Origin of the sequence: Bacillus horti (assembly GCF_030813115.1) — a bacterium.
Taxonomy (GTDB): domain Bacteria; phylum Bacillota; class Bacilli; order Caldalkalibacillales; family JCM-10596; genus Bacillus_CH; species Bacillus_CH horti.
This window is the reverse complement of sequence record NZ_JAUSTY010000005.1, coordinates 1-57,671: the sequence shown is the minus strand read 5'-3', so window position 1 is coordinate 57,671 and position 57,671 is coordinate 1. Positions and strand designations below refer to the sequence as shown.

The window sequence follows — 57,671 nt, the reverse complement described above, 5'->3', positions numbered from 1 at the left end:
AAGTTCACTATGAAAGTCACACTATCTAACAAGGAAAAACTTTTAATAAACTGGTGAGTAATTGCAAACAACCGACTGCCTAATGTACAGGTAGTCGGTTAAATCGTGTCTGAAATATGTCCAAAAGCATAATTATTTTCCCCAAATGATACGCAACTCCAGATTAACGACGTGTAATCGGCTCATCATAGCGTGATTGTAAGTAACGTAGCTGAAGACATGTAACCGCTGTACTACCTAAATCCTCAAGGAACGAATAATTAGCCCATGCTCCAACGATCGCACCAAAGCCGGGAATAAGCTGAAATAGCTTCCTTAGCTCAATGCTCTGCTTATACTCCATATAAAACGTTTCCCAATCATAATCATCCCACGTCTTATCCTCGTTCTCACCGTTCTGCTCCCACGTCTTCACTTCCTTCCAAACCCGCTGCTTACTTTCTTCCCCTGAGAATTGAAGTTCAAATACTTTAAGCAGAAATAAGCGATCCTCAAAATTCTCAAGTCTATAGCCGAACAACACCCACAGCTCTTGAAGCATTTTAAGTTTAATAGAAATTAACGCAGGAAAATCAATAGCAGCTGATACTAAGCCACCAAAGCCTGTACCAGCACCTTCTGCAGAGGCAATTCGCTTGTAATATAGAATAATTTTATCAGCAGCCTTACTTAACCCTTCTAAATCATCGGGATTTTCAACCTCCACCTGAACCATCTGCTGCTTCGGAAGAAGGTTGATCCCCTCAATAAAGGACTTAATCCCTTTTTCTAAGGCACTGGCTAAGGATTGGTGCACCTTTCTAGGAATCAATCCGTCAAACTTTTGTTGAACTCCCTTCGTCCAGCCCATAAAATCAGAGGTTTTATAGACTTCTTTTTCAAACTTGCGTATTCTCATCACACATATCTTCTCGTAGCTATTCAATCTAATCTCTCCTCACGATATTTTGATCTTAGAGACTTGTTTCACTAAAATATGTACAATTTTAATGCCTACTTAAACTTGATATTATTTGATACAGGAGCTTTTTACTTTCTTCGTCCTTTAGTCGAGGATTGCGCCCAATCTCTTCATAGACTTCTTTTTCTTCCAAAAGCTGTTTTGGATGTAATGTGTTCAGCGATATTCCATGTAACATATAGGGTCGAGATGACAAAGAGTCTACCCTCCAATTCCATTCTGGTAGTTCGTTCATAATAAGGTCTCCAGTTTCAGTATAAGTGATATAACTAATTGTGATTTCTATATTACCTTTCTGGAAATCAGACTGCCTATTACGAAACTCCTCACTGACAGAAACCTGTTTATATCCTTTTTTAATAAGTGCTTGTTCTAATTGTTCTCTATTTTGTATCCACGTTACAATATCAATATCATCATGAAGGCGAGTCACTTTCCCAAGCAAAAAGTCAATAGCCCATCCCCCACGTAACCACAACTCTACTTTAAGTGTCTCAGAGATTGTACTGATCTCACTCAAAGCTTTTAATTGTGACTCAGTTTGTACATCGAAGTTTTCCTGCTTCATTTGAAGCCCCCTGTTCAATAATCTTTACTACTTTCTTTATACGAAATAAGAATGCTCTCAGTTTCAAAATATTTACGTATAAGAAAAGCTTCTATCGAGGCACTCTCGAAGAGGTCATGTAGTCCAGCCGACTGCCATCATGCAGAGCAACACTCGCGCGCTGGGAATTGCCTAGTCCCTTATTAGGGGGAAGTGTTGCCTTAGGATGTGGCAGTTTTAACCGAACTTCTGCTTCATTGACCACCATCATGCCGTGTAACACCGTGCATTGGGAGCTACTCACCGGTTGGAACTGCACGACGGTCGAAAATACGACAGTCGGGAGCTGCATGCTGGTTGGAAACACGACAGTCCGGGGCGAGCTTTCGGCTCGGCTGAAACGATTTGTTGCAAAAATCCATTAAATTCAATCATTTTTGATGGCAATTCCTAGTTTTAGTGCAAATATCCACTTATTCATTCCTTTCTAGCTTCATGTGGGCTAATAGGAGATATATTAGGTGGATTTTTGCAACAAATGTCCTTTTTTCAGCTTGTTTTCTATTAAATGAGTGGATTTTTGCATTAAATCCTTTCCTTTTCTCTAAACAGGGACGCCGACTGCCATCATGCCGTGCAGCACCGCGCACTGGGAACTGCGAACGGTGCGAAGGAGTTCTTCAAGTACTCCTCTATTCAAGGTTCTGTCTACTCCCCTGATGAATGCCGGAGTAGACGCTCCTCAATATACATAAAGACCTTTCCTCAACGCATAAGGGGAGCTGCTCATTCCCAAAAAACTTATAAATTCTAATACGTTAAAAAAAGCCATTCTCATAATGAAAATGACTTCCCCCTATACTTTCTACCTAACTTATTATATCCTATTTGCTTTACTCTAACTATTCTATGAAACCTTAACCTTCATTCTCTTTTTTCCCTCACGGCACAGCTCTAACAGAGGACAAATTTCGCACTGCGGGTTTTGAGCCTTACAATGATAGCGCCCAAAGAAAATCAAGCGATGATGGGTCATCGTCCACTCTTCTTTAGGAACTTTTTTCATTAGAGTTTGCTCAACCTGCAATACAGAATCCTTCCATTTGCATATGCCTAGACGCTTAGAAACTCGCTCCACATGTGTATCTACAGCAATAGCTGGGTAGTCAAACGCGTTAGACATAACCACATTAGCCGTCTTTCTACCTACTCCTGGAAGCTTCACAAGCTCTTCATGGACTGGTGGAATCTCACCATTATACTGTTCAATGAGTAACTGACTCAGGGCTTTAATGTTTTTTGCTTTATTTCGATAAAGACCAATACGCTTAATATCCTGCTCCAGCTCCTCTAAAGGAACGGCAATATAATCATCTGGAGTTTTGTATTTCTGAAACAAGTCAGCCGTTACCTCATTGACCTTTTTATCTGTACATTGGGCAGATAGTAGTACAGCAATCGTCAGCTCAAAGGCATTAGCATGATCTAATTCACAATAGGCGTCAGGAAACATTTCCTTTAGCGTATCCAATACGGTCTGCATGTTTTTTTTATTCATAAGCATATCTCCAGCAAAAATTTATTCCATCGTTGGGCTAACTTTAATCAGCTTTTCTTTAATTACTATTTCTCTTAACTCACTATTACTTCAACGAGCTTATTTTAACCAGTTATAAAAAGTAAACTCTACCTCTTGCTTTTCCGTTTTCCCTTTTGATTTACTGATCTGCTGCTGTCTAAACTTTTTGCTGTGTTCTCTGACCTGCTCTAGAGTCCGCACTCCACTCTTTTGCCATTCAAATAAAATCCGGTCAATATAACGCAGGGACAGCTTTCCAGATACAACAGCCTCTTTTAGGGCTAGAAAAATCATCTGCGGCTCATAGCCGTCTTCATCTAGCCAAAAGCCAATCGTTTCACACTCGATAGGAGAAAGAGGTCGCCCAAACTCCTGCTCACAGCGTAAAAAGATTTCTCCCTCAAGCTTCTCCTTCTGTAGCTGAGTAGAGGCGTCTGCCTCCGAATCTGGCCAAGCAGAAGCTGAGGCAGCAGCAACCTGCTCTCTGTTTTCATTGGCGAGCAGAAGATAGAGCTTCTCCCATAAAGGATTCAAGCAATACCTCTCCGTATGTTTTCCTTCATCATCAAGGCTTGCTGCAATGTCCAATACACCATTTTTGTGCATTCTGTTCAGCATCTGACTCAGCTCTTCCTCCGTACTGGTCATTCGTTCTAAAAGCAGTTCCATGCTTGGGAGCTTCGTCCCTTCATCAGCAAAAGCCTGCAAATGAATAATCAGTAGTAGCTCGTGATCAGATATGGATAGCTTTTTGTAATTCTGTAAAAGGACAGACGGAATGGAGGCACTCCCTTTGTTCATCCATTTTTGCCACTGTTGAATCGAGATCACTAGCCTCACTCCATTTCAATCACTTTATGGGTATAGACGATTTAATAAACGTGGGAAAGGAATCGTTTCACGCACATGATCTGTACCTGTGATCCACGCAACAGTACGCTCTAAGCCCAAACCGAAGCCTGAATGAGGAACCGTACCGTATTTTCTTAAATCTAAATACCACTTATACGTTTCAGGAGATAGCTGATGCTCACTAAACCTTTCAGCCATAAGCTCTGGATCATCAATCCTTTGGCTTCCCCCTATAATCTCTCCATAGCCCTCAGGGGCGATTAAATCTGCACAGAGCACAACATCCTCACGATTAGGATCAGGCTTCATGTAGAACGCTTTAATGTCCTTAGGATAGTGCGTAATAAATACAGGCTTACTGAAGTGATCAGCAATTGCCGTTTCATCAGGAGCTCCAAAATCATCTCCCCACTTAATCTCATGTCCCTTTTCCTGTAATAGCTTAATGGCTTCATCATACGTAATCCTAGGAAATGGTGCTTGTATATTCTTCAGCTTCTCTACATCTCTTTCCAGCACCTCAAGCTCAAGAGGGCAGTTCTCTATAACCTGCTGAGCAATATAGGTAACGAAATTCTCCTGTACCACTAAGCTTTCCTCATGATCCATAAAGGCCATCTCCGGCTCAATCATCCAAAACTCAATCAGATGACGACGAGTCTTAGACTTTTCTGCTCTGAACGTAGGTCCAAATGAATACACCTTTCCAAGCGCCATAGCAGCAGCCTCCATATATAGCTGACCACTTTGGGAAAGAAACGCATCCTCATCAAAATACTTCGTGTGAAAAAGATTCGTTGTCCCTTCTGCAGACGTAGGTGTCAGAATAGGTGGGTCTATTTTAAGGAAGCCGTTCTGATCAAAAAAGCGATAGACCGCATTGATAATCTCAGATCGAATTTTTAGAATCGCATGCTGTCTCTTAGAACGAATCCATAGATGACGATGATCCATAAGAAACTCTGTTCCATGCTCCTTCGGAGAAATGGGGTAGTCCTGTGCTACTTGAATAACCTCAAGCTTTGTAATCGTTAATTCGTATCCACTCGGAGCTCTATCGTCTTGGCGAACGATTCCCGTTACGTATAGGGAGCTTTCTTGAGTGATCTGCTTTGCCGCTTCCCAAGATTCCTCATCTATTTCTTTCTTGACCATAACCCCTTGAATAAAGCCTGTCCCATCACGGAGCTGTAAAAACTGGATTTTTCCGCTCGATCTTTTAATATATAACCACGCTCCGATGGTTACAGTCTCTTCAACATGCTGTCCTACTTGAGATATTGTAATTTTCAACGATATTCCCTCCAACATTTCACTATAAATTGATTGCTACTTGTCCATATGTAACTCAGATCCAATGCTCTTATTATATAAATAAATGAGCTCCGTTGCCACCCCTGAAAAAAGGAAAAGAGAAATGAATGTAATCTCAGAATCCTTCCACTAATTCAGCCTAACAAAAAAAGCTTAACATGAACAAAGGTCCATGTTAAGCGTGGACAGTCTTATATTCTTCAAGGAGCTGTTGAAAACGTGCTCCACTCATTCTTTCCTCCTGCATAAGCTGATCATAGCCTAATTGAAAAACTCGATCATGCTCTTCAAGCACCTTCCTCGTTTTCATGAGAAGCTGATTTAGAATCTTATTCGCTTCCTCTTGAATTTTGCTTTTAGAGAGATGCTGAATCGAAACAATACCTAGGGATGTAAGTCCAGCATCAATCATATGATGCACTAGATTTAAGGCTTGTTCAAAATCATTTTTTGACCCTGTGCTACGCTCCCCATAATAAATCTCCTCCGTCACAGCACCTGCTAAACAAATCATGATTTGCTCCTCAATATAGGATTTTGTATGCAGATACATTTCCTTCTGCGGGGCCTGTCGAACATACCCTAATGCTCCTCCACGCGGGATCAGAACAACCTGGGAAACAGAATTAGGACGAAGCACCTCAGAAACGATCGCATGTCCTAGCTCATGGAAGGCCACTCGCTTCTTCTCCTCCTCTGTTGACTCCCGATCCGTTTGCTCTCCCATCATGACCTTATCAATCGCCGTGGAAATATGCGTGCTAGTAATGGTAGGATTCTTTACTCTAAAGGCATAAATAGCAGCTTCATTAGCAACACTCTCCAACTGAGCACCTGAGAACCCATAAGAGTCTATAGCTACCGTTTCTAAATCCACGTCCTCTGCTAGCGGTTTATTTTCAAAGTGAATATCTAAAATTTGCTTCCGGCCATTTTTATCAGGTAAGTCAACCTGGATATGTCGATCAAACCTTCCTGGTCTAAGCAATGCTTGGTCCAGCATATCCTTTCGATTGGTGGCCGCTATAATAAGGATTCTAGGTGAGTCAGAGGTTAACATGCCATCCATTTCAGTCAAAAGCTGATTTAAAGTCTGATCATACTCCTTCTGCTGCTGCCCCTCACGCTTTCCTCCTATCGCGTCAATCTCATCAATGAAGATAACACCTCGGTCAAGGTTTTTCTCCGCTGTTAAGGTCTTAACCTCTTTAAACAGATTTCGAATCCTGCTAGCTCCAACTCCAACATACATTTCAACAAATTCACTTCCAGAAGCAGCGACAAAAGCCGCTTCAGCATAATTTGCTGCCGCTTTGGCCATTAATGTTTTCCCTGTTCCAGGAGGTCCCGTTAGCAGAATACCTTTTAACGGGCGAATCCCATAATGATCAGCCTCTTTATCCTGCTTAAGAAAATCAATCGCCTCCTTAAGCTCCTGCTTAGCACGCTCCTGTCCACCAATATCGGTAAACTTCTTTTCCATAGTAGGAACCTCATGGCTTTTTCGTTGCTTTGGCTTTGCGACAGGATAGGCCCCTTGCTTTCTCACTAGATAAAAAACCAATCCAGCAATAAGCATGACAAATAAAATAGGACCAATATTAACCTCTATATAGAACAGAAATAACAGAATAACGGGAACTGCTCCGAAGAACCATTCTTTTTTTATCATCTTATCACCGCCTTACTTAGCGTTTAGCTTTGTTTTTCCATTAGAAAGGGAATATAAATATACACCTCAGAGTCGTTCACCGGTTTAACATAGATAAAGAGATGATTTTGATTCATCCTTACATTTCCTTCTGATATAAGACCTTGCTCCTGCCATTCCTCCAGAATTCCACTAAGCTCTGAATATTGCTTCTGATGCACAGCCTCTGTGATTTGGGCGGAATGCTCAAGCCACCAAGGATGATTCTCTCCTTGACTTAATGCTATATTTAACTGAACTTCCTTCTCAGGATTAAAGCCTCGCACAAAATCATAGATCTTTAAGATATCTTTTCCGAAACTTGGATTATTCTCAAAACCAACGGTTAAAGAAACCCTCTTTTGATCCGTATAAAGCTCTAGTAGTTCTGTCTGCTCTAGCTCTGTCACCATATCCTGAATTGGCTTTTCCGCTCCATAATACTGATACGTAAACCAACCGCCAAACAGCAAAACCAACGTTAGCGTAAACGAAAGGAGGATTATTTTTTTGTTTAACTTTTTCAACATATACTTCATCTCCTCTCCACTTCAGTCTAGCAGACACTCTTAAAAGAACATACCATTCTATCGGGTATATATATGAGTATATCATAAATTGATATACAGTTGACTTGTAATTGACTTCCATCCTACTAAAAAAATGTGAAAATTCCTTGACAAATAGCCCATCTACCTCTCTCCAATCCTTCTTTTAGATCTTTGTGAAACGAAAATAAAAAAGGAATCACAGTATCCTTATCTAAAGGTCTGCCATTCCATATATTGGTGAATCATTGTAATTCTTAAATCGTTAGGTCTGATATAGCTAATTTAATCAAACAACTAGTTTGATAACGTAAACCTCTTTTGAAACTCTCCATCCGTCATAGAATAGTAGAGATACTGATAATCTTCTCCGCTATCCTGTGCCACAATTTCCCAAGTGAAATCCTGTCCTGAAATAGCTGGTGTAATCCGGTGAATGACCGTTAGCTCGGAAAATTCCTGTCTAACTTTCTCCATAGCCTCGGAGCTTGTTAAAACTAGCTCATCATGGTTCAAAGTATACGTATCTCCATCCTCACTCACATAAAAGTAAGCATATACACTATCTTCAATTTCGAGGTTAAACACCATAAAACGTTTTTCTCCATGATAACGAAAGGTTTCCTGTACAACAGCAGATTCCGGTATAAGCTGCATATAACGGTTTAGTCCATCTTGTCGATCTGCCTGGACTGTTGAGTAGATATCAATAGCCTGCCACAGCACAATAAGTAATATTCCTGTTCCAATAATAATCCATTTTTTCATCAAAAAAATCCCTTTTCATCTTTTTTACATGTCCTTATTCAAGGCTAACTTATATAAAGAAGCTATAGTATGAATGTTAGCTGATTAATGACATCATTTCCTTTGTTTATTGAAAACGTAATCTCAGCTAAGCTCGTTTGGTCAGCAGAAAAAATGAGTTCATATGTAATAAAATACTCTGTGAATGGATGCTTCGCCCCTTCTCCTGAAAGATCACCATGTGATAAATAAGCTAATATATCGTCTGATAACGAAGTAAGCGGGAATTGAACGGAAGCTACCCAGCTTTCAGGTGTTTTGGTCCATGTAAGCCTTGAAGCGTGCTTTTCCTGTAAGGAATCCTGCAAAATCGTCAAATGATGATGCGGGAGTAAATAAGAAAACTCCTGTACATTTAATGTATGCTTCTGCTCATCATATTCTAAAATAACAGATTCATTCAGGTTTGTCATCTTAAATGAGCGGTCATCCCCTAGCTTTCCCACCATCTCCCACTCCATAGGAGAATGATATAAGCCAATTACCTGTTGCTCTTCTTCAAGAGCATTATTTATTGTATATGTCATCGTTTGATCTGGTTGATTCCATTTACTATACTCTTGCTCCACTCGTTGAATCAACACATTAAGATCATAGGAAATCTCCATCAATTTCCGCTGAACTTCAAGCTTTTCTTTAGCATTCTCCTCCATTGTATCCTTAATACCCTTCGAGCTACTCGTAGCAGGCAAATCAAGTGGCTTTTCTATATCCCCTACATCTGTTGTATCCGTAGCATTTTCCTGTAAATGTCCTTGCTCACAACCGATTAGAAAAGACACAAACAAAATCAAACAGGCAAGAAAAAATTTTTTCATAAAAATCCCTCCTTGCCATTAAGTATATCGTTCATGCCCTTATTTATGAGTACACTTTTATACTGGTATCATTTTTTAAGCACTGTAAAATATGTTACTCATACGTTCATGCTTTAAGGCTATACTATGCTTACCGCTTATAAAGGGGGGCTGCATCATTGAAAACACTACGAAGTCTTATCTAGAAAATGAGGCTTCCGATACCGATTCTGTCGTCCTTGTTAACGAAGCTATGCAAGCTACCCATGTATGGTTTGGCCCCACCTCACCTATACATGAAGCAAATGAGAAAGTCTTTGATTACCTGCATATTTTTTTTCCAAAGCATCTTTAGCTCGTTCCATACTTTAGAGTTTCGTATTAAAAATTATCCGACCTACCCTCAAATTCATTGTGCAGTGCCTGCATTTGCTTTAGTTTGTTTAGCTTATGTAGGCACACCCCTACCTTCCAAGCTCCTATAATTAATACTTTAATTTGCTTAAGCATTAGACCTGATTTAGCTTTTGGAAAGCTTGGTTAGCTTCATATATTATCCTTTCCTCATCTAAGAATAAACATTCCTTATTCTTCACAATTTGCTTTCCTTGAACATATACATCCTCTACATCCTGACCAGTGGCTGAGTATATAATATGTGAAATAGGCTGGTGCGCAGGCTGCAAATGAGCTTGATTTGGATTAATCGTAATAAAATCGGCTTCCATACCCACTTCTAAAGCTCCTACCTGTGATAGGAATACACTTTCCGCTCCCCACTTTGTTCCCATTCGAAGGGCCTCCTCAGCTGGAACAGCTAGAGGGTCCTCACCTGCTCCTTTGTGAATAAGCGCAGCTAAACGGGCCTCTTGGAACATATCCAGTTTATTGTTTGATGCGGCACTATCCGTACCTAGAGAAACTGTAATTCCTCTTTTTAGATAACTAGGAACTGGTGCAATACCTGAGCCTAGCTTAAGATTACTTGTTGGATTATGGGCAACCTTTACATCATACTGCTGTAAAATATCCATTTCTTCCTCGTTCACATGAACGGCATGTGCTACCAATGTCGGAAGCTCAAATACACCAAGATCTCGAAGATGGGCTACCGGTCTTTTCCCATAATCGTCTACATTTTGCTGCACCTCTCTAGCCGTTTCAGACATATGAATATGAACAGGTAACTGATGCTTTGCCGCTTGCTCAATAATATTTTGGATATAGTGCGGAGGACACGTGTATGGAGCATGCGGTGACATCATCGTCGTAATTCTTCCATTAGCCTGATGATCCCATTCTAAAGCAAATTGAGTAGCTTCCTGCAGCTTCCTGATTTGCTCCTCTTCTGGACACAACCCGATAACCCCTCTTGCTAGCACAGCTCGAATCCCAGACTCTTCAACAACCTTAGCAACCGTGCTCATATGATCATACATATCAAGAAAGCAGGTCGTTCCCGTTTTAAGCATTTCAACTACAGCTAATGCCGTACCTGCCCGAACCGTATCAGCATTAAATTGTCCCTCCATCGGCCACATTTTTTGCTCTAACCATTCTTTGAGTGGCAAATCATCTGCATACCCTCTGAGCAAAGACATGGCTGCATGTCCGTGGGTGTTTACCCATCCAGGCATCACCCACCTTCCTTTAAGATCAATGATTTGGTCATATTGCGCATTGCTGCTACCAACCTCTATTTCTGCATCGCCAATCTCAACGATTTTGTTATCCTCAATAACCATATACCCTTGTTTAAACCAAGCATTTTGCTTGTTCCCTGTAATAATGACCCCATTTTCAAATCTTGTTTTCATCCTCAACCATCCTTTCACACACGTTAGCTCATCAGATTTAGTTTTTTGTCTTATTTTCTTCTACTACTAGAAACCATTGCTTTATTTCATGAAGCATTTTTTCTTTATCCAGCACCTCAGCAGGAATGGCTGGCAACGAATCAAGAAACACTCTTCCATACCTAGCCGTTATCGCTCTGCGGTCAAACAGAATAACAATCCCCCGATCAGTCTGTCTCCTAATTAATCGACCAAAGCCCTGCTTAAAACGAATGACTGCTTGTGGTAACGCATAATCCTTGAATGGGTTCTTCTTGTCCCTTTTCAGCTCCTCCGCCTTCGCTTCGTAATAAGGAGTATTTGGAGGTGTAAATGGTAGCTTAACAATAACCAAACAGCTCAGATCCTCCCCTGGAATGTCAATTCCTTCCCAGAAGCTACTCGTTCCTAACAAAACGGCCTTCGCTTGGCTTTGAAAATTCTTTGTTAGCTTCATTCTGCTTCCGGAGTCTATTCCTTGTGCAAATAAAAAGATACCTTGATCACTTAAAGCCTGCTTAAGCTTTTCATGGGTCATCCTTAGCTGACGATGTGAAGTGAACAGGACCAACATACGTCCGTCCGTAATTTGAGCAACCTGTAGGATTGATTCGGCTAGCTCTGTAATAAAGCCTGCTTCATTTCCTTCACTTAATGAAGCAATATCCTCTGAAATAAATAATCTAGCTTGCTCAGCATAATGAAAAGGAGAGGATACCTTTAACGTTGATACATCCTCCTCCTCAAGACCAAGCTGGCTTTCATAAAATTTGAAGCTTTCTTTAACCTGCAGTGTAGCAGAGGTAAGGACTATACTCTCTTTTTTAGTAAACAAGCTTTCCTTAAAATATGCTGAGACAGATAATGGCCTTATCTGGAAAGACATTAAATGTTTATTATTTTGTGTCTCATACTCAAACCAGTATACATAATTTTTTAAGTCTGCCTCTAAAAGATGAGTAGCTAGCCATTCAACCTGTTCAAAAAGCTGCTCTCCTGTTCTTCTATAATCCTGAATGGTTTGCTTCTGTGACTGACTGATTTCACATTCCTCTAGCTGACCATTTAGCTTGTGAAAAGAGCTTATTGCTTTTAACCCTGTCTCTTGCACTAGCTCAGCAAGCTGTAGGGTTTGCTCCCAAAGAGGATCCTGTTCAGAATCATGAACAATTCGACTTAATCGTTTGTTGCCCTCTAGAGCATTAGCAGGCTTCTCGAGACAATACAAATGGAGCATAGTAAATAGTTCATCTACCGCTACCTTCAGCTCATGTAAAAGGTCAACCAACTGATTCATTCTGCTTTCAAGCTCTTCCCCCTGAATCAAAAGCTGAAAGATGGCATGTAATTGATAAGGCAACGCTTGACGATCAATCGTGATAAAGCGCTGGAAAAGAGAGTGAAGAAGAGCATAAGGCATTTTAATCCCCAAATGCTCCACAGCGATCTGCTCTAGGTGGTGAGCCTCATCAACAATAGCAAAATGATAGGGTGGCAGAATATGACCGAACTTTTCATCTGAAATCAGTAAAGAATGATTAGTGATGATCACGTCGGCCTGTTGAACATCACGTTTAGCTTTATAGTAAAAACAGCGTTTAAACCACGGACAATCCCGTTGAAAGCAGGAAGAACCTTCTGTTTGAATTCTTTTCCAAAACTCCCTGCCTCCAGTTGTCAGGTTTAATTCCTCAACATCACCTGTCGTAGTGCGTGTGAGCCAAACTAAAAGCTGGAGTTTGGTCAGGTCATAATCATAATTCCGCTCTTCCACCACATTAGTAAAGGCTTGCTCTAGGCGACTTAAGCAGACATAATGCTGTTTACCTTTAATCACACTAATTCGACTCGAAAAAGGAAGCACCTGTTTAATGATTGGCCATTCCTTTAGCATAACCTGCTCCTGTAAAGGGATTGTATATGTACTAATGACCACCTTTTCCCCGGAAACATAGGACCATAAGGCAGCTGCAAATAGATAGGCTAACGTCTTACCAGTTCCCGTTCCAACCTCGGTTAAGCCATGCTGTCCATTCCGAAAACAATGAATAATATGCTCAAAAAAAAGCTGCTGACCTTTTCGCACCTCATAGTCTGGAAGAACGGCTCCAATATAGTCTTGTAGCTTGATTGTATGTAAATCCTCTTCAGTAATTTGCAAAAGGCTTTTAAAAGCTTTGTGGGTCTCTTCACTTATATGGTATTGCTTAGTAGCCCCCTCATTCTCAGGATCTTTTCGTAAAGCTAAATGGCGATAGACTTCAATATGATGATCCTGCTGATTCGTTAAAGCCTGCTGCAAAATTTTAGAGCTTTCCGCTCTGCGCATCAGAGTATCTATATCCGAATGCAGGGTTTTAGCCAATGGAATCATTCGTTGTATAGTAATAAGAGGAAGCTCCTCAAGCTCAGCACAAAGCTGAATAAATAACTGAGCAGCTGCCATCGCGTCACTATCTGCTTGATGTGGATTTTCATGAATAACTCCTACATCGGATGAAAGCTGAGAAAGCTTGTAGCCTTCTTTTTCTGGCCAAATAATTCTTGAAAGCTCTACTGTATCTATAATAGGTCCTTTAAAAGGAAGGTACCCATGCTCCTCCAATATCCCTTGATAAAAGGATAGATCAAAATGTACGTTGTGAGCCACAAAGCAAGCGTTATCTAATCGCTTCATTAACTCAGGTAGTAACTCTTCTATAGAGGGAGCATCGGCAACATCCTGCTCTGAAATCCCTGTTAACTGTTCAATAAAGGCTGGAATCTTGACAGTAGGTCGAACGTTCGAAGAAAAGGTTTCTGTAATTTCACCTTGCTCAATCACACACAACCCAATCTGAATGATCTGATCCCCATCCTTCACACGATTTCCTGTGGTTTCAAAGTCCACCACCACATACTTATACTTACTCAAAAACTCCACTGCATATCACCTCATATGCTTCTAGCTTACAGGAAATTGAGAGACGTGTAAATGAGAAGCGAACACATCATCCACTGCACCAAGCTTCCCCTCATAAAGGTAGCCGAGTCCAATAACTAAAGGATGATCAGGATATTGTTTCTTTAATGTCATTAGATTTTTGAGTACTTTATTACGTTCGTTCCAGTAGATCAGCATCCAAACATAGGCTACTTGAAGCTCCAAATGCTTAGGGAATAGACTAAGTCCCTTTAAAAACATTTGCCTAGCCTTTTGCTTTTTTTGAGCTAGACCCAAATTCCAAGCCAAACCAAACCAAGCCTGAGCATCTCTGTTCATCGTATGATGGCGAGTCATTCTCTCATAGCATTGAGCAGCCATTCCATGGAGCGAGCCCTGTTCAAAATGCTGAGCCATATCCTGCAATAGAACGGGATCTTCTTGAATTTGCAAAGCTTCAAACCAAAAGGAAAGGGCTGCCTCCTGATCACCCTGTTTCATAAATACCTTTCCTAACATATAAGGACCGCGCCAATCCGATGGCATTAGCTCGTAATACCATCTCCATTGCTCTAGACAGCTTTCATATCGTTGCAGATGAAACAAGGATTTAGCGTAATTCGCTATAAAAACGGGTAACCACTCTGTTTGCACACTACTCATGTCAATTTTCTCAAAATAAAGGGCGGAGCGTTCATATTCCTTCAATGCGCCAGCCATACAGCCTAGTCCATGCAAGGCAAGCTGCACAATCTCAGGGACGGTAGATGTTTCGCTTAAAAAGCTCAGCTGATATCTAGCCTTACTCCGTTCATCACCGGCTAAATACGCATGAGCTAAAAATAATCTAGCCGTATCAAATTCAGGGTACTGCTCCACTGTCTTAACGAGATAAGGAATAGCGTGCTCAAACATGAGCAGCTCATACAAAGCAGAGCCTTTTTTCCAATCAGGATTTGACGTAAACGTTGCCGAATCCTCAGACTTGTACCATTTTTGATATAGATCAGCGATTTGCTCCTCTTGGTTTTCCCACATCCCTTCTCCTACTTCTTCACCTAACGGCTCCTTATCCTGTGGATGATGCTTCATAGCTTGAATTAATTGACCTAATTTATTTTCAAACGTCAGCCAATTTTCTACGATTTCCTCACTTTTTTGTTTTAAATCCTCAACCTCCTCCTCAAATTCTGTATGCGGAGAGGATTGTTTCACTTTATTATGCAACAGCTCCAGTTTTTCATTTAACGGCTTAAACATGTCATGAATCTCCATTTTCATTCCTCCCTTTTTTCACTCCACCTGCTTTCATCATTTGTATAGTGTGTGCGTTTTGCCAAAAAATAAAGCCTGCTTCGCACATTTCTTTGCGAAAACAGACTTTTTCATTAATAATTAAGCAATGGTACCATGCTGCTCATAATCCAATAGCTCCACCACTTGGTTTCCTTCTCCCATGATGGCTACCTTCGGCTTGAATTCCTTCACTTTATCCTCTGCAACTAAAGCATAGGATAGAACGATAACCGTATCTCCAGGCTGAACCAATCTAGCTGCTGCTCCATTTAAACAAATAATACCTGTTCCTCTCTCGCCTGGAATGACGTACGTCTCCAAACGAGCTCCATTGTTATTATTAACGACCTGAACTTTTTCATGAGGCAAAATATCTACCTTTTCCATTAAGTCCTGATCAATCGTAATACTTCCTACATATTGTAGATTTGCTTCTGTAACTGTAGCTCTATGAATTTTTGCTTTCATCATATGCCGAAACATAATGTGACCTCCTGATCGTTAACCTCTATAATAAAATTATCAATTAATCTTGTTGCCCCAAACCTGACCGCTACGGCCATAAGAATTTTCCCCTGAAGCTGAGACAATCCACCTAAGCTAGGGTACGATAAAATATCCACATAGTCAATATGTGCCATAGATACGGAATTTATTTTTTTGAACATATTCGCTTTGACCGTTTCGGTTTTCCTTTCCCCTGCTTCTACCTCTTTAAACCCATCGCGCAATGCTTCATATAGGATAGTAGCGTGCTGCCTTTGCTCTGAATCGAGATAGATATTTCTAGAGCTTCTTGCTAACCCATCCTCCTCACGGATCGTAGGGCAAATTATCAATTCTACAGGTATATTTAGGTCTGTAATAAGCTGATGAATGACGGCTGCTTGCTGAGCATCCTTTTGCCCGAAGCAAGCATAGTCAGGCTGAATGATATTAAAAAGCTTCGCTACAACGGTAGCCACACCATCAAAATGTCCGGGTCTAGACCTACCGCAAAGCTGTTCAGTTATACCTTCAATATGAACCTTCGTTCGAGTTGGGGCAGGATACATCTCTTTAACATCAGGGATAAAAACATAATCTACACCTGCCAGTTGAGCCATATTAGTATCCTTTTCCTCATCACGGGGATATGAGCCGTAATCTTCATTTTGTCCAAATTGCAAAGGATTCACAAATATACTAAGGACGGTAATATCTGCATGCTGCTGAACTTCCTTAATGAGACTAATATGTCCATCGTGTAAATAACCCATAGTTGGCACAAAACCAACCGTTTGTTGCTCAAAGGAACGTCGTATGGATCTCCATTCCTGAATCGTTCTTACTATTTTCATTTTGATGTATCCCCTTTTCCCCCATACAATTGTTCAATGACTTCCTCATTTATAGAGAAGGAATATTCTTCTGTGGGGAAGTCCTTTGTCTTAACTTCCTTAATATAGTTCCCTAGTGCCTCTGAAATGAACGAACCGATTTCAGAATATGCCTTAACGAATTTTGGATTTAAGCTACTTTTGTATTGGACTAAATCATGGAAAACTAATACCTGTCCGTCACATTCCACACCTGCTCCGATACCAATCGTAGGAATGGTAAGCTGCTCAGAAATAAGCTTAGCCAGTGGAGCTGGAATACACTCTAATACTATAGAGAATGCTCCAGCTTGCTCTAATGCCTTTGCATCCTCAATTAACTTTTGCGCAGAAGCTACGTCTTTTCCTTGAACCTTATAGCCACCAAGCTGGTGTACAGCTTGCGGAGTAAGTCCAATATGTCCCATAACAGGTATCCCGGCAAGAACAAGCCGCTCAACCGTATGAGCTATTTCTTGCCCACCTTCAAGCTTAAGGGCATGAGCTCCTCCCTCCTGCATCAGCCTAGAAGCAGCATCTAACGTACGATCAAAGCTCCCGTGATAGCTTAAGAAAGGCATATCCGTCACGACGAAAGCACGCTCCACCCCTCTTGTAACCGCTTTCGTATGATGCAGCATATCCTGTACAGTCACATGAACGGTAGAGTCATATCCTAAAACAACCATTCCTAATGAATCTCCGACAAGAATCACATCAATCCCAGCTTCGTCAGCAAGCTTAGCTGTCGGAAAATCATAAGCGGTGACCATAGCAATTTTTCCGTTTTCCTGTTTCATTTGCTTTAAAGTAGCTGTTGTTACCTGTTTCATTTTCTATTCCTCCTTTTTCTTTGTGAAGACAAACAAGCATTGAGGAGGATCGTCTAAGCAAAAAAGCCTGTCTGCACTTAATAGGCAGAAGGCTTGTAAGACATACCAAAATGTCCCTAACGATCCCTCTGTCCCCGTCCATTTTTTTGGTTCAAGGCAGAATCCATTTTCGTAGGTGTTTCATTATCAATACTATCTCTTGTTATACAAGATAGCTTTAAGGGTATTCATCATACGACACAGAGCTTATCATTACTCTGCTTAACTCATCAGATAATAATAAAACTTATACATATAGAGCAAAGTACAGTTCCAAGGAATGGATACCGCCTTTCTTACTCGTATTATAGCAGATTACGTTTTGGGTGTCTCTATATCTGCTGAATAGATTTTATGAATCGTTCCTTGCTCGTCCTCAAGCAGTAAAATCCCTTCGTCGGTAATACCTTTAGCCATTCCTGTATAATTCCCTTGTACCGTGCGGGCAGTAATTTGTTGACCTAAGGATAAAGCATACGTTTCCCATAAAGTTTTTATAGGAGAAAAGCCTTGCTTCATGTAAAGCTGATAAAGAATTTCCCATTCCTTAAGCAGTACAGCAATCAATTTATTTCTATCCAGCTTTTTTCCTTTTTCAATTCTTAATGAGGTAGCTATTGATGACAGGCTTTCGTCAAAATCCTTCTCTTGATGATTGACATTCATGCCAATCCCGATAATGACATAATTCACTTGATCAGCTTCAGCTTGAACCTCAGTAAGAATGCCACAAAGCTTTTTTCCATGAAAAAGGAGATCATTCGGCCATTTTATTTGCACCTCTAAGCCTATTTCTTGATGAATACCTCTTACTAAGGCTACAGCAGTAAGTAGAGTTAGCTGTGGTATCGCCGATAATGGAAGGTAGGGCTTTACCATCAGGCTCATCCAAATTCCCGTACCTTTTGGTGAATGCCAGCGCCTCCCAAGTCTAGCCTTCCCCTGTGTTTGCAAATCGGCAAGGATAACTGTTCCCGAGGCTGCCCCTGACTTTGCCTTTTCATGAGCAATCAGTTGAGTTGACATCACTTCTCCGTACGTATACATCTCTTTACCAACAAATTCAGTCTCCAAAAAAGGATGAATAGCGGATACCTCTAATGAGGAAGGAACTGCTTTAATCATATATCCTTGCTTTCTAACAGCATTAATCGTATAACCATCTCTCCTAAGCTCCTCAATATGCTTCCACACAGCTGTACGCGAAATACTAAGACGCTTACTCAGCTCCTCTCCTGACAAAAAGGAATCTCTGTGCTGTAGCAACTCATCTAGTACTCTTTCCCGATTTTCATTCATACCCTTCACTCTCCATCATAAAAGCTATCAGCCTGTCCCGTTCATTTTCTACTTCTCGATTCACAACAGCGAGCAGTAGCCTTTCTAGTGCTTGTTGAATCCATTGTCCTTTTTTTCTCTGCATATAAAGCTTAGCAAGCTCCTCGCCTGAAATCGCTAATTGTTCTATTGCCTGGAGCGGGAGGTGTTCTATCCTGCTACGTATTATTTCTTGTTCATGCTGTAGCTTCTGCTCAAACAAATAATCGTTAGAAGGAGAAGTCACTAACCTATTCATAAGCAATAGAAAAAACACATTTTCTTGACCAAGCTGAACAAGCATTAAATCCGAAAAATGAGTAGCTTTACGATAGGTTGGATAGGCATAGCAAAGCTTGGTTAATTTCCTTATCTCCCTACTCAAAAGCTTTGGAAGCATATTCTGCTTCAAGAAGTGTAATGCCTTTTCTTCATCGGCTACAAGGAATAAAAGCAACACCCATCTTTCCTTCTCTGACAGCTCTTGTAAGTCAAAGGTAGAAAAGCTTTGGAAGGCAGAAGTAACTCCCGAAAAAGGATGAATATCACCAGCAATACCCGAATCTAATAGCAAACGAACGCCCTGTTGCACGGCGTCAGCCTGCATGACTTTTTGGAATTCAACACTGATACGCTCTTTCGCTATATGCTGTAAGAGGAGCTTATGCCTCTTAATCGCTTCATACGTAGCGGATTGGATACTAAATCTTAACTGTGTACTAAACCGAATCGCTCTAAGCATTCTCAAAGCATCCTCTTGAAATCGCTCCTCAGGATGTCCGACGGTTTTGATTTGTTTTCTTTCCAAGTCAGCTACTCCATGTTCATAATCGATAATTCTTCCGTCCTTATCCATAGCTATAGCATTAATTGTAAAATCTCTACGCTTGCAGTCCTCTGCAAGAGTAGAGACAAATTGAACCTCCTTGGGATGCCTATGATTGGCGTAGTTCTGCTCCGTCCGAAAGGTCGTAACCTCTATTTGCTTTCTCCTCCACAGCACAGTAACTGTTCCATGCTGTAAGCCAGTTGGAATAGTTCGTGAAAAGAGGCGAATAACCTCCTCTGGTTTAGCCGATGAACATAAATCAATATCAGCCACTTGGCGATTGAGCAAAAGATCCCTGACACAGCCCCCAATAAAATAAGCCTCGTAGCCTCTATCCTCTAACCTTTTAATGACGTCTATCCCTGCTGAAAACCTTTCATCTAGGTCTAGCTTCATATTCTTCATCCTTTGCCTGAACAGCTTATCTATTTATTGTTCTGTAAGTGTTTGAAAATAGATATCTTCATAGATGCCCACCATTTTATCTGCTGAAAACATCGTCGTTGCTCGTTTAATGCTTGCTTGCGAAAAGCTTTTATGCTGTTCTTCATTCATCAATAATCCTAGTGCTGACTCTGCCATTGCTTCTACCTCTCCAACCGGATATGTAAAGCCAGATTGACCGTGATCAATAAGCTCAGGTAATCCTCCAGCATTAGATGCGATTACAGGCACACCACATGACATCGCTTCTAAGGCAACCAAGCCAAAGCTTTCCTTCTCAGAAGGTAATAGCATTAAATCCATTTGCGATAAGATCTCTGAGACATCCTCCTGCTTCCCTAAGAAGACGACATGCTCATTCAGTCCATTTTCCTGCACCCATTCACAGGTTCTTGATAGTTCAGGCCCTTCTCCAATTAATAAAAGCTTAGCTGGAAGTTTATGGACAATCTTGCGGAAGATTTGGACGACATCCGTTACTCTCTTAACAGGTCTAAAATTTGAAATATGTATAAGGAGCTTTTCTCCGTTTGGAGAGTAGCGCTCTCGAAGATCAGTGGAATCTCGTTTAAAGTACACTCTAGAGTCAACGAAGTTATAAATCTTATCAATTTCTTTGTTGATATTCAGAAGCTCATGTGTTTGCTTAATGAGCTCATCAGAAACGGCTGTTACTCGATCTGATTGTTCAATACCAAAGCGAATCATATCTTTCAACGTATCGTCATAGCCCAACACAGTAATGTCTGTTCCATGAAGCGTAGTAATAATTTTTATCGGATGGTGAATCATTTGCTTTGCTAAGAAGGCACAAATGGCGTGAGGGACAGCATAATGAACATGTAAAATATCAAGCTTCTCCATATTAGCGACCTGAGCCATTCGGCTAGCTAACGTGAGATCGTAAGGCGGATAACGGAAAACGGAGTAATGATTGACTTCGACCTCATGGAAAAAGATATTTGGATGGTATTTTCCTAGCCTAAAGGGCATACTGGACGTAATAAAATGTACCTGATGTCCTTTTTCTGCTAACAGCTTGCCTAGCTCTGTAGCAATAACACCTGAGCCTCCAAGAGTAGGGTAGCAGGTAATTCCTATTTTTAAGCGTTTTTCTGTCATACTCATCAGTACTCTCCCTTAAAACTATAATAAAGTTGAAATCAAAAGCGGTTCTTTTACTACAAAGCCCTCTGCAAAAGGAACGTTCTTCATTTTTCCAAATACTCGATCACGACCCTCTATAAATTCGATAAAACCATCATTTAAGCGAGTTGCCGTAGATTCTAGCTCTAGAAGGAACTGAGATTCATACGCTAACAGAGCGCTCTTTTTACCCTCTACATGCTTCGTAATATCTACAAGTATATCTGGCTTTTGGATACCATTAATAAAGTAATAATAGGTTTGCTGAACACGATGGGCTTCCTCTTCCTCTGTACTCATCTGGTATTTTTGAATACCCGCATTAAAGATAGCCTCCTCAACAAGATGAGTGACAGCACCATGATCTGGATGGCGGTCTTCCTCAAAAGGTAAAAAGACAATTCGAGGCTTATGCTCCCTAATAATCCGAACGATATAGGCGATTGCATCTCTATTGGATGCTAATCCACGATCAGGAAATCCTAAATTTACTCTTTTCACTACACCTAAGCGATTAGCTGCTTCTTGGGCTTCCTCCTGTCTTTTTGTCACCGTTCCATTGGAAGAAAGCTCTGCCATTGTCAAATCACAAATTCCTACTTTATAGCCCTCTGCTACATGCTTTAGAATCGTTCCTGCCATGCCAATCTCAACATCATCTGGATGAGCTCCAAAGCATAAAATATCTAAATGATCTGTACTCATGTACGACCCTCCTCCGTCTTGTTCGGATTAACAACCTTCCTCCAATCAATATCCCCTTGTTCTATTGATTTGACTAAAACCTCTGCTGTAGCCATATTTGTTGCTAAAGGAACACCATAGACATCACATAATCTTAATAAAGCAATAATATCTGGCTCATGCGGCTGAGCGGTTAACGGATCTCTGAAAAATAGAACAACATCCATTCGGTTTTCTGCAATCATCGCTCCAATTTGCTGATCCCCCCCTAATGGTCCAGACATTAAGCGATTAATTTCTAAAGATGTATTTTGCATGATAAGCTTTCCTGTAGTTCCCGTTGCATAAAGTGTATGCTCTTTAAGGATTGGCTCATACGCCAAAGCAAAATGAATCATATCCTGCTTCTTCTGATCATGTGCAATTAAGGCAATATTCATTTAAGACACCCTCTTAATCGATAATTTTGTCTAAGCCATACACTAGCTCTTCTAAGTGCATTACTTTTTTGATGGCAAGATTAATCCCTGGCATAAAAGAGGAGCGATCAATCGAATCATGTCGTAAAGTTAAGGTCTGCCCTTCCCCTCCAAAAATCACCTGCTGATGGGCAACTAGACCTGGCAAGCGAACACTATGGATAGGAAAGCCTTGAAAGAACGCTCCACGAGCTCCATCTATTTCTTCTTTTTCTTCAGGATGTCCTTGGCGATGCTCTTCTCTGACCTCACTAATCATCTCAGCCGTCTTAATCGCTGTTCCTGAAGGAGCGTCAAGCTTCTGATTGTGGTGCATCTCAATGATCTCCACATCCGGCATGTATTTCGCTGCCTGCTTAGCAAATTTCATCATTAGTATGGCTCCAATAGCAAAGTTTGGAGCAATTAAAGCTCCCGTTTGCTGCTGCTGGCAAAGCTCCGATAGCTCAGTAATGTCTTGAGCTGAGAACCCTGTTGTTCCTACCACAGGACGCACCTGTTTATTCAGGGCTAGCTCCATATTTCTACGTCCACTTTGTGGTGTAGTGAGGTCAACTAACACATCAGCCTCATACTGCTCCAACGCTTGCTCTAAATCATTGTGCATAGGAACGCCAATATGTCCTAGACCGATAACTTCCCCGACATCTACACCATCCAATTTGGAATCAATTCCACAGGCCAACTGTAGTTCAGAATCCTTGAGTATCATTTTTACAGCCTCTGTACCCATTCTCCCTTTGGCTCCTGCTACGATTACTTTTATAGCCATTCCCTTCACTCCTGTTGTATTATCATTATCTTTGCATTATCATAGATTTGTATCGTTTGACCTTATATTGGTTATCTCTTAAATTGTACTACACTCTTTCCTACTTTACCATGTAAGAGGTCGTTCAATAGCTGTCACTTATTTATACATACAATTTCACATTTTAAAAGGAGCACGATCTATGCCACTTAGAATTAAAAACATCATTATGATCCTATTAGGCAGTGCTATATTTGCCTTTGGTTTGAATTACTTCAACATAGCCAACCAGCTAGTTGAGGGTGGGTTTACGGGGATTACACTTTTACTAAAGTATGTGTTCGACTTTAATCCTGCTATCACTAACCTTGTTTTAAATATCCCTTTGTTTTTTATTGGACTAAAGGTTCTAGGGAAAAATTCATTTATCTATACGATTATAGGAACCTTAGCCGTTTCATTATTTCTTTGGATTTTTCAGGGAATGGGGCTCTATTTAGGAGATGATTTACTTCTTGCCGCCCTGTACGCAGGAGTAACAGCTGGAATCGGTTTAGGCATTGTCTTCCGCTTTGGGGGAACAACTGGTGGTGTTGATATCATCGCGAGGCTTTGCTTTAAATATTTCGGCTGGAGTATTGGTCGTACTATGTTTGCTTTTGACGTGGCTGTTATCGCCATTTCGCTTATCTATTTAGAGCATAAGCTGGCCATGTATACCATCATTGCGGTGTTTGTTGGAGCTAGAGTGATTGATTTTGTGCAGGAAGGAGCCTATGCAGCAAAATCAGTGTTTATTGTTTCCGATCACCCTGCAAAGATATCCGATTGCATTATGAAGGAAATGGAGAGAGGAACAACACTGCTAAAGGGACTAGGCGGTTATACCGGGAGCCAAAAAGAAGTCCTTTATTGTGTGGTAAGTAGAAATGAGCTTATGCGCTTGAAAAATATTGTTAAAAAGATCGACCCATACGCCTTTCTTGCTGTAAGCGATGTGCATGATGTTCTTGGAGAAGGCTTTACTCATGATGAACAAAAAAGACCACTACGTGAGGAATAATAAAGACGCATCCACTCCCACTTTTTCTGTGGTAGGGATGCGTCTTTCTTTGTCTATAGGTCTTTAATCAGTATGCAGGGATACCCTTTTGGAATATACCTCTAAATTTCTTATGCTTAATTAGAAGAACGATAGATGTAAATCAGTCTTACCAGTTCGAGAACAGCAGCTGCTGCAGCGGCAACATAAGTTAAAGCTGCGGCATCTAACACTTTGCGAGTACCTCGCTCTTCTTCGTTCCTGATAAAGCCCTGAGCTACCACAAGCTGCATCGCTCTACTACTAGCGTTAAATTCAACAGGGAGTGTAATGATTTGAAACAATACAGCAGCGGAGAAAAACACTATTCCTAACAGTAAAAGCGATTGAAATTGTGAAAAGATTAAGCCAGCTAGGATGAGTGGAAAAGCTGCCTTTGAACCAAAATTCGCAACCGGAACCAAAGCATGTCTGAAACGCAGAAAAGCATAACCTTCAGAGTCCTGTATGGCGTGACCAACTTCATGAGCAGCAATAGCCGTTCCAGCTAAGCTTGTGCCATGATAGTTATCAGTGGATAACCGTACAACTTTAGCTTGAGGATCATAATGATCACTAAGCTGCCCTCTTACTTCCTCTACACGAATATCAAAGAGGCCGTTAGTATCTAGAATTCTCCTTGCCACCTCAGCACCAGTCATATGTGATGAAGAGGCAATTCTCGAATATTTGCTATAAGCTGACCGAACCTTATATTGGGCGTACAGAGAAAGAAGAATAGCTGGTATTATTGTATAGAAAAAAATCATGGTGTTGCCTCCTTCCTTATGAATATATCCTATCTTTAATTCTATTATAGAATTAATGGTCAGAGTTAGTCAATATTTTGATTCTTGCTTGATATTTGTTTCCATGAGAGCTGCTTTTGATCACGTTCTCCTTTGTATTTTCTCCATCCTACATAGCCTAATACAGCACATATGATGGAAGTAAAGCCGATCAACAGAAAGATAAAAGATTGAAGCTGATTTGTTCTTTGAAAGAAAGCCAGCTTTAATTGCTGTTCAAAGGATTGAAGGACATTCAGTGTTTGATCCTTATTCTTCCAACGCTCAGAGCTATTTTTCGTGAGAAAAGCCACTTGAGAATCTAACTGCTCAACGACCCCCTGCTTATGGCTAACAAACAAAGCCGGACGAACGAGCTGATACATATTTTCAAGTTCATTTAATTTTTTATAAAAAGCTTCACGCTGATTTTGTTCAATAGTTTGACGCAGATCTTCAATGGCCTTACTGAGTGAAGGGTATGCATTTAACCATAATGGTTGTTGTTTATGAGAAACGGCATCTAAGGTTAGTCTAAGCTGCCACGCCCTTCTTTCAATATTTTTAGGATCAGGTTGAACTTGATTAAGAGCATATTTTGCCTGAACAACTAATCCCGTCAATAAATTAGCTTGATCCAACCTCTCAACATAATCTCCTAGCTCAAGATTAAGGAGCTGTTCTTCTAATTGGGTTACCTGCTCCCTCGCTGCAGCGAAATCATTTTTTCTAACAAGTGTCAAGGCTTCAGACGCTAGCTCATTAAGCCTCTGCCATTCTTCATGCTGAGTCTCCCCTTGCTGCCCTTGAACAACTTGGAGATCTAAGCCCGAGTTTGTTTTCCCTAATACAGTTGAGGAAATATATAAAACAATAAAAAGGAACAGAATATTTGATACATACAAGATAAACTTAGATCTTTTCATTTGCTACCCCTCCCTACTACTTTCATAGTATGGACACGAGGACAAGTTTAGACCTAAATTTGGTTATTTTTTAGTAAAAGTGGTTGGTTCTCCTACATTCCGCCGCTCAGCGCTTAACCTCCATTACAGACAACCACTTCACTGACTATTTACACTGATAAAACATGATTAGAATATAGTAGCAAGTTTTATACTTTCCAAGACCACAAAAAAAGAAACCTCCGAAGAGGATTCCTATATTTCAAGCTTTACCGCTAATTTATTTTTTCCTCCTTTGTACAATACTAGCCAATAAAAGAGGAGAATACTTATAACGCTTAACGTTACTGTGAAGCCAGCAACATATCCTAGGTATGGATACAGATTTCTGTGAACCCAGGGAAATATATGTAGCGTGTAGTCAAGGAAATCATTAAACAATGTCCAAGCTGAAGCAAGCGCAAGATGCTTTATCGTAAACGTAAAATAAGAGGCATAGAGAATCGCTTGAATCGCCATCCCCACATGTGAGGTCATTAGCATGTAGTGATCAAATCCTAGCTGTGCCCCAAGCACTGCACTCCATAAAATCATAACCGTTGCCCAAATTCCATATTTAAATAAAGTGACTGCAGCCAGAGCCTGAATCAACGGCCATCTTTCCCCCAAGATAAACGCCAAAAGAACAACAGTAAAAAAAAGACTAGCTGTAGGGCTGTCCGGAACAAATGGCCACAAGTGTAAAGGGGTCTGTGCCAATTGATTCTTATACCAATAATAGCCATAGATCGTACCTAGAAAATTAATGATAAATAGGAGCTTCATTATTCTACTTGTACCTAGCCAAGCAACAAAAGATTTATAATACATCAAACAATATCCCATCCTCATTCTAATTCTATTTGATAGCTTTTACACATCTCTCTATGTACAATACCCTTTTACGTATCGTTTTAAAAAAAGGCTGACTTGCTCTCAAGTCAGCCTTGCTTCTGTTCTATTCTTCCGTATTTCCTTCATTCTCTTCAGATAAACTAGCTAACCAATCAACTAGAACATCTAACTCTTCATCTGTTCCACCAAACATGCCTGCTGGCATCGTCTCATATCCATTGATAATGATATCTCGAATCTCATCCGCACTATGGATATCACCTACATTGTTAAGTGGAGGTCCACCAGCTGCTCCCTGCAATTGATCACCATGACACCCAATACATGATTGAGCAAAAATTTCATAGCCCTCTGTCGTTGTATCAATTTGTGGACCTTCAGCAGCATTCTTCGCTGAATATCTTTCGCTTTGTGACCAGTCATGATCTTCAGCAGCAGCCCATGTTAGATAGAAAAGAGAAACTACAGCTAATAGCATTAATCCTGTAGCAATCGGACGCCTAGAAGGACGTCTTTCAGGACCACGGTCTAACCATGGAGCTAAAGCTAAAGCGGTAAAAGCAATACCTGGAACGACAATGGTACCTAATACAAGGTAAGGACCACCGAAGTATGAATACTTTAGAAGTTGAAACAAGAATAAGAAGTACCAGTCTGGTACAGGAGCATAGCCGACGGCTGTCGGATCAGCTACTAATTCAAGTGGCGGCTCGTGTGCCGCAGTTAAGCATAGGAAACCAACTAAAACAACAGCTCCTACCATCCATTCTCTTAAAAGAAAGTTGGGGTAGAATGCTTCTGTTTTTCCTGGATACTCCGAATAATCCTTCGGGATATTCGGGGTACGTTCAGCACGTATACGAGAGTCTCCTACGTACTTAATATTTTTATCGTGATTACTCGCCATGTTTTACCCCCCTCATCTATGGAGAGAACTCCATCTTATAGTGGTCCTGAAATACCTTGTCTACGAATTAAAATGAAATGGGCAGCAATTAGCCCTAATAATGCAGCTGGTAAGAAGAAGACGTGAATAGCGAAGAATCGAGCTAACGTCTGTGCACCGATTACGCCACCACCAGCTAATAAAGTTTCGATATAACCACCTAAAAATGGAACACTTGCTGCAATTTCTAATCCTACTTTTGTAGCGAAATAAGCTTTCATATCCCAAGGCAATAGATAGCCTGTAAATCCTAATCCAAGAATTATCATAAAAATTGATACCCCTATAACCCAGTTTAACTCACGAGGCTTCTTATAAGCGCCTTGGAAGAAAACACGGAGTGTATGTAGGAACATCATAACAATGACCAAGCTTGCTCCCCAGTGATGCATTCCTCGAACAATTTGACCATAAGCTACTTCATTCTGAAGATACTTTACGGACTCATACGCATTCATAATATCTGGTACGTAATACATTGTTAAGAACATCCCAGATAGGAACTGAATAACTACAAGAAAAAAGGTTAATCCACCAAAACAGTATACAAAGGCAGAAAAATGGTGAGCAGGGTTAACATGTTCTGGAACTTCATGGTCTGCTACGTCCCGCCAAATTGGGGTCAAATCTACTCGTTCATCGACCCAATCATAAATTTTATTTAACATGTTCTACAGCCCTCCTCATCTTTGTACCGGTTGTCCTAAATAAAGTACTCCATCTCTTACCTCATACTCATACGTATCTAGCGGCCTAGTTGGAGGCGTACCTGGAATATTTACTCCATCGCTTGTATACCGGCCATCATGACAAGGACAGTAATATTCATTAGGATGTGATTCATTGCCTTCCCAGGTTACCGCACAGCCTAGGTGGGTACAAATTGGTGATAAGGCCAGAACTTCTCCAGCTTCATCAATACTTATCCAAGCGGATAATCCCATATCATATTCAGCCCACCCATCAACAACTGGTAGTGTAAAATCCTTACGCTGTGGCTCTGAACTAAATTCAGAGATGTCTCCAACAGCTACCATGTCCGAAGCAGCGTCTGCTTTCAGAACAGGATCAATGGCGAAGCGCAGCATGGGTGTTATCGTTCCAGCTACTAAAAATCCACCAACACCCATTATCGTGTAGTTTAGGAACTGTCTTCTTGATACACCTTGATCTTTGTCGCTCATTCTTCTAACCTCCCTACACAACTAAAGTAAGTCCAACACGGACATAATTATTAAAATGACATATACATAGGACATCTTACATAATAGCCTAAGACCTAATTCACGTCAAGATTATGGTGCTCCAAAGTGAACAAAGTTATTTGTTATTTTTACCTATTCCAAATCTGAATAAACGTTTGTGTTAACCGCTTTGCTTCTTTTAGAATATCGCCCTTCAAATCGTCCACACTTTGAGCTTCAGAATCCTGCACTCTAAGTATATCGCCAGACACATTCACCTGTCTTTGCTCCAGCCAAGATTTTTGTGTCAAAAAAACAACATTTTTAAAACCGTCCTGCTGTAGTTGCTTGACATATTCATTTAGAAGCTCCGTCAACTGCTCATCCGTATAACGCGGTACAATGGATAGTACCGGGAAAAGCATGGCCCTACCCCTTATTTGCCCTTCGATTTGATTCGCTAGATTCACTATGTATTGCACCTGCCGAGCTGAAGAAATGGAATTCTCCCCAGCCTCAATCGTTACCAGTGGAATAATAGCTGTATCTATGTACTCTTTTGCTTGTACATATTCTTGAATCGATCCTAATTCCCACTTCATTATACTCTCCTCCATCTAGAAATCTTGGCTATCCCCAAGTCCTGGCGAAAGCCTTAGTTTTTTGTACTATCTCCATCTAAACTTATATACTCTGATAGTATAAAGAATACCCGATCATTAATGATCGGGTGCAACAATAAAGCTTACTCTATTATAACTGATTCATAAGTAAAATAAAATTCCCAAGCATTTAAGCCTCTCCCTCATTTAGCTTTGCCCAGCGCTTACTTAATCGCAAAAAGCTCTCCTTATCATTCTGCTTCAAGCTCATTTCAATTTGCTGATATAATTGCTCTTTTTGATATTTTTCAATCGCTTCGTCGAGAACCATTTCTGCTAACAGGCTATACCAGCTATTTGAAGTCGTATTATACTTCTCCATTGGATTTACCTCCCGTACAGCTGCATATTCTGGTGATGATTCTGCTTTTTTAAACGTTAGCTTTAAATAAATATACTCCTCTGGATGTAAGCGAATATCATGAAAAGCTCTTTCTACATCAGTTGTCATAAATGTCTTTTTATTGAACTTAAAAGAAATATCCGAGGTGCAGGTGGTCGACATAAAAATCGATTTTTGATTCGGAATAAGCTCATCAACAAAACGTACTTTTTCTAAGAGAGTATCATCAGATTTTAAATAGGTAAGGAGCCAGGCACACTCTTTTTTCTGTAGCTCAAATGTATTTAAAAACCAGTCCAAAAACGTACGCTTTGCTTCAACTGATACTAACTGATGCATGTAAGCCCCTCCTTATCCTTTATTTTATTCTCTACCCTCTTAAATTTCCCTTCTTTTTTTGTGCTGAAAAAAGGATTTACTGTACATTTAGACGCAGGATTTAATATATTGTTGTTCTTTTACCGGATCAATCGTTACCTCAACATAACCTAGGTGAATGAGCATTTGAACAATGCGTTGCTCAAATATGGCTTTCACATCATCATAATAATACTGTTTTAACCACTTTTTCAATGCATGAAACATATCTGAATCTGAAATCCACCTATCTTTACATAGTTCCAGAATAAGTGTCGTAATAAATGGTAAGGAAGGAATTGGTTTTCGATAAACCCTTAGCCAATAGGCTCGAATATCCTCTAGAATTTCCTTAGTAGACATATCCTCTACTTCTTGTTGACCTGAGATCGATACATAGACCTGGCCACCATCCTCTTGAATCCAGCCCTTGTGAAAGCAAAAATCATAAATAAGGGCAAAACGATTGGGATAATGCGGAAATCTTCTACCGTAACCAAATCTCCATTTACTGTCTGATAGTGGAACCTCCTGCACAGACATTAAGGATAGCAAAGCATGTAAAGGCTTTTTATGAATACTTCCATCGACTGTCATTGGGAATGCTTCCTCACTCAGTTTAGCTAAGAATAATCGAAGATCAGCGACAAGAACAAACTCTTCCTTCCTTCTAACTGCTTCAAAGGGCAGACTTTTAGTTTGATTTGGCATAAGTCGAAGCCAATAGCTCCCCCATTCTTTACGTAAGAAAATAGATAAATCAAGGGGTATTTCAAGCTGGATATGATTTTTTGTAGTAATAGGAAAAAGCCATCCACTGGACATTAATTGACTGATCCATTTACGAGGATTCATCTCACTAGAGAATAGAGCCAAAATATAGCTCCCCTTTGCCATTAAATCCTCTACTGTGAACATGCGAGTAGGTTGAAATATAATATATGTAGAAAAGGCAATAAAAGATTCATCTAATTCCTGTACATACTTCAAAAAAAATGAACGATTAAGCATTTGGTAATGAATAGCCTGTACCAGCTCCAGCTTTGAATTTCTATTACACTCACACTCATAAATATTTGCCATCTTATTTAGGTCTTGGATATCTCTATACAGAAGATACTCTGAAAGGCTCATAAAAAATCACCTCATACTATTTTAATAATCAGTATGAGGTGATTTAATGAAAGATATACTATTCGAATAAAGCTTATTCCTGTTGTAGAAGCTGAGCAATTTCGTCTTGATCTGGTTCTATCAGTATAGACTTCTGCCAATACTCCAGAGCTTCATTTAATCTGCCTTCATCACGTAGCAAATATCCCAATTGATTGAGAACGTCTGTTGAATCTGGATTAAGCTCAAGCGCTTGACGATACGCCTGTTCCGCATCCTCCCACCTTTCTAGGTGTTCATTTAGCCGTCCTTTTTGCAAGTAAATATCACTTCTCTCAGGTACTACATCTAATAGTTTATCTATCGTCTCTTGAGCTTTATCCCAATCTTCTACATCCATATATAAAGCTAATAGCTCGTCCAATACTAGCGTATTAGATTCGTCGAGCTCTAGTGCCTGCTGTAACCATCTTTGACTTTCTTGATGCTCTGATTGCTGTCTCAAGAGCAGTCCTTTTAAATAGAAAAGTGCTGGGTTTGTTTGATCATACTTGATCCCTTGATCTAAATAATGAATCGCTTCAACTCTTTTGCCCTGCTGTCCTAGAGCTTCTGACAATAATGAATACGCTGATGTATAGAAAGGATCTAGCTCTAAGAGCTCCGTAAACTTTTTGCTTGCCAGTTCTAGTTCACCAAGCTGATAAGCAACAAAGCCATAGCCAAACAGTAGCTCTGCACTCCCTTTATCTGTTAGAGTTGCTTTTTTGTAATAATCCAGCGCACGTTCAAACTCACCAAGATGAGCGTAGCAATCAGCAAGTCTGGCATAAGTAGAAATGACAGAGCCTTTTTCATAATTCAGAACAGCAAGTGAGTATTTTTCCTGATGATAGAAGATTTCTCCTAAAGCTGTATAAAGGACCTGCTCCTCAGGAAACAGAGCCAAAGCCTTTTTCACCTTACTTTCTGCCACCTCAAATAGTCCATCCATCATATAAAGTTCAGACGTTAACAGAATAGCTCTAAGGTAATCATCACCTTGATCTATAGTAATACTCTCTAGAAGCTCTAGAGACTTATCATTATCATCATTCTCCATATACAACTCAGCTAACTGTAAAATAATCTCTGGCTCTCCCTGATACGCTTGTAAAAGCTTCTCTAAAATTTCAATCGCTTCAGTAAGGAAGCCAAATTGATAGTAAAATTGAGCTGTTTCAAACCTCAGTTCATCGTCCATTCTGGGATCATGTAATAGCTTTGCTAATGTACTTAATCCTTCATCCACCAGACCTGCTTCTATTTGCCGAAAGGCTCCTTCAACTTGATTTTCAAGCAAGTGTGCCCCCTCCTTTTTATTAGCCATACAATACTTTTTTCAATAGTATCTCTAGCTCCTATTCTCTTATCTTCCTATACTAACATATACAAACATATACAAACAAAAAAGACTTCTTTTTAGAAGCCTTCCCATACCTATTAAACTCGAGTGATCCAGCTGAGACTTATGATAATGCATAACAAGCCAAAAACGGAAAAAATCAAAGAGTAGCCAACACCGTTCTGCTCCTCTTCAGGCATAGAATAGATAAGCGGATCACTAATACTTGCTACAACATTGAAGTTCATGGAGGTTTCTACACCCTGAATACGCTCTTTCATAACTATCGTATGTTCCCATTGATCTAACTCTGAATTTGTTATAGACGGAGTCTCCTCAGTAACAACTTCCTGCTGTGGAATAAATGTGGAAGTAACAAGAATAGCAAAAAATAACATAAGCATACAGGCAACGATCGTGAAGGCTCGCTTGGTTTTTCTTTTATACGACCTAACATTCTTAACGGTTGGGTTTGCCCATTTCTCTTCTTGTTTAATTCTCTCCATGACCTGACTCATTACCTGTGGTTTGGTAGAAGGGCTAGCAACTTGATGTGGGGTAAGAGAGCCTTGAATGACTTCATCTCCACGCTTCCACATTTGAAAATTCTCTGTGCAGCTTGGGCATTGCGCCAAGTGATGGTGCACTTTAATTTTCGTGTATTCATCTACCTTCCCCTCAAAGTAATGCTGGATAAGAGAATGTACTTCCTGACATTTCATCGCCTATGTCACCCTTCTTTACCCTCCGTTGCCGTCTGCTCGAAGAAATAAGGTTCTAGTTGACTTTTAATATTCAGTCTTCCTCGAAAGAGTAAAGATTTCACTGAGCTAACAGAGGCCTCTAGAATCTGGGCAATCTGCTTATAATCCAACTGCTCATACTCTCTCAGGATCAAGGCAGATCTCTGTTTTTCTGGAAGACTATTAATGGCCTCTCGAACCATATGCTCACGTTCAAAACGAAGCACTTCTTGTTCAGGCAGCTTCTCAAGAGAAACCTTCGGAGTAGCATGACTATCTTCAATAAACACTTCTTTATGCTTACTTTTCCTTAGCTCACTGAGAACCGTATTCCTTGCAATAGTATAAAGCCACGTAGAAAAAGTAGCTTCGACATCTCGGAATGTTTGTATATTTTTATAAGCCTTATAAAACGTTTCCTGACATAAATCTTCAGCTAAATAATCATAGGAATAAGGCTTAAGCATATGTAGAATAAATGAATATATCTTCTTTTCATATCTTTCAATTAAGGTAGCATATAGCTCAACCTGACCATCTTTAATTTCACGTATTAATTGGGAATCATTCATAGAGACTTACCCCCTATAAGTTCTATACTATCCCCAGCTTTAAATAATTAGACGCTAGGAACAAATAAAAGTTTCGAACGGATTACTCAAACTATGACCATAATATAGAAAAAAATATTATTAAAAAATTGACCTTCATATTATCATAGCATATTACACATTATTTGTGTGTATATGTTTTATTGATTTACACCATATGCGAGAACCACTTTTTTTTGAGTCCATTCTACTAGTATGAGTAAAACCATATAGATATGATTTAAAAATAGGATATTGCTTACATTTAGCTTGAAAAATTTTTAAATCAATGGTAGTGTTTGACACAAACATCAGATTGCTTTATGGTCTCGTAAGTATGTAAATCTACTTTTTATGAGGAGGAGAGTTTATCAGATGCTAAAGTCTACAGGAATAGTGAGAAAGCTAGATCAATTGGGAAGAGTAGTAATTCCAAAGGAAATACGTGGTGGTTTAAACATTGCTGAAAAGGACCCGATGGAAATTCTTATTGACGGAGATCGAATTATTTTAAGGAAATACCAATCCACACAAGCGTGTCACATTACTGGGGAAATTACCTCTGAGAATATTTCTTTAGCGGACGGAAAACTTACCTTAAGCCCAACAGCCGTTCAGCAGCTTGTAGCTGAACTTAAAAGTCGGGGGCTAGATGAATAACAGATTAGCACGAATACTAGATACTATTAATTAATTGATAATAAACGGGGAAACTGAAAATAAAATTAAAAGCTAACGTCAAGAGCTCTAGTGGCTTTGCGTTAGCTTTTTTCTTGGTTTTAGGATACTTCATTTATATAATCAATAAAAATATATTCAATAAAAAAAAGACCGTATATTGACCTTTTCAAAATGAAAGGGCTTACAATATACGGATCGACTTTAGTCGATACAATTTATGGATAGGAGTGGAGAGAAACCATACTGTACTTTTATTATATACTCTCCACTCCGAAAGTCAACTATTATTTTTGAAAGTTTTAAAACATTGCTCTTTTTCACTCTAGCATTCTATTTGAATGATACGTCAACGCCTAGTTGTTTTAGTTCATCGAAAAAGGTTGGGCAAGTCTTTGACACACAGCCAGGGTCCAAAATGCTTATTCCGTCTACCTTTGTGCTAATTAGACCAAAAACCATCGCATTTCGATGATCATCATGAGGATCTAATTGTGCCCCTTGCATCTCTCCCGGATAAATCGTAAAACCATCCTCCCGCTCCTCTACCTGAATCCCGAGCTTCTGTAATGCTTGACAAATTACAGTAATGCGATCTGACTCATGCTTACGAATATGAGCCACATTTGATACCGTAATCGGGGCATTGGCGAACGGAGCAAGGGCTCCAATCGTTAGAGCCTGGTCAGACATAGGCTTCATATCAACCGTGAAGCCCCCTTTAAGTTTTTCTGGTCCTATTACTTTTAGAAAGCTTTCTGTTTTCTCAACAGCACAGCCCATTAGCTCCAATACATCAATAAACTGTGCATCCGGTTGAAAAGAATGGTAGCCTACGTTCTTAACCACCATTTCCCCTTGTGTTAAAGCGGCAAGCGCAAGAAAATAACAGGCTGTTGATGCGTCAGCCTCTAGCGTCATATCCTGAGCCCGGTAGGCTCCTGGCTCTATATGAAATTCAGAATAATCCTCATTATGTTCAATTTGTGCTCCAAATTGTCTCATAAGCTGAACAGTAATTCCAATATAGGAAGGCTGCACCAAACCATTGACCACCCTAATCTTAACGGTCCCTTCTGCCAATGGACTAGCAATAAGGAGACCGCTAAGAAACTGACTAGATACGTTTCCAGGAACCTCTATTTCTCCACCTCTTAGTCCTGTACCTTTAATCTGCAAAGGGAGTCCTTGTTGTTCGGATAAATAGTCTATTTCAGCCCCTAAATCATGGAGAGCATCAACGAGTGGTGAAAGCGGACGGTCGCGTAATTGTTGAGATCCATCTACGACCCAGCTTCCTCCTTGTGAGATTGCTAAAGCACCAGGGAGGAAACGCGCAATTGTACCTGCCGAACCAATAAAGCACTCTGCCTCCTTCACAGGCCAACGTCCGCCTGTTCCTTTGATGGCAACTTCTTCGTCATTAATCGATATTTTTGTTCCGAGTCTTTTTAATGCATCTAGGCACCAATAGGAATCATCACTACGCAAAATACCTCGTAATGTTGACGTACCTTCTGCTAAAGCAGCAATAATTAGCGCCCTATTTGTGTAGCTTTTAGATCCTGGTACATTGATGGCTCCATGTACTGGAGCTTTTACTGGGGAAACAAACGCTTCATGTATCTCTGCTGAGAAAGCCCAAGGAGACCTTGAGCTACGCGATTCCTTCACTTAATCATTCCTCCTTACTCGATCCATTCTATTCAGTCTATTTATTTTATCTTTAAAAGCTGGAGGTTTAAATAAAGAATGCACTAGTCTCTACGATATACCTTATACTGTGCATTCTCAATTAATTCCTTAGCCTTCTCAAGGTCCTCTTCATGCCTAAATGTTAAGCGGAGTACTCCTAATATATCCTCTCGGGTTTCTAAGATCTCAATATTTGTGATACTAATTCTGTATATCCCTAGAAGTGTAGTAATTTGTCCGATAACTCCAGTATGGTCGGGGACATCTACATACAAATCATAGAAAGCCGGTATAGCTCCACGTTTACGATCAGCGATCCCATCTCGAATCAATTTTGACTTAGCATAAAACTCTTCAATTTGATCTGGCTCTCCCGCTTCAACAAGCTTAAGAACCTGATCCATCCTCTTCTGCCAATCCTTGATCTGCTGTACCAAAAAGTCTTGATTGCTTAAAGTGATATCTCTCCACATTCTTGGATTACTAGAGGCTATTCTTGTAATATCCTTAAACCCACCTGCTGCAAGCCTTAAAACCCAATCGTTTTCTTCCTCATAAGACTGAGCATGTCCCACTAGAGCAGAAGCTACTAGATGAGGAAAGTGACTTATGGTAGCCACTACTTGATCATGCTCCTCAGGAGTCATTTCTACAATATGTGCTTCTGTTGCTACTAGAAGCTGCTTTAACTCCGCCACCTTCGAGCGAGGCACATGAGCTTCAGGTGTGAGTACATAATAAGCGTTCTCAAAAAGTCTATCCTGAGCAGCGACGACGCCAGATTTATGTGACCCTGCCATTGGATGCCCACCGATAAATATGGCTGAGGATGAAAACTGCTGACTAATTTTAGCGACATCTCCTTTAGTGCTTCCCACATCTGTCACAATAGCTCCTTCCTTCAGTCGTGAAGAAAGCATAACATCCTTGAGCAGCTCTCCAAGAGTTTGTACAGGTACACATAAAAAAACAAAATCAGCTCCCTCAATAGCCTCCTCAAGCGATTCAGACCCACGGTCAATCACACCTAATGATTCCGCTAAATGAAGCTGAGAAAAATCCTGGTCAAATCCTACGACTGTAAGCTGATCTCCATGGAATTTTTTAAGAGCAAGGGCTACGGAGCCTCCGATCAGCCCTACTCCTATCATTGTCACCTGTTTCATGATAAAACACGTACCATCTGCTTCAGTGCCTCAATGACCTTTTCGTTCTGCTCCTTCGTTCCAATCGTTACACGAATAAAGGTAGGGAATCCAAGAGCTTCCCCTGAGCGAACAATAATACCTTGACGAAGGAGATAATCGAACGCTTCATTTCCCTTTCGCTGAACGTCAATGAGAATAAAGTTCCCTTCTGTTGGGTAATAGAACAATTGCATTTCTTTTAATGCCTCATAGAATTGTTCCTTCCCAAACTGATTCAGCTTGCAGCAATCCTCTACGTATTCCTGATCCCCAAGAGCTGCCAAAGCTGCTGCTTGAGCCATTCTATTCGTATTAAAAGGACCTCTTACACGATTAAGTGCATCAATCACTTCAGCTGCTCCAATACCGTATCCAATGCGCAAGCTAGCTAAACCATATATTTTAGAAAATGTACGCAACACCAGTACATTAGGAAATTCCTGTAGATACGTTAATGAATCCGGGTACTCCTGTCCAGTTACGTATTCATAGTACGCTTCATCTAGAACAATCAAAATATCATTTGGCACAGCTTGCAAAAAGCTTTTAAGCTCTGAATCCTTCACATACGTTCCAGAGGGGTTATTCGGATTACAGACCCAAACGACCTTTGTTTGTTCTGTGATCGCTTTTTTCATCTCTGCCAGATCATGAGTACCATCCTTTAAGGGAACCTCAATAACCTCTGCTCCTTCAATCGCAGCATTTGTTTTATACACTGAAAATGTTGGCGTAGCCATAACCGTATTAGAATTGGAATCTAGGTATGCTCTAGTAATAAAAGATATGATTTCATCAGAACCGTTTCCAAAAATAATTTGATTTTTCTCTACACCATAGAATTCAGCTAGTTCCTCTCTAATTTGATAGCCATCCCCTTCCGGGTATGAAGCTAAATTTGCCGCTTCTTGTACCAACGCATCCTGCACTTTAGGTGAAGCACCATAAGGGTTTTCATTAGAAGCCAATTTAATAATAGTGTCTAACTGAAGCTCTCGCTTCACCTGTGAAATCGGTTTGCCTGGCTGGTAAACCGCTAATCCAGAAATTTGTGCTTTTGCTTTCAGCATTTCCTACACCTCTCCTATAAGCTTTAAGAAGTCAAATGACTCTTTTTCTTTCTCTATCCTTATTGCTTTAAAAGATTATTTCTTACTATCTTACTCTGAAAAGCATTCTTGCACAAATCTTTTTATTACTTCTAACGCTTTTTGCTTTGTCTGATCATTCAAAAGCTGTTGCTTCTGTTCAATGACCAGCTTAACAATTGCACTACCAATCACAATACCATCTACAAATTTCTTAAGGTACTGGACCTGCTCTTTTCTTGAAACACCAAATCCTACCGCTACTGGTACCTTAGCCGAAGCTTTAACCACCGATAAAAAGCCTTCAATCTCCTCTGCAAATTGATCACGAATTCCTGTTACCCCAAGGGAAGAAATGCAATAAATAAAGCCACTTGCTTCCTGTAAAATATGTTGTATTCTCCGTTCAGATGTTGGGGCAACAAGAGAAATACAAGCAAAGCTGTGCTCCTGACAAACCTTTCTAAGCTCTCCGGCTTCCTCAAAGGGTAAATCAGGAACAAGCACACCACTTGCCCCCGCTTCTTTAGTAGCTTTAACAAAGCGATCTAGTCCATATTGAAGAATAGGATTATAATAACAAAAAGGGAGGATTGGAATGTGTACGCCAGCTGCTTTTAATTGTTTAATAAGCTTAATCCCTGCAGATAAAGACATCCCTTCCTCAAGTGCTTCTTTGGATGCCTGTTGAATAATTGGACCATCTGCTAAAGGGTCTGAGTACGGAATTCCTAGCTCAAGAATATCAGCACCAGCATCTTGTAGCGTAAGAGCAATATCAATCGTCCTATCTATCGACGGATACCCACCTACAATAAATGGAATAAACGCTGGTTTACCCCGCTCATTCTTAGCACTAATGGCTAATTCAATGGACTGAACACTGGAATGATGAATCACACTCATTTCTCTTCCCCCTTTCCAAGATACTGCTGTAATGTATGCACATCCTTATCACCGCGTCCAGATAGGTTAACAACGATAATCTGACCACTTTTGGCGTCCATCGCCTGCTTCTTAGCTTCAGCCAAAGCGTGAGCACTTTCAATGGCTGGTAAGATTCCCTCTGTAAGACATACCTCCTGTAATGCCTCTAGTGCCTCCTGATCTGTAGCACTTTGATACAATACTCTGCCTTGCTGGGCTAGGAAGGCATGCTCAGGACCAACTCCAGGATAATCTAAGCCTGCTGAAATGGAATGTGCCTCAAGGATTTGTCCCTCCTGATCCTGCAACACATACGTCATGGCTCCGTGCATCACACCAATCTTTCCTTTGGTGATAGTGGCGGCATGAAAAGGTGTACCTACCCCCTGTCCAGCTGCTTCAACACCAATTAACTCTACTGACGTCTCTTGAATAAACGGATGGAATATCCCAATTGCGTTGCTCCCTCCACCCACACAAGCAATAATTTGATCGGGAAGCTTCCCTTCTTTTTTTAGGATTTGCTCCTTTGTTTCATCACCAATAACTCTCTGGAAATCGCGCACCATTTTGGGATATGGATGTGGACCAACAACAGAACCGATCAGATAATAACAATCCTTCACCTTAGACACCCAATAACGAATCGCTTCATTGGTAGCATCTTTTAATGTTTGTGAGCCTGATACAGCAGGCACCACCTCTGCTCCAAGCAGCCTCATCCGAAATACGTTAAGAGACTGACGCTCCATATCCTCTTGACCCATAAAGACCTTACAGCTAAGACCAAAGCGTGCAGCTACCGTTGCTGAAGCTACACCATGCTGACCTGCACCTGTCTCTGCTATAATATGCTTTTTGCCCATTCTTTTGGCTAACAAAGCCTGACCAATCGCATTATTAATCTTATGCGCACCTGTATGGTTTAGATCCTCACGCTTTAGATAGATTTTTGCTTTTCCGCCCCAAAACTGACTTAAATGTGTTGCCTCATACAGGGAGGTTGGTCTACCTGAGTACTCTCTCAATAGCTCCATGTATTCCTCATGGAATGCCGGGTCTTTTATGGCTTCTTGATATGCTTCCTCCAGCTCCTCTAGCGCTAGCATAAGCGTTTCAGGTACAAACTTACCCCCAAACTTCCCAAATCTTCCAAGTGCATTAGGTTGATTTAATAACTGCTCCTGTTCCATTTTCCTCACCCATCCTTTCAATTAGCCGCTTCAATATCAAAGCATCCTTCTTCCCGTTAACCTCTGCACCGCTAGCTATATCTATTCCTCTTATACCATATCCTTGTATAAGCTCTTCCACATTTTCTGGTCGAACCCCACCTGCAATCCAAAGTGGCTTGCTCTTATCCGACAATTGCTCTATAAAATCAGCTAACAGTGGTAGAATTCTCCAATCGAAACGCATACCTGTTCCACCAACGCTTCCCTTCACCTGAGTATCTAACAAAAAAGCATCTACATGATTTACCCAGGTCTGAATATCTTGTTGTAGCTGCTCTACTTTTTGGACAAAAGCTTGTTCACCTACCTCCTCTATTCCTTGATTATGAGTAGCATCCCATCGCTTCATAACATCTGTGTGCACATGAAGAACCTTCCATATACTAAGCGTACCTTTGTATCCCTTCTTTTCCATTTCAAATCTATGTTTTTCAATTAATTCGTTTACTGTATCTAGTGATTCATTTCCATGAAGCTGAACAGTTTGTATCCCCGTTTGTCCAAGGATCTGAAGTATTTCATCAGCTTCCTGATTCAAGAAAACAGCTACTGCCTTTTCTAGTAAACTAGGGTATTCCTCAAGCCAGCTACTAACCTGCTCGGCTGAAACAACCCGTTTACTTTGCTTCGTAAAGATAAACCCTACATGATTAATTTGATCGCCATATGTCTGTAAAACCTTTAGATCGTCCCAACTTTGATTACCACAAATTTTAAGCTGTGCTCTACTCATAAAGCCTCTTTACCGCTTCAACAATATTCTCCTGACGCATAAAATGCTCACCGATTAGAAAGCCATGTACACCGATTCGGCTTAGCTCTACTATATCCTGCTTAGATTGAATACCACTCTCACTGATACATAGCACACCTTCTGGAATCATAGAGCGTAAATCCTTAGTGACCTCTATGGAAGTTTCAAAGGTATCCAAATTACGATTGTTAACTCCTATTAGCTTAAGATCAATCCCTTTTTCTTTTAAAGCTAATATACCGACAAGCTCCTCCCTATTGTGAACCTCAATCAGTACATCTAGCCCTACCTCAGTTGCTTGTAGATAGAGCTCCTCTAGTTGAGACAGACTTAAAGCTCTAGCAATTAGCAGGATTGCATCTGCCCCGAGCTCTACACTTTGCTCTACCTGAATAGGATCGACAATAAAATCCTTGCGTAGAATCGGCAACTGAACCTGTTCCTTAACCTTCCAGATATACTCTGGATCTCCCATAAAATAATCACGATCCGTCAGAACTGAAAGACAATCTGCTCCCGCTCTTTCATAATCAAGTGCAAGCTGGACAGGATCAAACTCCGAACGAATTAATCCCTTTGACGGTGAGGCCTTTTTTATTTCAGCAATTAGAGCGACGGTATGCTTTGGATTTTGGAGTGCTTCAACAAAAGGATAGCTTTGGATAGCCCGTGCCCTAGTCGTACCTTTAAACCCATACTTCCTGCTGTATAGCTCCTTAATTTCCTCCTGCTTCGTACTTAGGATTTTAGTAAGCATGCTTCATCTCTCCTTGTGCCTGAGCTAGCCTCTGATAATGTGCTAATACGTGCCCTTCTTCTACAAGCTTCTGGGCTAACTGTACTCCTTCCCCTATGGAGCCTGCTTTTTCCCCCACGTAAAGAGCTGCTCCTGCATTCAAACAAATGATATCCTTAGCTACATCCTCCCGCTTTCCGCTAATCACCTCACGAATGATCTGTGCACTCTCCTGAGGGGATTTTGCCTGAATCGCATGTAAAGAAGAACGTTCCAAGCCAAAGCTCTCAGGAGCAATGCTGTAGCTGGTTATTTGTCCATCCATCAATTCAGTCACTAGTGTTTCTGTGGCCATCGTACACTCATCTAACCCATCCTGTCCGTGTACAATTAGGACATGCTCTGAGCCCATCTCGTGAAGGGCTTCCGCCATTTTCAGACTATACTGGGGATCAAAAACCCCGATCACCTGTTGCTTGGCTCCAGCAGGATTTGTAAGCGGTCCTAACAGATTAAAAATTGAACGAAAACCAATTTCTTTACGTGTCGTTGCAGCAAATTTCATGGCCTGATGGTAAATAGGCGCGAACATAAAACACATATTGTTCTGATCTAACGCCTTTTTAATCTCTCCAGGTGTTAAGTCTACACTTATATCTAATTCTTGAAGCACGTCAGCGCTCCCTGTCTGACTAGTGACAGCACGATTGCCATGCTTGGCTACACGCAGTCCAGAGGCAGAGGCCACTAGAGCGCTTGCTGTAGAAACATTGAAGGTTTTTACTCCACCAGCTCCTGTTCCACACGTATCCACAATCGGATCTGTGTTGTCCATATAGATGGGCAGAGCATGATCCCTCATGGATTGAATCATGCCAATTAGCTCCTCCGTATCCACTCCTCTATAACTTAGAATGGAAATAAAGCTACTGATCTGAGCTGGCGTTGCCACTCCAGCAAGAATCAAATTCATGCACTCATACGTCTCTCCACGCCCCAAACGTTGATGAGCCATTAGTTTCCTTAACGTCTCTTTAAGCATAGCTTCTAACCTCCTGTTTCTTCTGCTCAAATAGCTGCTCCGCCAGCTGGATAGCTACTAGCATAGCACTAGCTTTACTTCTTGTTTCCTCCCATTCAAGCTCAGGAACCGAATCAGCTACAATACCTCCTCCAGCCTGCACATAGGCTATACCTTCCTTCACCACCATCGTCCGAATGGCAATACAGTGATCTAAGTTTCCAGTGTAGGAAAAATAACCGATCGCTCCCGCATACGCTTTTCGAGCATACTGTTCAAGCTCAGCAATAATCTCCATCGCTCTTATCTTAGGAGCACCTGAAACTGTTCCTGCAGGAAAGCAGGAGAACAGAGCATCCACAGCATCAACATCCTCTCTAAGCTCCCCCTCAACGGTTGAAACAATATGCATAACATGAGAAAAGCGATCGATTTCCATAAGCTTTGGTAGGCTCACTGTTCCATACTTAGCTACCTTCCCCACATCATTTCTCCCAAGGTCAACAAGCATATGATGCTCAGCTCTTTCCTTCTCATCCTGAAGGAGTTCCTTCTCAAGCTGTTGATCCTCCTCCATCGTTCTCCCTCTCTTTCTCGTTCCCGCTATAGGATTTGTCTCAATTCTCCTTCCCTCTACCTGCACTAAGCGCTCCGGTGAGCTCCCTACTAAAATCATGTCGTCTCCAAGATCAAGATAATAGAGATAAGGTGAAGGATTAACGGTTCTCAGGACTCGATAAACGTTAAACGGATCTGTCTTCAGCTCAACAGCAAAGCGCTGAGAAAACACCGTTTGAAATACATCACCTGCTCGAATGTACTCCTTGATCTGATCAATCGCTCGTAAGTAATCCTCCTTCCCCATGTTTGATTGGACCTGACTCCAATCAACCTCTGACTTATGCTGTGGCAATTGAAAGAAGTCTAATGTTTCAGCTTCATCCTGCTTAAGCACTGAATTTATCTTTTCTAATAAACGTTGGCATGCTCTGTGATAATGCTGAGTAACCTGCTCGCTGCTGAGGGGATCTTGCAATTGAAGATGAGAAATAAAAATAATCTCCTGCTGCAAATGATCAAAAGCAATCACTTCGCTACAAAAAAGCAGCCTGATATCATCAGTGAACCCATCCTGAATGACGTGCTCAGGAAGACTTTCAACAAGCTGAATGGCATCATAGCCAATAAACCCAACAGCTCCACCAGAAAACCTTGGAACACCGTCAAGCTGCGGAACCTGATAAGTCTTAAGAAGCTGCTTTAAAATAGCTAAAGGCTCTCCATCTACCTCCTCCACTTTTCTCTCAGGATAGAAATGGGTCAGAACAGCTTTTCCCTGCTTAACCGTAAAAATAAAGTCAGGGTCGTTTCCGATAAAGGAGTAACGTGCCCATTTTTCGCCACCTTCAATGCTTTCTAGCAAAAAGGAATGCTCCCCTCTTAGCCTTTGAAACAATCGTATGGGAGTCATTTGATCAGACCAGATTTTATAGCATATGGGGATCATAGAATACTTCTGATAGGAATTTTGAACATAGGATAAGGAAGGATAAAACGACATTAGAAACACCCCTTCAATTTGAAATCGAAGAGGAATGGATGAGGAAACCTAGACTACTTGAAAGCAGCTTAGGTTTATAAGCTATAACAATATTGGGGGCAGAAAAATTTAAAATATCTTAATGGTTAGACACTTGAATAAGCTATCAAATTCTTATTCAAGCAAGCATTATACCACTTTCATATGATACTCTCTATTTTTCTGAAAAATAAAAAACAGGACAGCAGCCCTGTTTATCTCTGCCTCTCCACTCATCTCAGCTTTCCTCAGCTCATTCTCTACTCCGCTAAACTAAACTCTCGGCTATCATTTTTCATGAATGACTTTCATTCAATAACTATTCTTTACTCACTTTGATAACGTTCATCAAAGACTTTCTTGAGGTCATTACTAATGATCTCTACTCAGCTACTATCTTAAGGCTAATTATTTACTCAGCTATTCTCAAGGCTAACACTCTAAGCTTCTTCCACATTAATAAATACAAACACACGCTAACTTATTGTCTAGACTAACTTTCTGCTATTCTACTTGAATACACGCGGTCACGTCAAGAATAAAAAATTGGATACTCTCAACAAAATGAAACGGGTAAAAAGTTCTTCATAATACAAATAAACTACTTATGGGCTTTAATCGCGTTAATAATCAACTCCGGAGCCACATCTGGAACAACCTTTCCATTACCGATATCCTCCAGCAATACAAGGTTTAAAGCTCCTGCCAGCACCTTCTTGTCTAAGTACATCTTGTCTAGGATCTGTTTCTCAGACCAATCCGTATTATAGGCTACAGGAAGACCATAGGAAGACAAAATCTCTTGAACCTGCTGCTTCAGATCATCCCTTCCATAGACGTATTCACTTGTCTGAGCAGCCATAACCATACCAATAGATACAGCCTCTCCATGAGTGTATTTCCCATACCCCCCAAGTGACTCAAGTGCATGACCAAACGTATGACCAAGATTAAGCAACGCTCTGATGCCCTCTTCTCTCTCATCCTTGGATACAATATCAGCTTTAATCTGACAGGCTACCCCTAACGCATGAGATAAAAAGGGTTCTTCTAGACCTAAAAGCTGAACTTTGTGCTCCGCAAGCCATTCTAGGAAGCTACGATCCTTGATTAGACCGAGCTTAATTACTTCAGCTAAGCCTGAAGCCACCTCTCTTTTAGGTAGACTTTTCAAAGTCATCGTATCGTAAATCACGGCTAAGGGCTGATAAAAGCTGCCGATTAAATTTTTCCCTAATGGATGATTCACGGCCACCTTGCCACCCACACTACTGTCATGAGCTAGTACAGTTGTCGGGAGCTGAATAAAGCCAACTCCCCGCATAAACGTACTCGCTACAAAGCCAGCCAAATCTCCGACAACTCCGCCACCTAGAGCTAAAACAATACTTCTACGATCCAGCTTTTGCTCTAAGGCGTAAGTGAGAACCTGTTCATATTGCTGTAGGGATTTGGATTCCTCCCCAGCAGGAATTGTATAAGAACAAACAAAATATCCTGCTTGTTCTAGCCCTTCCTTTAAACCGGTCAAATACCATGGTTCAACATGACTATCCGTTACAATGAGTAGCTTTTGCTTTGTTGTAACCTTCAGCTTTTCTAAATATGAGGGTAGCTCCTGCAATAAATGAGGACCTATCCATATCGGATAGGAGCGTTCTCCCAGCTTAACCTGTATCGTCTGTAAAGCCTCCATTAAAACTGCTTAGCCTCCTCAACATAGCTTTGTAGTAAGCTTTTCATCTCACCAATATGATCAGAGCCAAACTTCTCACAGAAGGCATTAGCTACCTCCCACGCCACTACGGCCTCTGCCACAACACTCGCAGCAGGAACGGCACAGCTATCAGAGCGCTCAATACTTGCTTCAAAAGGCTCCTTTGTATCAATATCTACACTTTGTAAAGGTTTATATAGCGTAGGGATTGGTTTCATTACACCACGTACAACGATAGGCATCCCATTCGTCATTCCACCTTCAAAGCCTCCTAAGCGATTCGTTTTACGGTAATAGCCTCTTTCCTCCGACCAAGCAATCTCATCATGAACCTCACTGCCTGGACGCTCAGCCGCTTCAAAGCCAATCCCTACCTCTACTCCTTTAAACGCTTGGATACTCATAATTGCTTGAGCTATTTTCCCATCAAGCTTACGATCCCATTGAACATGACTGCCTAAACCGATCGGAACTCCCGTAACAATGACCTCTACCACTCCACCAATCGAGTCGCCTTCCTCCTTCGCTTGATCAATAGCACGCATCATTTTTTCTGCTGCCTCTGCATCTAGGCAGCGCACAGGCGAATCTTCTGTTATACGTTTAATATCAGCGATGGAAAGCTCGTTTAAATCAGGGACAGCTGCCTCTACTGGCCCAATACGTCTAACATGACAGGCAACCTCAATATTGAACTCACTTAATAGCTTTTTGGCCAGCGAGCCACAGGCCACACGAATAGCCGTTTCCCTAGCACTTGAGCGCTCAAGAATATTTCTCATATCACGATGCTTATACTTAATAGCTCCGTTTAAATCCGCATGACCTGGACGAGGACGAGATACGGTTCGCTTGCCCTGATTTTCCTCATCAATGTGATCAGCTGTCATGATATGCTGCCAATGTGTCCAGTCCTTATTCTCAACTACAAGAGCTATTGGAGCACCAGTTGTGTGACCATCTCTAACTCCTGCTACAAACTGAACCTGATCTTTTTCAATCTGCATTCTTCTCCCACGTCCATAGCCCTTTTGACGTCTCTCCAAATCGTTATTAATTTCTGCCGTAGTTATCGGTAGAAAAGCAGGAACACCTTCAATGATAGCCGTCAATTGTGGACCATGTGATTCTCCAGCCGTTAAATATCTCATGCTATGACTCCCCCTTGCTTTATTTCAGGTTTTATTTCGCTTCACACTTCCCTTCTTTAAAGCGTCTAAGTAATAAAAATAATAGATGATATTTTCTCATTATATATGATTCAACTCTTGAAGAAAAGCTTAACTCTACCCAGCCCCAGTAAATACTAGTCTTTCTTATAAGTTAGCAAAAAAGCTCCCTCAGAGGAGCTTACTTACTATTTTTAGATTGGGGCAATGTTTTCTTAATAAGATACTTATTCCTACGGTAGAGGAACTCACCAATGAAAATAGAGCACAAAGAAGCGACGACAACCTGTAGAACAGGATGATATACCTCTACCAATAACCACAGTACGGCAAAGCTAGATAATGTGCCTAACAATAGACCTGTTATCATTAAAAAGGAGTAGGCAAAAAAATCAGCTTTCATATCCTTTAATAATCGACTTTTAAATAATTGCCTTATCCCTTGTCTATAAAACAGATACGATAGAAACATGATACAAATCACTTCAATAACCATACATTCTCCTTACTTGGTTTACCTATTGGTTTTGCGGTAAAAAAACGTATCTACTGATTCTAGCTGAAATTGATCTGGATGAAAAATTTGCTCCGTGCTTCCGACAAACAAAACCCCACCTGGCCTAAGAGCCTTTGAAAACTTATCATACAAAGTTGCCTTAGCCTCGTCCGTAAAATAGATCATCACATTCCGACATAATATGAGATCAAATTTTTCCTCAAACTTATCTGAAAGAAGATTCTGCTTTGAGAATTGCACTCTGCTTTTAATTTCATTAGATATCTTAAACTGCCAATCATCCTGTTTAAAATATTTATTAACATATTCCTTCGGAACACCTTGCAAGGCCCGTTCAATATATGTGCCCTGCTTGGCTTTCTTGAGGACATTTTCATCAAGATCTGTAGCTATAACCTTTATGTCAGCTAAAGGCTTAAACTTATTCATTAGCATGACCAAAGAATATGGCTCCTCACCTGTTGAACAGGCTGCACTCCAAACCTTTAGCTTAGGATTTTCTTTATAGAGCTGTGGAAGGATTTTATTCTCAAGAACCTCCCAACGATTATAATTCCGGAAAAACTCAGATACGTTAATCGTCATTTTATCTAAAAACTCAGTAAATAGCGAAGAATCCTTATGTAACGCCTCGAAGTAGGCACCAAAGGTTTTATAATTTCTTTTTTCTCTTAAGGATGTAAGTCTTCGTTTCATCTGAGCTTCTTTATATAAACTGAGGTCAATACCTGACTTAGCTTTGACATTATGTATAAAACTGATAAAATCCTGATCCTCCAACCGACCTTCCCCCTTTTAAACCTATCCTAAATATATCATGATTAATCAAAAAAAAAAGCCCGAAAACGGACTTTTTTCGATTCAATTTTACAAATTACATCTATTTCGAGCTATTTTATACCCATTTATTGATATCTTTTGCGTAGCTTACAAGCTCACTCTCGTTAAAGAAAAGATTAACTTCTCTTTCCGCACTTTCAGGAGAATCAGAGCCGTGAATAATATTCATGCCTACCTGTACACTATAGTCACCACGGATTGTCCCAGGTGCTGCATCCACAGGATTTGTTTTACCCATCATCTCACGAGCTACCTTAATCACATTGTCTCCCTGCCATACCATAGCAAATACAGGACCGGATGTAATAAAGCTTACAAGCTCACCAAAGAAAGGTCTTTCTTTATGCTCACCATAATGCTCCTCAGCAAGCTCCTTGGAGATATGCATAAGCTTAGCTCCTACTAATTGATAGCCCTTCTTTTCAAAACGTTGCACGATTTCACCGATTAAGTTACGTTGAACACCGTCAGGCTTAACCATTAAAAATGTTTTTTCCATACTTGTCAGCTCCTAATCATATGTATACATAATTTGTATGATTCATCACACCACTTGAAATTGTATCAAAAACACTTCTGAAAAACAATAAACGCTTACAAATTTCGTAGGATTAGTTTTTGTGGTCCATCTTTTTCTCATGAAAAGTCATTATGAGAACAGAGAACAGACTTAAAAATCCCTCTTTTCAATAAACTGTGTAATCTTGAGGAACATTTCTTTACTGCGTGAATTTTCTAAAGCTTCAAGGGCCTGTCTTGCTTTGGCTAGATATTTTTGGGCGACCTGCTTGGCTTGATCAATGCCACCACTTTTTTTAATCAGCTTAATCACATAGGGCATATCAGGCTTTGGCTGCTCCATTTCTTTAATCACTAACTGACGGGTATCCCCCTGCTTAAACGCTTCTAATACAGGTAGGGTAATATTACCTTGGAGCAAGTCACTCCCAGCTGGTTTTCCTAGCTGCTTTTCTGTTCCTGTGAAATCCAGTATATCATCGGTAATTTGAAAGGCCATGCCAACATAGTATCCGAAATAATAGAGAGCCTTGCTCTGCTTTTCTGAAACGTCACAGGCTAATCCACCAAGCTGACAGCAGACGGCCATAAGTAAAGCTGTTTTCCTTTTAATACGCAAAAAATAAGTTCTATGGTTCTGATCCCAATTGTATAAGGATCTAATTTGCTCAATCTCTCCCAAGCACACCTCATTAATGGATTTAGCAAGAATATGATGAATTCTAGCATCCTTCAGCTTACAGATGATCTCGATAGATTTCGCTAAAATATAATCACCAGCGTACATGGCCACTCGATTATCCCACTTCGCTTTTACGGTTAGCTGCCCTCTTCTTGTATCTGCATGGTCTATAACATCATCATGAACAAGTGTAGCCATATGAATCAGCTCTAGAGCAACGGCAACATGCTTTAGCCGTTCAAGGTTGTATTCTCCATTTTTTCCCCCTAGCAACACAAAAACAGGGCGGATTCTTTTTCCCCCAGCATGAAGCAAATGAACAGATGATTCCTGTAATACAGCTTGAGACGTATCTAGAGAGTGGCTCAGCTCATCCTCAATGAACTGGATATCTGATTTAAGTTCTTTATAAATATCTAATAAGTTCATTATGTTCCACCTTAATCTCTATTTTCAGCTTGCCATCTCTATTTACATATTACCTTGTTCGGCTGCCACAACTCAACCTTGCTTGGCTCTGGAAGCAAACCATTTTGATAGGACAGCTCATAGAATGTTTCAAGACCATCAATATGATCCTTAGTAAAATCGTAGGACAAACCAGCAAAGTATTGATCCCAAAAGGCAAAGCTTCCCCCATACATGCGGCAAGCCTCCTCAACTAGGGGTTGCCTATTTTGTACAGTTATCCGTTTACTTTCTATAAAAGCTTGTGAAAGCTCCTCTATCAAAACGGATCTAGAGGAAGCTACCGTTTTTTGAACAACCCAAACAGCGAAGGTCATCCTTTTACCTGTGTACTTATGCCAAAGCTCTCCTAAATCATACGTATATAGGTCTGGCTCCTGCCAATTCGCTCGTATGGCATCATCTCCAATTAACAGTGCTGCCTCATGCTCCTGCAGCATCTCTGTTAGGCTAGGAGTCATCGTTTGGTAGGTAACATCAATCTGAATAAAAGACTTTAAAATAACCTTTAATAAAGCTATAGATGTAGCCGAGCTTGAAGTCAAAGCGATAGAGGCCCCATTAAGCTCATGAATCGGTTTTTTTGAAAATAAGAAGATCGACCTTACTTTCCCTTTACTACTTACAGACAGATCAGGAAGTACAAGATATTGCTTACTGTTGAGAGCATAGGCAAAAGAAGAGATTGGTCCAGCGTCAAGCTCTCCAGTCAGCATCTTTTTATTTAAGCTAGCAGGTACCTCTGACACAAAAGCCATGCGTTCCTTTAATTGATCAATGGGAAGCGAAAAATAAACGGGAAGGGCATTTGCATAATTGATTTTTCCGACCTTTAGCATTTTACTCCTCCCCCCAGCGTTTAAATAGGTTGTGTTCAACCTGTAAGGAATCTAACGCTTTTCCAACCAAGAAATTGATCAAATCATCCATCGTTTTTGGCAGGTGATAGTAACCTGGCATGGCAGGTAAAATTTTTCCTCCTGCTTGGGTAACCTTTAGCATATTTTCTAGGTGAATCTGATTTAAAGGGGTCTCTCTCGGAACAAGGATAAGCTTTCGACCCTCTTTAAGCATAACATCAGCAGCCCGCTCCAAAAGATTACCTGAAGCACCATGTGCTATACCTGATAAAGTGCCCATAGAGCAAGGGATGATAATCATTCCTTCGCATTGATATGAACCACTAGCTATAGGTGCGTTAAAATCACGCAAAGTATGATAGTGCAGCTCTCCGCCATACGCTAAAAACTGCTCTTCAATCACTTGTTCACGATTAGACGTATCAAGCTCAAGCTCTTCTTTAAAAACCTGCCAGCCTGCTTCAGTAATAATTAAATGAACCTTATGTCCTAGGCTTAGAAGGTTTTGAGTTAGACGAACTCCATATATGCCACCACTGGCCCCGGTAATACCAACAGCAAAAATTCTTTGATTACGCTCACCTGCTATTCCCTGCTTCTGTGTTAGTTGTGTTGTTTGTTCCTTTACATTGTTTGTCATTGTAAGATCACCAAATCTGTTATAGTAAATACAAAAATAACTACACTAAGTATTCCATTCATGGTAAAGAAGGCCACATCAACCTTTGATAAGTCATTAGCCTTTACTAAGGAATGCTCATATATCAGGATTCCTGCTGCGACAAAGCAGCCTATCAGATAAATCCACCCTAGGGGAGTAAAGAAATATAATGAAAATAAAAGTCCTGCTGCTAGCACATGAGAAACCCTTGATATCCATAACGCTTTAGCAACACCAAAGTAACTAGGAATGGAGTAAAGGTTAGCCTTTTTATCAAACTCGGTATCCTGTGTAGCATAAATAATATCAAAGCCTGCTGTCCAGAACAAAATAGCTAGAAAAAGCAGTACGGACTCCCAATGAAGAGTACCCGTTGCTCCCACCCAGCCTCCTAACGGGGCTAAAGCGATCGCTATCCCCAGTATATAGTGGCAGGCCCACGTAAACCTTTTGGTATAGGAGTAAAGCACAAGAAAAAACACGGCTACAGGAAGAAGCTTAACAGCTAGTGGATTAAGCATATAAGCGGAAACAAATAAAAGAATGAAGGAACCAGCGATAAAAAGAAGGATTTCCTTACTCGTTATCTTCCCTGCAGGAATAGCTCTTGTACTAGTCCTAGGATTCTTAGCGTCTATAAAGCGATCAATTTGCCTGTTCAAAGCCATAGCTGCACTTCTTGCACCGACCATAGCCAGCACAATCCAAAAAATCTGCCCCCATGTTGGCCAGCTAGAAGCATGGATACCATCACCCGCTTGAAAAGCAATTTGGGTCCCTAGGATAGCCCCAACAAAGGCAAAGGGTAGAGCAAATATTGTATGCTCAAACTTGATCATTTCTAGAATAACTTTAAATTTGTTCACACCTACACCTCTTCGTCCTTCTTATAGCCAATATGAAGAGCAGCAATGCCTCCGAAGAAAAGATACGTTTCTACCCTTTCAAGGCCAACCTCTTCAAAGATTCGTGCTAATTCCCTGCTATCAGGAAAGCTCTTTAAGGATTCAGGCAACCAGCTATACTGCTCATAGCGATTAGCGAACAGCTTCCCTAGAAGAGGCAGAATATAATTAAAGTAGGCATAATAAACCCATTTAAATGGAGCAAATATCGGCTTTGATAGCTCTAGTGAAACAACCATTCCCCCGGGTTTTACAACACGCTTCATTTCACTCAAAACCTTTTTAATATCAGGGACATTACGCAAGGCAAATCCAATCGTAGCATAATTAAAGGAATGATCCTTGCTAGGTAGATCCATCGCATTGCCATGGATATATTGAACATGCTCTAGGTTACCCTCTTTTTTGCGTTTTTCTTCCCCAATATCAAGCATATTTTGACTGAAATCTAGGCCAATGACCTCACCTTTCGAGCCGACCGCTTGTCCTAGGCTAATCGTCCAATCGCCTGTCCCACAGCAAACATCCATCGCTTTTTCACCAGGTTGGACATTCAATTTCTTCATCGTAAATTTCCGCCATGCTTTATGACGGCGAAAGCTTAATAATGAGTTCATGAAATCATACTTAGGAGCAATATTTTCAAATACTTGATGAACAAATTGTTCCTTACTTTGATTCTGTTTTGTCATTTCTTCTCTCTCCATCTTTTCGCTTATGTCTAGAATAGCTTGTGCAGGAATTTCACTTACACCTTTAACAAGAGTGGGTTGTTTGTGATCCATCTAGCCAAAGGGATAATTCATTCTGAATGCTTTCAGAAGAAAAGCCTTTAAGAAGTGCATTTATCTCTGCAAGTAAGCCATCTATTTGCCGCTCATTTTCGTCTATATCCTTCCAAAAAGACAATTGAGTCAGCAGACTATTCATTTGAAACCATTTTTCCTCTGCTTGGAACCAGCTTAGGACATGCTCCGTTAAAAGCGCTTTAAGCTTGTCTAGCTTATAACGATACTCCGTTTCGGAGAACACTGCTTTATTGACATGTAGCTCCATTTTTAACTCATTCATTTCCTGTATCGCCTTTGCCCATTTTTGTATCAAGTCTATCTCATTATGCTCAGCGAGAAACAGATAGTAGTAGCTACTAAAGTAATCACCAGATAACACAGTTAATTGCCGAGTTGTAACCGCCTGTTCCTCCTGAGTGACGATCGGTACATCATCATGAGTATCAAGTCCGAGCTGTACAAAAAGCTGAGATTTTACGATGATACTCTTTTGCCTCTCACTCACACCAATGCTAGTTAAAAACAGGTAGGTCAAATGAAGCTGTAGTTTATTTATTGGTGGATATGTTACATACTCCTGTACAAATGGATGGAACGCTCGCTCTTGAACCTCCCTAATCAACTGCTGTAATACCTGACTATACTGTGATTGAGCTAATATCATCTTAATCCTCCGCACTAATCATTAAACATCCAAGCTTTTATGTGAAACATGTAGCATTTTATCATCTGAACCAAGTATACCAAATATGCTCGAATTCCTCCATCTAATCCGCTTTTCTCCGAAAAAACAGATTATTTAAGGTCATCAAACTCCCATCCCGTTCCAAATATTGTCCTTGTACTCTGCAGAATCTGTTCCTCATAAGGCCCATGCGCTATATCCAACTGCTGATCTGTGTCGAGAGGATTTGCTAGAAAAGAAGTACGTTCACTTTCAACGGAAAGCAGCAGTCTATTTTGCGACTCTGAAAAGTGGATGAAACGGATATAGACATGCTCTATATTTGTAGAGGCATGATAGACTGAATCAAGCAAGGTGTAAGCGTCTTTAAAGATCGTTTGCTGCTGCATAAATTGATGGCTAGATGAGCCATCAAGGGAAACATGGGCTTTGATAAATAGAGAGTTCCCCTCAATCTCCATTTGCTTATAGCTAAACTCCATCGGAATAGACTTCATAAAAGAAACAAGCGTCTTTTTTGAAAGAATTATAGGCTGCTGATTTATAAAGACGGGCTGTTCAGCACGAGAAATCATATTTTGCGTGAAGCCAAGACCTTCATCAGAAAAAAAGGCAAAAATCCAGCCAAGACCTAAAGCCATACATGTCGCTATTGTCAATCCTTTTATTACTTTCAATAGATCTCCCTCCTCCGTAATATCTATTCCAGATCTATAGGAAAATAGACGTATGAAAAGAGGAACAAAAGATCAGATTAAGAAAAGCTTCTATCGAAGCCCTCTCGAAGCGGTTGTCTAGTCCATCATTAGAGGAAGCTTTTACATGCAGTCAGAATTTGAAGAAACATTGTATCAAATTTTATAAATTCTGTTAGTAAAACTAAGAAAAGCTTCGAATCGAAGCTTCCTTTAGTCATTCATTATCTACTATTCACTTACATGACAACGTTATTGAGCATGCTCAGGTTTCTGGCTTTTCAGAGTAAATAACCCCATATGGTGTATGAATCTCTGCTTTACCTCTAACTTTAACGGCTGACGTGTGCTCTGTAAATTGAGCAAACATGACCTCGCCCTTATCCAGCTTTTCTGAATGATGAAAGCGAGTGTCTTTTCCTCGAGTTAACCCAATAACATTGACTCCGTTTTCCTGAGCCTTGATCACGAGAAAATCATTAGCTTTTTCCACCTTCCAATCCTCCTTCATACAAATGATTATTCTATCAGTAGCTTAATTTTTGATCAGACTCATTACTTCAGCGCGAGCTGCCGCATCATGCTCAAAACAGCCACGCACGGCCGATGTAATTGTTTTGGCTCCAGGCTTACGCACTCCACGCATAGTCATGCACATATGCTCTGCTTCAATAACTACAATGACTCCATGTGGATCAAGCTTGTCCACAATAGCTTCAGCAACTGTTGTTGTAATTCTCTCCTGCAGCTGAGGTCTTCTAGCTACAGCTTCAACAGCTCTAGCAAGCTTACTCAGACCAGTAACCTTCCCACCGCGAGGAATATAGCCTACATGGGCCTTTCCATAGAAGGGCACTAAATGATGCTCACACATCGAGTAAAAAAGAATGTCCTTAACAAGAACCAGTTCCTCATGATCCTCTCCAAAAACAACATCAAAATACTCCTTTGGATCCTGCTCTAACCCCGCAAACACCTCAGCATACATTTTAGCTACGCGTTTTGGAGTATCCACTATTCCCTCTCTGCTTGGATCATCTCCAATTCCTTCTAGAATCATCGTTACTGCCTTCTCTATTTTATCTAAATCAAATCGACTCACAGCTTTTCCTCCTAGTACATCACTATTCAAGTTTTATTCTCTTACGTTTCAATGCTAACAATTCATTGAAAATATAGCATACTTCGATAGCGCTAGTAAAGCAATCAGCTGAATGATTACACAATAACATGATGGAACAAAAATATACTGGAACAAATTGAACAGGGAGGTGCGTAAACTATATCAATGACTCAAGTATAAGGAGGACTTATGGAATCGAGTTTGTATGAGACTTATCTAGCACAGCTTGGCATTGGGGGAGCACATCCTGGTGGCTTCGGGTTTACAAAGCAATTTTTAGAACAAGAGAGGCTCCACCCCCATACAGAACTACTTGATGCAGGCTGTGGAACGGGGCAGACAGCATCCTATATTGCGTCTCAATATGGTTGTAAAGTAACAGTTATTGATCATAATGAGACGATGCTTGAGAAAGCTACACAGCGTTTTTCACGAGATGGACTATCGATCCATTCCGTACAAGGAGATGTACAACAGCTTCCGTTTGAACAGCATAGCTTTGACTTTGTTATTACCGAATCTGTCCTTATTTTCACCTCAGTCCCTCAAAGCATTAAAGAATTATACCGAGTATTAAAGCCAAATGGAGCTCTCATACTTTTAGAAATGACAGCTGAGTCCCCCAGTATCGGAAAAAAGCTAGATGAATTTAAAAGCTTCTATAACATTGAGCATATACCAACAGAACAGGAGTGGCTTAAGTTATTAATAGACGCTGGATTTACCAAAAGTGAGGTGCGTGGAGGAGAATCTGTTGCCAGTGCTCTTGCTAAGGCTACTGCTCCTTCTCAATCAATAGAGCCTATGGATCTAAACCCTTCAAAGACTCTCCATCCACAACTAGAGCATATCCAGCAAAAGCATCAGCTGTTGACCATGACACACGCTCAAGAGATAGGCTATCGCTTATATAGAGCTGAGAAAAAGGTATAAGAAAAGCTTCTATTGAAGCCCTCTCGAAGAAGTCGTCTAGTCCATCATTAGAGGAAGCTTTTCTTGCCGTCAGAAAGTATAAAATTTGAAGGAAACATGGTATCAAATTTTATACTTTCTACCCTGAAAATTAACACACCAAGTATAAGTGATATATGTTTTTGGGCAATATGAAACTAACCCTCAC

The 57,671-nt window shown here is 40.6% G+C and carries 59 protein-coding genes; 3 read left to right on the top strand and 56 right to left on the bottom strand.

Annotated features, from left to right (window positions below):
- Positions 1-163 precede the first annotated feature (163 nt).
- The 21 genes from J2S11_RS06950 to dapB all read right to left on the bottom strand — a co-directional run bounded on the left by J2S11_RS06950 (position 164) and on the right by dapB (position 23,050).
- Positions 164-925, bottom strand: coding sequence for an EcsC family protein (locus J2S11_RS06950; protein ID WP_307392722.1), 762 nt, complete (start codon positions 923-925; stop codon positions 164-166).
- Positions 926-986: 61 nt separating this feature from the next.
- Positions 987-1,529 (bottom strand): nucleotidyltransferase domain-containing protein, encoded by a 543-nt coding sequence (locus tag J2S11_RS06945; protein WP_307392720.1) that lies wholly within the window; start codon positions 1,527-1,529, stop codon positions 987-989.
- An 886-nt stretch (positions 1,530-2,415) separates the two neighbouring features.
- Positions 2,416-3,066: an endonuclease III gene (nth, locus tag J2S11_RS06940; RefSeq protein WP_307392718.1), complete on the bottom strand. Its 651-nt coding sequence runs from the start codon at positions 3,064-3,066 to the stop codon at positions 2,416-2,418.
- Between the two features lie 99 nt (positions 3,067-3,165).
- Positions 3,166-3,918, bottom strand: coding sequence for a DnaD domain-containing protein (locus tag J2S11_RS06935; RefSeq protein ID WP_307392717.1), 753 nt, complete (start codon positions 3,916-3,918; stop codon positions 3,166-3,168).
- 24 nt (positions 3,919-3,942) lie between these two features.
- Complete coding sequence (asnS, locus tag J2S11_RS06930) at positions 3,943-5,250, bottom strand: asparagine--tRNA ligase (protein ID WP_370875473.1); 1,308 nt, start codon at positions 5,248-5,250, stop codon at positions 3,943-3,945.
- Positions 5,251-5,428: 178 nt separating this feature from the next.
- Positions 5,429-6,922 carry an AAA family ATPase gene (locus tag J2S11_RS06925; RefSeq protein WP_370875485.1) on the bottom strand — a complete coding sequence of 498 codons (1,494 nt, stop codon included), beginning with the start codon at positions 6,920-6,922 and terminating at the stop codon, positions 5,429-5,431.
- Between the two features lie 26 nt (positions 6,923-6,948).
- Entirely contained in the window at positions 6,949-7,473 is a 525-nt protein-coding gene (locus J2S11_RS06920) for a hypothetical protein (protein WP_307392710.1), read from the bottom strand.
- Positions 7,474-7,788: 315 nt separating this feature from the next.
- Entirely contained in the window at positions 7,789-8,259 is a 471-nt protein-coding gene (locus tag J2S11_RS06915) for a hypothetical protein (RefSeq protein WP_307392708.1), read from the bottom strand.
- 62 nt (positions 8,260-8,321) lie between these two features.
- Entirely contained in the window at positions 8,322-9,116 is a 795-nt protein-coding gene (locus tag J2S11_RS06910) for a hypothetical protein (protein ID WP_307392706.1), read from the bottom strand.
- A gap of 488 nt (positions 9,117-9,604) precedes the next feature.
- Positions 9,605-10,912 (bottom strand): amidohydrolase, encoded by a 1,308-nt coding sequence (locus J2S11_RS06905; RefSeq protein ID WP_307392703.1) that lies wholly within the window; start codon positions 10,910-10,912, stop codon positions 9,605-9,607.
- A 37-nt stretch (positions 10,913-10,949) separates the two neighbouring features.
- A complete protein-coding gene (dinG, locus tag J2S11_RS06900) occupies positions 10,950-13,853 on the bottom strand; it encodes an ATP-dependent DNA helicase DinG (RefSeq protein ID WP_307392701.1) in 2,904 nt (967 codons plus the stop codon).
- Positions 13,854-13,874: 21 nt separating this feature from the next.
- A complete protein-coding gene (locus J2S11_RS06895) occupies positions 13,875-15,128 on the bottom strand; it encodes a tetratricopeptide repeat protein (RefSeq protein ID WP_307392699.1) in 1,254 nt (417 codons plus the stop codon).
- Positions 15,129-15,248: 120 nt separating this feature from the next.
- Complete coding sequence (gene panD, locus J2S11_RS06890; protein ID WP_307392697.1) at positions 15,249-15,632, bottom strand: aspartate 1-decarboxylase; 384 nt, start codon at positions 15,630-15,632, stop codon at positions 15,249-15,251.
- A complete protein-coding gene (panC, locus tag J2S11_RS06885) occupies positions 15,617-16,489 on the bottom strand; it encodes a pantoate--beta-alanine ligase (protein WP_307392695.1) in 873 nt (290 codons plus the stop codon). The genes panD and panC overlap by 16 nt, the downstream gene beginning before the upstream one ends.
- Positions 16,486-17,340 carry a 3-methyl-2-oxobutanoate hydroxymethyltransferase gene (panB, locus tag J2S11_RS06880; RefSeq protein WP_307392693.1) on the bottom strand — a complete coding sequence of 285 codons (855 nt, stop codon included), beginning with the start codon at positions 17,338-17,340 and terminating at the stop codon, positions 16,486-16,488. The genes panC and panB overlap by 4 nt, the downstream gene beginning before the upstream one ends.
- Positions 17,341-17,694: 354 nt before the next feature.
- Positions 17,695-18,678 carry a biotin--[acetyl-CoA-carboxylase] ligase gene (locus J2S11_RS06875; RefSeq protein WP_307392691.1) on the bottom strand — a complete coding sequence of 328 codons (984 nt, stop codon included), beginning with the start codon at positions 18,676-18,678 and terminating at the stop codon, positions 17,695-17,697.
- Positions 18,671-19,921 carry a CCA tRNA nucleotidyltransferase gene (locus tag J2S11_RS06870; RefSeq protein ID WP_307392689.1) on the bottom strand — a complete coding sequence of 417 codons (1,251 nt, stop codon included), beginning with the start codon at positions 19,919-19,921 and terminating at the stop codon, positions 18,671-18,673. Before J2S11_RS06870 ends, J2S11_RS06875 begins: the two co-directional genes overlap by 8 nt.
- Before the next feature lie 33 nt (positions 19,922-19,954).
- The gene (gene bshA / locus J2S11_RS06865) at positions 19,955-21,097 is read right to left on the bottom strand and encodes an N-acetyl-alpha-D-glucosaminyl L-malate synthase BshA (protein WP_307392687.1); all 1,143 of its coding nucleotides are present in this window, start codon (positions 21,095-21,097) and stop codon (positions 19,955-19,957) included.
- An 18-nt stretch (positions 21,098-21,115) separates the two neighbouring features.
- Positions 21,116-21,820 (bottom strand): bacillithiol biosynthesis deacetylase BshB1, encoded by a 705-nt coding sequence (gene bshB1, locus J2S11_RS06860; RefSeq protein WP_307392685.1) that lies wholly within the window; start codon positions 21,818-21,820, stop codon positions 21,116-21,118.
- Positions 21,817-22,239, bottom strand: a complete 423-nt coding sequence (locus J2S11_RS06855; RefSeq protein WP_307392683.1) for a methylglyoxal synthase — start codon at positions 22,237-22,239, stop codon at positions 21,817-21,819. Before J2S11_RS06855 ends, bshB1 begins: the two co-directional genes overlap by 4 nt.
- A gap of 13 nt (positions 22,240-22,252) precedes the next feature.
- Positions 22,253-23,050 carry a 4-hydroxy-tetrahydrodipicolinate reductase gene (gene dapB, locus J2S11_RS06850; RefSeq protein WP_307392681.1) on the bottom strand — a complete coding sequence of 266 codons (798 nt, stop codon included), beginning with the start codon at positions 23,048-23,050 and terminating at the stop codon, positions 22,253-22,255.
- 181 nt (positions 23,051-23,231) lie between these two features.
- On the opposite strand from dapB, the gene J2S11_RS06845 reads away from it, so the two are divergent.
- Entirely contained in the window at positions 23,232-24,092 is an 861-nt protein-coding gene (locus tag J2S11_RS06845; RefSeq protein ID WP_307392679.1) for a YitT family protein, read from the top strand.
- A gap of 116 nt (positions 24,093-24,208) precedes the next feature.
- Here J2S11_RS06845 and J2S11_RS06840 read toward each other — a convergent pair whose 3' ends face one another.
- The 12 genes from J2S11_RS06840 to J2S11_RS06785 form a co-directional block, all read right to left on the bottom strand.
- Positions 24,209-24,880, bottom strand: a complete 672-nt coding sequence (locus tag J2S11_RS06840) for a zinc metallopeptidase (RefSeq protein WP_307392677.1) — start codon at positions 24,878-24,880, stop codon at positions 24,209-24,211.
- 65 nt (positions 24,881-24,945) lie between these two features.
- Complete coding sequence (locus J2S11_RS06835; RefSeq protein ID WP_307392676.1) at positions 24,946-25,824, bottom strand: sporulation protein YpjB; 879 nt, start codon at positions 25,822-25,824, stop codon at positions 24,946-24,948.
- A gap of 234 nt (positions 25,825-26,058) precedes the next feature.
- On the bottom strand, positions 26,059-26,673 hold the full coding sequence (locus J2S11_RS06830; protein WP_307393263.1) for a DUF1405 domain-containing protein: 615 nt from the start codon (positions 26,671-26,673) through the stop codon (positions 26,059-26,061).
- 127 nt (positions 26,674-26,800) lie between these two features.
- A complete protein-coding gene (locus tag J2S11_RS06825) occupies positions 26,801-27,604 on the bottom strand; it encodes a menaquinol-cytochrome c reductase cytochrome b/c subunit (RefSeq protein WP_307392674.1) in 804 nt (267 codons plus the stop codon).
- A gap of 35 nt (positions 27,605-27,639) precedes the next feature.
- Entirely contained in the window at positions 27,640-28,311 is a 672-nt protein-coding gene (gene qcrB, locus J2S11_RS06820; RefSeq protein ID WP_307392672.1) for a menaquinol-cytochrome c reductase cytochrome b subunit, read from the bottom strand.
- Positions 28,312-28,326: 15 nt separating this feature from the next.
- Entirely contained in the window at positions 28,327-28,827 is a 501-nt protein-coding gene (locus tag J2S11_RS06815; RefSeq protein WP_307392670.1) for a Rieske (2Fe-2S) protein, read from the bottom strand.
- Positions 28,828-28,976: 149 nt separating this feature from the next.
- Positions 28,977-29,429 (bottom strand): DUF2487 family protein, encoded by a 453-nt coding sequence (locus tag J2S11_RS06810; RefSeq protein WP_307392668.1) that lies wholly within the window; start codon positions 29,427-29,429, stop codon positions 28,977-28,979.
- 190 nt (positions 29,430-29,619) lie between these two features.
- Positions 29,620-30,171 carry a ReoY family proteolytic degradation factor gene (locus J2S11_RS06805; protein ID WP_307392666.1) on the bottom strand — a complete coding sequence of 184 codons (552 nt, stop codon included), beginning with the start codon at positions 30,169-30,171 and terminating at the stop codon, positions 29,620-29,622.
- An 87-nt stretch (positions 30,172-30,258) separates the two neighbouring features.
- The gene (locus tag J2S11_RS06800) at positions 30,259-31,323 is read right to left on the bottom strand and encodes a hypothetical protein (RefSeq protein WP_307392664.1); all 1,065 of its coding nucleotides are present in this window, start codon (positions 31,321-31,323) and stop codon (positions 30,259-30,261) included.
- Positions 31,324-31,396: 73 nt separating this feature from the next.
- Complete coding sequence (locus J2S11_RS06795; RefSeq protein ID WP_307392662.1) at positions 31,397-32,644, bottom strand: tetratricopeptide repeat protein; 1,248 nt, start codon at positions 32,642-32,644, stop codon at positions 31,397-31,399.
- Positions 32,645-32,784: 140 nt separating this feature from the next.
- A complete protein-coding gene (locus tag J2S11_RS06790) occupies positions 32,785-33,408 on the bottom strand; it encodes an anti-sigma factor family protein (RefSeq protein WP_307392660.1) in 624 nt (207 codons plus the stop codon).
- A gap of 8 nt (positions 33,409-33,416) precedes the next feature.
- Entirely contained in the window at positions 33,417-34,001 is a 585-nt protein-coding gene (locus tag J2S11_RS06785) for an RNA polymerase sigma factor (RefSeq protein ID WP_307392658.1), read from the bottom strand.
- A 393-nt stretch (positions 34,002-34,394) separates the two neighbouring features.
- Here J2S11_RS06785 and J2S11_RS06780 point away from each other — a divergent pair, with 393 nt between their 5' ends.
- The gene (locus J2S11_RS06780; RefSeq protein WP_307392656.1) at positions 34,395-34,679 is read left to right on the top strand and encodes an AbrB/MazE/SpoVT family DNA-binding domain-containing protein; all 285 of its coding nucleotides are present in this window, start codon (positions 34,395-34,397) and stop codon (positions 34,677-34,679) included.
- 351 nt (positions 34,680-35,030) lie between these two features.
- Here the strand turns inward: J2S11_RS06780 and aroA are convergent, their stop codons facing one another.
- The 23 genes from aroA to folE all read right to left on the bottom strand — a co-directional run bounded on the left by aroA (position 35,031) and on the right by folE (position 56,530).
- Positions 35,031-36,371 carry a 3-phosphoshikimate 1-carboxyvinyltransferase gene (gene aroA, locus J2S11_RS06775; RefSeq protein ID WP_307392654.1) on the bottom strand — a complete coding sequence of 447 codons (1,341 nt, stop codon included), beginning with the start codon at positions 36,369-36,371 and terminating at the stop codon, positions 35,031-35,033.
- A gap of 83 nt (positions 36,372-36,454) precedes the next feature.
- Positions 36,455-37,558, bottom strand: a complete 1,104-nt coding sequence (locus J2S11_RS06770; RefSeq protein WP_307392653.1) for a prephenate dehydrogenase — start codon at positions 37,556-37,558, stop codon at positions 36,455-36,457.
- The gene (hisC, locus tag J2S11_RS06765) at positions 37,555-38,646 is read right to left on the bottom strand and encodes a histidinol-phosphate transaminase (protein WP_370875484.1); all 1,092 of its coding nucleotides are present in this window, start codon (positions 38,644-38,646) and stop codon (positions 37,555-37,557) included. Before hisC ends, J2S11_RS06770 begins: the two co-directional genes overlap by 4 nt.
- Positions 38,647-38,739: 93 nt before the next feature.
- A complete protein-coding gene (gene trpA, locus J2S11_RS06760; protein ID WP_307392647.1) occupies positions 38,740-39,573 on the bottom strand; it encodes a tryptophan synthase subunit alpha in 834 nt (277 codons plus the stop codon).
- Entirely contained in the window at positions 39,570-40,787 is a 1,218-nt protein-coding gene (gene trpB, locus J2S11_RS06755; protein ID WP_307392645.1) for a tryptophan synthase subunit beta, read from the bottom strand. The genes trpA and trpB overlap by 4 nt, the downstream gene beginning before the upstream one ends.
- Positions 40,756-41,562: a phosphoribosylanthranilate isomerase gene (locus J2S11_RS06750; protein ID WP_307392643.1), complete on the bottom strand. Its 807-nt coding sequence runs from the start codon at positions 41,560-41,562 to the stop codon at positions 40,756-40,758. Before J2S11_RS06750 ends, trpB begins: the two co-directional genes overlap by 32 nt.
- The gene (trpC, locus tag J2S11_RS06745) at positions 41,555-42,340 is read right to left on the bottom strand and encodes an indole-3-glycerol phosphate synthase TrpC (protein WP_307392641.1); all 786 of its coding nucleotides are present in this window, start codon (positions 42,338-42,340) and stop codon (positions 41,555-41,557) included. Before trpC ends, J2S11_RS06750 begins: the two co-directional genes overlap by 8 nt.
- A complete protein-coding gene (gene trpD / locus J2S11_RS06740; RefSeq protein WP_307392640.1) occupies positions 42,330-43,361 on the bottom strand; it encodes an anthranilate phosphoribosyltransferase in 1,032 nt (343 codons plus the stop codon). The genes trpC and trpD overlap by 11 nt, the downstream gene beginning before the upstream one ends.
- Positions 43,354-44,901: an anthranilate synthase component I gene (trpE, locus tag J2S11_RS06735; protein ID WP_307392638.1), complete on the bottom strand. Its 1,548-nt coding sequence runs from the start codon at positions 44,899-44,901 to the stop codon at positions 43,354-43,356. The genes trpD and trpE overlap by 8 nt, the downstream gene beginning before the upstream one ends.
- Before the next feature lie 619 nt (positions 44,902-45,520).
- The gene (gene aroB / locus J2S11_RS06730; protein ID WP_307392637.1) at positions 45,521-46,615 is read right to left on the bottom strand and encodes a 3-dehydroquinate synthase; all 1,095 of its coding nucleotides are present in this window, start codon (positions 46,613-46,615) and stop codon (positions 45,521-45,523) included.
- Positions 46,615-47,787, bottom strand: a complete 1,173-nt coding sequence (aroC, locus tag J2S11_RS06725) for a chorismate synthase (RefSeq protein ID WP_307392635.1) — start codon at positions 47,785-47,787, stop codon at positions 46,615-46,617. Before aroC ends, aroB begins: the two co-directional genes overlap by 1 nt.
- A gap of 199 nt (positions 47,788-47,986) precedes the next feature.
- Positions 47,987-48,301, bottom strand: a complete 315-nt coding sequence (locus J2S11_RS06720) for a hypothetical protein (protein ID WP_307392633.1) — start codon at positions 48,299-48,301, stop codon at positions 47,987-47,989.
- Positions 48,302-48,319: 18 nt separating this feature from the next.
- Positions 48,320-49,102 carry a CheR family methyltransferase gene (locus J2S11_RS06715; RefSeq protein WP_307392631.1) on the bottom strand — a complete coding sequence of 261 codons (783 nt, stop codon included), beginning with the start codon at positions 49,100-49,102 and terminating at the stop codon, positions 48,320-48,322.
- Between the two features lie 115 nt (positions 49,103-49,217).
- On the bottom strand, positions 49,218-49,661 hold the full coding sequence (ndk, locus tag J2S11_RS06710; RefSeq protein ID WP_307392629.1) for a nucleoside-diphosphate kinase: 444 nt from the start codon (positions 49,659-49,661) through the stop codon (positions 49,218-49,220).
- Between the two features lie 171 nt (positions 49,662-49,832).
- Positions 49,833-50,792, bottom strand: a complete 960-nt coding sequence (gene hepT, locus J2S11_RS06705; RefSeq protein WP_307392627.1) for a heptaprenyl diphosphate synthase component II — start codon at positions 50,790-50,792, stop codon at positions 49,833-49,835.
- Between the two features lie 38 nt (positions 50,793-50,830).
- Positions 50,831-51,670 carry a menaquinone biosynthetic enzyme MqnA/MqnD family protein gene (locus tag J2S11_RS06700; RefSeq protein WP_307392625.1) on the bottom strand — a complete coding sequence of 280 codons (840 nt, stop codon included), beginning with the start codon at positions 51,668-51,670 and terminating at the stop codon, positions 50,831-50,833.
- A 1-nt stretch (position 51,671) separates the two neighbouring features.
- The gene (locus J2S11_RS06695) at positions 51,672-52,331 is read right to left on the bottom strand and encodes a UbiX family flavin prenyltransferase (RefSeq protein WP_307392623.1); all 660 of its coding nucleotides are present in this window, start codon (positions 52,329-52,331) and stop codon (positions 51,672-51,674) included.
- Positions 52,328-53,218 carry a UbiA-like polyprenyltransferase gene (locus J2S11_RS06690; RefSeq protein WP_307392622.1) on the bottom strand — a complete coding sequence of 297 codons (891 nt, stop codon included), beginning with the start codon at positions 53,216-53,218 and terminating at the stop codon, positions 52,328-52,330. The genes J2S11_RS06695 and J2S11_RS06690 overlap by 4 nt, the downstream gene beginning before the upstream one ends.
- Before the next feature lie 2 nt (positions 53,219-53,220).
- Positions 53,221-54,042: a demethylmenaquinone methyltransferase gene (locus J2S11_RS06685; RefSeq protein ID WP_307392620.1), complete on the bottom strand. Its 822-nt coding sequence runs from the start codon at positions 54,040-54,042 to the stop codon at positions 53,221-53,223.
- The gene (locus tag J2S11_RS06680; protein ID WP_307392618.1) at positions 54,014-54,712 is read right to left on the bottom strand and encodes a heptaprenyl diphosphate synthase component 1; all 699 of its coding nucleotides are present in this window, start codon (positions 54,710-54,712) and stop codon (positions 54,014-54,016) included. Before J2S11_RS06680 ends, J2S11_RS06685 begins: the two co-directional genes overlap by 29 nt.
- 131 nt (positions 54,713-54,843) lie before the next feature.
- Positions 54,844-55,410 (bottom strand): hypothetical protein, encoded by a 567-nt coding sequence (locus J2S11_RS06675; RefSeq protein WP_307392616.1) that lies wholly within the window; start codon positions 55,408-55,410, stop codon positions 54,844-54,846.
- 283 nt (positions 55,411-55,693) lie between these two features.
- Positions 55,694-55,921 carry a trp RNA-binding attenuation protein MtrB gene (gene mtrB / locus J2S11_RS06670; protein ID WP_307392614.1) on the bottom strand — a complete coding sequence of 76 codons (228 nt, stop codon included), beginning with the start codon at positions 55,919-55,921 and terminating at the stop codon, positions 55,694-55,696.
- 42 nt (positions 55,922-55,963) lie between these two features.
- Positions 55,964-56,530 (bottom strand): GTP cyclohydrolase I FolE, encoded by a 567-nt coding sequence (folE, locus tag J2S11_RS06665; RefSeq protein WP_307392612.1) that lies wholly within the window; start codon positions 56,528-56,530, stop codon positions 55,964-55,966.
- Between the two features lie 210 nt (positions 56,531-56,740).
- Here folE and J2S11_RS06660 point away from each other — a divergent pair, with 210 nt between their 5' ends.
- The gene (locus J2S11_RS06660) at positions 56,741-57,484 is read left to right on the top strand and encodes a class I SAM-dependent methyltransferase (RefSeq protein ID WP_307392610.1); all 744 of its coding nucleotides are present in this window, start codon (positions 56,741-56,743) and stop codon (positions 57,482-57,484) included.
- Positions 57,485-57,671 lie beyond the last annotated feature (187 nt).

Bases quoted from the DNA above. Each gene is read 5' to 3' on its own strand.
- J2S11_RS06920 (WP_307392710.1), bottom strand. From the start codon at position 7,473: ATGTTGAAAAAGTTAAACAAAAAAATAATCCTCCTTTCGTTTACGCTA.
- J2S11_RS06720 (WP_307392633.1), bottom strand. From the start codon at position 48,301: ATGGTTATTGAAGTGATTTGTATCATGTTTCTATCGTATCTGTTTTAT.
- aroB (WP_307392637.1), bottom strand. From the start codon at position 46,615: ATGGAGGCTTTACAGACGATACAGGTTAAGCTGGGAGAACGCTCCTAT.
- J2S11_RS06815 (WP_307392670.1), bottom strand. From the start codon at position 28,827: ATGAGCGACAAAGATCAAGGTGTATCAAGAAGACAGTTCCTAAACTAC.
- J2S11_RS06750 (WP_307392643.1), bottom strand. From the start codon at position 41,562: ATGAGTAGAGCACAGCTTAAAATTTGTGGTAATCAAAGTTGGGACGAT.
- trpA (WP_307392647.1), bottom strand. From the start codon at position 39,573: ATGAGTGTGATTCATCATTCCAGTGTTCAGTCCATTGAATTAGCCATT.
- J2S11_RS06770 (WP_307392653.1), bottom strand. From the start codon at position 37,558: ATGAAACAGGTGACAATGATAGGAGTAGGGCTGATCGGAGGCTCCGTA.
- J2S11_RS06780 (WP_307392656.1), top strand. From the start codon at position 34,395: ATGCTAAAGTCTACAGGAATAGTGAGAAAGCTAGATCAATTGGGAAGA.
- panD (WP_307392697.1), bottom strand. From the start codon at position 15,632: ATGTTTCGGCATATGATGAAAGCAAAAATTCATAGAGCTACAGTTACA.
- J2S11_RS06790 (WP_307392660.1), bottom strand. From the start codon at position 33,408: ATGAAATGTCAGGAAGTACATTCTCTTATCCAGCATTACTTTGAGGGG.
- J2S11_RS06905 (WP_307392703.1), bottom strand. From the start codon at position 10,912: ATGAAAACAAGATTTGAAAATGGGGTCATTATTACAGGGAACAAGCAA.
- panB (WP_307392693.1), bottom strand. From the start codon at position 17,340: ATGAAACAGGTAACAACAGCTACTTTAAAGCAAATGAAACAGGAAAAC.
- J2S11_RS06845 (WP_307392679.1), top strand. From the start codon at position 23,232: ATGCCACTTAGAATTAAAAACATCATTATGATCCTATTAGGCAGTGCT.
- hepT (WP_307392627.1), bottom strand. From the start codon at position 50,792: ATGAACTTATTAGATATTTATAAAGAACTTAAATCAGATATCCAGTTC.
- J2S11_RS06875 (WP_307392691.1), bottom strand. From the start codon at position 18,678: ATGAATGAAAATCGGGAAAGAGTACTAGATGAGTTGCTACAGCACAGA.
- trpC (WP_307392641.1), bottom strand. From the start codon at position 42,340: ATGCTTACTAAAATCCTAAGTACGAAGCAGGAGGAAATTAAGGAGCTA.
- J2S11_RS06910 (WP_307392706.1), bottom strand. From the start codon at position 9,116: ATGAAAAAATTTTTTCTTGCCTGTTTGATTTTGTTTGTGTCTTTTCTA.
- J2S11_RS06695 (WP_307392623.1), bottom strand. From the start codon at position 52,331: ATGACAAACAATGTAAAGGAACAAACAACACAACTAACACAGAAGCAG.
- J2S11_RS06835 (WP_307392676.1), bottom strand. From the start codon at position 25,824: ATGAAAAGATCTAAGTTTATCTTGTATGTATCAAATATTCTGTTCCTT.
- J2S11_RS06915 (WP_307392708.1), bottom strand. From the start codon at position 8,259: ATGAAAAAATGGATTATTATTGGAACAGGAATATTACTTATTGTGCTG.
- J2S11_RS06945 (WP_307392720.1), bottom strand. From the start codon at position 1,529: ATGAAGCAGGAAAACTTCGATGTACAAACTGAGTCACAATTAAAAGCT.
- trpD (WP_307392640.1), bottom strand. From the start codon at position 43,361: ATGCTTAAAGAGACGTTAAGGAAACTAATGGCTCATCAACGTTTGGGG.
- J2S11_RS06855 (WP_307392683.1), bottom strand. From the start codon at position 22,239: ATGAATATTGCCTTAATTGCACATGATCAGAAGAAGCAGGATATGATT.
- trpE (WP_307392638.1), bottom strand. From the start codon at position 44,901: ATGTCGTTTTATCCTTCCTTATCCTATGTTCAAAATTCCTATCAGAAG.
- bshB1 (WP_307392685.1), bottom strand. From the start codon at position 21,820: ATGAGTACAGATCATTTAGATATTTTATGCTTTGGAGCTCATCCAGAT.
- J2S11_RS06895 (WP_307392699.1), bottom strand. From the start codon at position 15,128: ATGGAGATTCATGACATGTTTAAGCCGTTAAATGAAAAACTGGAGCTG.
- J2S11_RS06805 (WP_307392666.1), bottom strand. From the start codon at position 30,171: ATGCATCAGTTAGTATCAGTTGAAGCAAAGCGTACGTTTTTGGACTGG.
- J2S11_RS06685 (WP_307392620.1), bottom strand. From the start codon at position 54,042: ATGGATCACAAACAACCCACTCTTGTTAAAGGTGTAAGTGAAATTCCT.
- asnS (WP_370875473.1), bottom strand. From the start codon at position 5,250: ATGTTGGAGGGAATATCGTTGAAAATTACAATATCTCAAGTAGGACAG.
- J2S11_RS06810 (WP_307392668.1), bottom strand. From the start codon at position 29,429: ATGAAGTGGGAATTAGGATCGATTCAAGAATATGTACAAGCAAAAGAG.
- J2S11_RS06680 (WP_307392618.1), bottom strand. From the start codon at position 54,712: ATGATATTAGCTCAATCACAGTATAGTCAGGTATTACAGCAGTTGATT.
- J2S11_RS06700 (WP_307392625.1), bottom strand. From the start codon at position 51,670: ATGCTAAAGGTCGGAAAAATCAATTATGCAAATGCCCTTCCCGTTTAT.
- J2S11_RS06840 (WP_307392677.1), bottom strand. From the start codon at position 24,880: ATGATTTTTTTCTATACAATAATACCAGCTATTCTTCTTTCTCTGTAC.
- J2S11_RS06785 (WP_307392658.1), bottom strand. From the start codon at position 34,001: ATGAATGATTCCCAATTAATACGTGAAATTAAAGATGGTCAGGTTGAG.
- J2S11_RS06870 (WP_307392689.1), bottom strand. From the start codon at position 19,921: ATGAAGCTAGACCTAGATGAAAGGTTTTCAGCAGGGATAGACGTCATT.
- dapB (WP_307392681.1), bottom strand. From the start codon at position 23,050: ATGGCTATAAAAGTAATCGTAGCAGGAGCCAAAGGGAGAATGGGTACA.
- J2S11_RS06830 (WP_307393263.1), bottom strand. From the start codon at position 26,673: ATGTATTATAAATCTTTTGTTGCTTGGCTAGGTACAAGTAGAATAATG.
- qcrB (WP_307392672.1), bottom strand. From the start codon at position 28,311: ATGTTAAATAAAATTTATGATTGGGTCGATGAACGAGTAGATTTGACC.
- J2S11_RS06660 (WP_307392610.1), top strand. From the start codon at position 56,741: ATGGAATCGAGTTTGTATGAGACTTATCTAGCACAGCTTGGCATTGGG.
- J2S11_RS06800 (WP_307392664.1), bottom strand. From the start codon at position 31,323: ATGAGCCTTTCAGAGTATCTTCTGTATAGAGATATCCAAGACCTAAAT.
- trpB (WP_307392645.1), bottom strand. From the start codon at position 40,787: ATGGAACAGGAGCAGTTATTAAATCAACCTAATGCACTTGGAAGATTT.
- panC (WP_307392695.1), bottom strand. From the start codon at position 16,489: ATGAAAATAGTAAGAACGATTCAGGAATGGAGATCCATACGACGTTCC.
- ndk (WP_307392629.1), bottom strand. From the start codon at position 49,661: ATGGAAAAAACATTTTTAATGGTTAAGCCTGACGGTGTTCAACGTAAC.
- aroC (WP_307392635.1), bottom strand. From the start codon at position 47,787: ATGAGATATTTAACGGCTGGAGAATCACATGGTCCACAATTGACGGCT.
- nth (WP_307392718.1), bottom strand. From the start codon at position 3,066: ATGAATAAAAAAAACATGCAGACCGTATTGGATACGCTAAAGGAAATG.
- bshA (WP_307392687.1), bottom strand. From the start codon at position 21,097: ATGAGTATGACAGAAAAACGCTTAAAAATAGGAATTACCTGCTACCCT.
- J2S11_RS06825 (WP_307392674.1), bottom strand. From the start codon at position 27,604: ATGGCGAGTAATCACGATAAAAATATTAAGTACGTAGGAGACTCTCGT.